This window comes from Acidimicrobiales bacterium, from assembly GCA_035546775.1.
Classification (GTDB): Bacteria; Actinomycetota; Acidimicrobiia; order Acidimicrobiales; family JACCXE01; genus JACCXE01.
In genome coordinates, this window is record DASZWD010000017.1 from 57,672 (window position 1) to 113,745 (window position 56,074).

General features: G+C 68.6%; 61 protein-coding genes, 1 tRNA gene and 1 riboswitch (1 of these 63 running past the window's edge). Of the genes, 24 read left to right on the plus strand and 38 right to left on the minus strand.

Features of this window, described 5'->3' with window-relative positions; translation table 11 throughout:
* The first annotated feature begins 49 nt into the window (after positions 1–49).
* Together VHC63_03735 and VHC63_03740 are read left to right on the plus strand one after the other, a co-directional pair.
* Positions 50–1,042 carry an acyl-CoA dehydrogenase family protein gene (locus tag VHC63_03735; protein ID HVV35689.1) on the plus strand — a complete coding sequence of 331 codons (993 nt, stop codon included), beginning with the start codon at positions 50–52 and terminating at the stop codon, positions 1,040–1,042.
* On the plus strand, positions 1,039–2,280 hold the full coding sequence (locus tag VHC63_03740; protein ID HVV35690.1) for an acyl-CoA dehydrogenase family protein: 1,242 nt from the start codon (positions 1,039–1,041) through the stop codon (positions 2,278–2,280). Before VHC63_03735 ends, VHC63_03740 begins: the two co-directional genes overlap by 4 nt.
* Here the strand turns inward: VHC63_03740 and VHC63_03745 are convergent.
* The gene (locus VHC63_03745) at positions 2,277–3,473 is read right to left on the minus strand and encodes a lipid-transfer protein (protein HVV35691.1); all 1,197 of its coding nucleotides are present in this window, start codon (positions 3,471–3,473) and stop codon (positions 2,277–2,279) included. The two genes, VHC63_03740 and VHC63_03745, sit on opposite strands and share 4 nt — an antisense overlap.
* A complete protein-coding gene (locus VHC63_03750) occupies positions 3,470–3,937 on the minus strand; it encodes an OB-fold domain-containing protein (protein HVV35692.1) in 468 nt (155 codons plus the stop codon). Before VHC63_03750 ends, VHC63_03745 begins: the two co-directional genes overlap by 4 nt.
* 45 nt (positions 3,938–3,982) lie before the next feature.
* Between VHC63_03750 and VHC63_03755 the strand changes: the two genes are divergently transcribed.
* Positions 3,983–5,137: an acyl-CoA dehydrogenase family protein gene (locus tag VHC63_03755; protein ID HVV35693.1), complete on the plus strand. Its 1,155-nt coding sequence runs from the start codon at positions 3,983–3,985 to the stop codon at positions 5,135–5,137.
* Positions 5,138–5,147: 10 nt separating this feature from the next.
* The gene (locus VHC63_03760; protein HVV35694.1) at positions 5,148–6,098 is read left to right on the plus strand and encodes an acyl-CoA dehydrogenase family protein; all 951 of its coding nucleotides are present in this window, start codon (positions 5,148–5,150) and stop codon (positions 6,096–6,098) included.
* A 55-nt stretch (positions 6,099–6,153) separates the two neighbouring features.
* On the opposite strand, the gene VHC63_03765 is transcribed toward VHC63_03760, so the two are convergent.
* The 8 genes from VHC63_03765 to VHC63_03800 are packed head-to-tail and all read right to left on the minus strand — an operon-like array spanning position 6,154 to position 12,174.
* Complete coding sequence (locus VHC63_03765) at positions 6,154–6,618, minus strand: ureidoglycolate lyase (protein HVV35695.1); 465 nt, start codon at positions 6,616–6,618, stop codon at positions 6,154–6,156.
* Positions 6,615–7,244, minus strand: coding sequence for a hypothetical protein (locus VHC63_03770; GenBank protein ID HVV35696.1), 630 nt, complete (start codon positions 7,242–7,244; stop codon positions 6,615–6,617). Before VHC63_03770 ends, VHC63_03765 begins: the two co-directional genes overlap by 4 nt.
* A 4-nt stretch (positions 7,245–7,248) precedes the next feature.
* Complete coding sequence (locus tag VHC63_03775; protein ID HVV35697.1) at positions 7,249–7,638, minus strand: cupin domain-containing protein; 390 nt, start codon at positions 7,636–7,638, stop codon at positions 7,249–7,251.
* Positions 7,639–7,640: 2 nt separating this feature from the next.
* The gene (locus VHC63_03780) at positions 7,641–8,084 is read right to left on the minus strand and encodes a RidA family protein (protein ID HVV35698.1); all 444 of its coding nucleotides are present in this window, start codon (positions 8,082–8,084) and stop codon (positions 7,641–7,643) included.
* Between the two features lie 17 nt (positions 8,085–8,101).
* Positions 8,102–9,325, minus strand: a complete 1,224-nt coding sequence (locus VHC63_03785; protein ID HVV35699.1) for a CoA transferase — start codon at positions 9,323–9,325, stop codon at positions 8,102–8,104.
* The gene (locus VHC63_03790; protein ID HVV35700.1) at positions 9,322–10,485 is read right to left on the minus strand and encodes a cytochrome P450; all 1,164 of its coding nucleotides are present in this window, start codon (positions 10,483–10,485) and stop codon (positions 9,322–9,324) included. Before VHC63_03790 ends, VHC63_03785 begins: the two co-directional genes overlap by 4 nt.
* 31 nt (positions 10,486–10,516) lie before the next feature.
* Complete coding sequence (locus VHC63_03795; protein ID HVV35701.1) at positions 10,517–11,434, minus strand: enoyl-CoA hydratase; 918 nt, start codon at positions 11,432–11,434, stop codon at positions 10,517–10,519.
* Between the two features lie 5 nt (positions 11,435–11,439).
* On the minus strand, positions 11,440–12,174 hold the full coding sequence (locus VHC63_03800) for an enoyl-CoA hydratase/isomerase family protein (GenBank protein ID HVV35702.1): 735 nt from the start codon (positions 12,172–12,174) through the stop codon (positions 11,440–11,442).
* Positions 12,175–12,181: 7 nt separating this feature from the next.
* Here VHC63_03800 and VHC63_03805 point away from each other — a divergent pair, with 7 nt between their 5' ends.
* Positions 12,182–12,997, plus strand: a complete 816-nt coding sequence (locus VHC63_03805) for a CoA transferase (GenBank protein ID HVV35703.1) — start codon at positions 12,182–12,184, stop codon at positions 12,995–12,997.
* Here VHC63_03805 and VHC63_03810 read toward each other — a convergent pair.
* Positions 12,975–13,505, minus strand: a complete 531-nt coding sequence (locus VHC63_03810) for a flavodoxin domain-containing protein (GenBank protein HVV35704.1) — start codon at positions 13,503–13,505, stop codon at positions 12,975–12,977. The genes VHC63_03805 and VHC63_03810 overlap by 23 nt on opposite strands.
* A gap of 108 nt (positions 13,506–13,613) precedes the next feature.
* Here VHC63_03810 and VHC63_03815 point away from each other — a divergent pair, with 108 nt between their 5' ends.
* Entirely contained in the window at positions 13,614–14,462 is an 849-nt protein-coding gene (locus VHC63_03815) for a PAC2 family protein (protein ID HVV35705.1), read from the plus strand.
* Here VHC63_03815 and VHC63_03820 read toward each other — a convergent pair.
* Genes VHC63_03820 through VHC63_03845 form a run of 6 tightly spaced genes read right to left on the minus strand, consistent with a single transcriptional unit; the run spans position 14,459 to position 20,268 of the window.
* Positions 14,459–15,859 (minus strand): amidase, encoded by a 1,401-nt coding sequence (locus VHC63_03820; GenBank protein ID HVV35706.1) that lies wholly within the window; start codon positions 15,857–15,859, stop codon positions 14,459–14,461. The genes VHC63_03815 and VHC63_03820 overlap by 4 nt on opposite strands.
* Before the next feature lie 7 nt (positions 15,860–15,866).
* Positions 15,867–16,646, minus strand: coding sequence for an ABC transporter permease (locus VHC63_03825; protein HVV35707.1), 780 nt, complete (start codon positions 16,644–16,646; stop codon positions 15,867–15,869).
* On the minus strand, positions 16,643–17,500 hold the full coding sequence (locus VHC63_03830; protein HVV35708.1) for an ABC transporter ATP-binding protein: 858 nt from the start codon (positions 17,498–17,500) through the stop codon (positions 16,643–16,645). Before VHC63_03830 ends, VHC63_03825 begins: the two co-directional genes overlap by 4 nt.
* A 10-nt stretch (positions 17,501–17,510) precedes the next feature.
* Positions 17,511–18,950, minus strand: coding sequence for a M1 family aminopeptidase (locus VHC63_03835; protein HVV35709.1), 1,440 nt, complete (start codon positions 18,948–18,950; stop codon positions 17,511–17,513).
* On the minus strand, positions 18,947–19,717 hold the full coding sequence (locus VHC63_03840; protein HVV35710.1) for an SDR family oxidoreductase: 771 nt from the start codon (positions 19,715–19,717) through the stop codon (positions 18,947–18,949). The genes VHC63_03835 and VHC63_03840 overlap by 4 nt, the downstream gene beginning before the upstream one ends.
* Positions 19,714–20,268, minus strand: a complete 555-nt coding sequence (locus tag VHC63_03845; protein ID HVV35711.1) for a carboxymuconolactone decarboxylase family protein — start codon at positions 20,266–20,268, stop codon at positions 19,714–19,716. The genes VHC63_03840 and VHC63_03845 overlap by 4 nt, the downstream gene beginning before the upstream one ends.
* 16 nt (positions 20,269–20,284) lie before the next feature.
* Here VHC63_03845 and VHC63_03850 point away from each other — a divergent pair, with 16 nt between their 5' ends.
* Entirely contained in the window at positions 20,285–20,761 is a 477-nt protein-coding gene (locus tag VHC63_03850; GenBank protein HVV35712.1) for a hypothetical protein, read from the plus strand.
* Here the strand turns inward: VHC63_03850 and VHC63_03855 are convergent.
* Both VHC63_03855 and VHC63_03860 read right to left on the minus strand, forming a co-directional pair.
* On the minus strand, positions 20,758–21,435 hold the full coding sequence (locus VHC63_03855; GenBank protein HVV35713.1) for an NUDIX hydrolase N-terminal domain-containing protein: 678 nt from the start codon (positions 21,433–21,435) through the stop codon (positions 20,758–20,760). The genes VHC63_03850 and VHC63_03855 overlap by 4 nt on opposite strands.
* Before the next feature lie 12 nt (positions 21,436–21,447).
* A complete protein-coding gene (locus VHC63_03860) occupies positions 21,448–21,756 on the minus strand; it encodes a hypothetical protein (GenBank protein ID HVV35714.1) in 309 nt (102 codons plus the stop codon).
* Positions 21,757–21,786: 30 nt separating this feature from the next.
* On the opposite strand from VHC63_03860, the gene VHC63_03865 reads away from it, so the two are divergent.
* Entirely contained in the window at positions 21,787–22,071 is a 285-nt protein-coding gene (locus VHC63_03865; GenBank protein ID HVV35715.1) for a hypothetical protein, read from the plus strand.
* Here VHC63_03865 and VHC63_03870 read toward each other — a convergent pair.
* A complete protein-coding gene (locus VHC63_03870) occupies positions 21,985–22,683 on the minus strand; it encodes a DUF2993 domain-containing protein (GenBank protein HVV35716.1) in 699 nt (232 codons plus the stop codon). The genes VHC63_03865 and VHC63_03870 overlap by 87 nt on opposite strands.
* 87 nt (positions 22,684–22,770) lie before the next feature.
* Here VHC63_03870 and VHC63_03875 point away from each other — a divergent pair, with 87 nt between their 5' ends.
* The 6 genes from VHC63_03875 to VHC63_03900 all read left to right on the plus strand — a co-directional run bounded on the left by VHC63_03875 (position 22,771) and on the right by VHC63_03900 (position 29,663).
* On the plus strand, positions 22,771–23,952 hold the full coding sequence (locus tag VHC63_03875) for a branched-chain amino acid ABC transporter substrate-binding protein (protein HVV35717.1): 1,182 nt from the start codon (positions 22,771–22,773) through the stop codon (positions 23,950–23,952).
* Between the two features lie 66 nt (positions 23,953–24,018).
* Positions 24,019–24,921, plus strand: a complete 903-nt coding sequence (locus tag VHC63_03880) for a branched-chain amino acid ABC transporter permease (GenBank protein HVV35718.1) — start codon at positions 24,019–24,021, stop codon at positions 24,919–24,921.
* The gene (locus VHC63_03885; protein HVV35719.1) at positions 24,918–26,798 is read left to right on the plus strand and encodes a branched-chain amino acid ABC transporter ATP-binding protein/permease; all 1,881 of its coding nucleotides are present in this window, start codon (positions 24,918–24,920) and stop codon (positions 26,796–26,798) included. Before VHC63_03880 ends, VHC63_03885 begins: the two co-directional genes overlap by 4 nt.
* A complete protein-coding gene (locus tag VHC63_03890; protein HVV35720.1) occupies positions 26,785–27,501 on the plus strand; it encodes an ABC transporter ATP-binding protein in 717 nt (238 codons plus the stop codon). Before VHC63_03885 ends, VHC63_03890 begins: the two co-directional genes overlap by 14 nt.
* A gap of 9 nt (positions 27,502–27,510) precedes the next feature.
* Complete coding sequence (locus VHC63_03895; protein HVV35721.1) at positions 27,511–28,047, plus strand: DinB family protein; 537 nt, start codon at positions 27,511–27,513, stop codon at positions 28,045–28,047.
* 38 nt (positions 28,048–28,085) lie between these two features.
* The gene (locus VHC63_03900) at positions 28,086–29,663 is read left to right on the plus strand and encodes a SpoIID/LytB domain-containing protein (GenBank protein ID HVV35722.1); all 1,578 of its coding nucleotides are present in this window, start codon (positions 28,086–28,088) and stop codon (positions 29,661–29,663) included.
* Here VHC63_03900 and VHC63_03905 read toward each other — a convergent pair.
* The gene (locus tag VHC63_03905; GenBank protein HVV35723.1) at positions 29,605–30,369 is read right to left on the minus strand and encodes a dolichyl-phosphate beta-glucosyltransferase; all 765 of its coding nucleotides are present in this window, start codon (positions 30,367–30,369) and stop codon (positions 29,605–29,607) included. The two genes, VHC63_03900 and VHC63_03905, sit on opposite strands and share 59 nt — an antisense overlap.
* A gap of 97 nt (positions 30,370–30,466) precedes the next feature.
* Between VHC63_03905 and VHC63_03910 the strand changes: the two genes are divergently transcribed.
* A complete protein-coding gene (locus tag VHC63_03910) occupies positions 30,467–32,407 on the plus strand; it encodes a glycosyltransferase family 39 protein (protein HVV35724.1) in 1,941 nt (646 codons plus the stop codon).
* On the opposite strand, the gene VHC63_03915 is transcribed toward VHC63_03910, so the two are convergent.
* Together VHC63_03915 and groL are read right to left on the minus strand one after the other, a co-directional pair.
* Positions 32,385–33,611, minus strand: a complete 1,227-nt coding sequence (locus tag VHC63_03915; GenBank protein ID HVV35725.1) for a M48 family metallopeptidase — start codon at positions 33,609–33,611, stop codon at positions 32,385–32,387. The two genes, VHC63_03910 and VHC63_03915, sit on opposite strands and share 23 nt — an antisense overlap.
* A 186-nt stretch (positions 33,612–33,797) precedes the next feature.
* A complete protein-coding gene (gene groL, locus VHC63_03920; GenBank protein ID HVV35726.1) occupies positions 33,798–35,420 on the minus strand; it encodes a chaperonin GroEL in 1,623 nt (540 codons plus the stop codon).
* A gap of 96 nt (positions 35,421–35,516) precedes the next feature.
* Between groL and VHC63_03925 the strand changes: the two genes are divergently transcribed.
* Positions 35,517–36,947: a carboxylesterase family protein gene (locus tag VHC63_03925; protein ID HVV35727.1), complete on the plus strand. Its 1,431-nt coding sequence runs from the start codon at positions 35,517–35,519 to the stop codon at positions 36,945–36,947.
* A gap of 23 nt (positions 36,948–36,970) precedes the next feature.
* Entirely contained in the window at positions 36,971–37,720 is a 750-nt protein-coding gene (locus tag VHC63_03930; protein HVV35728.1) for a glycosyltransferase family 2 protein, read from the plus strand.
* Between the two features lie 14 nt (positions 37,721–37,734).
* Here VHC63_03930 and VHC63_03935 read toward each other — a convergent pair whose 3' ends face one another.
* The 3 genes from VHC63_03935 to thrC are packed head-to-tail and all read right to left on the minus strand — an operon-like array spanning position 37,735 to position 40,817.
* Positions 37,735–39,252, minus strand: coding sequence for a DUF2079 domain-containing protein (locus VHC63_03935; GenBank protein ID HVV35729.1), 1,518 nt, complete (start codon positions 39,250–39,252; stop codon positions 37,735–37,737).
* A gap of 54 nt (positions 39,253–39,306) precedes the next feature.
* On the minus strand, positions 39,307–39,582 hold the full coding sequence (locus tag VHC63_03940) for a ubiquitin-like small modifier protein 1 (GenBank protein ID HVV35730.1): 276 nt from the start codon (positions 39,580–39,582) through the stop codon (positions 39,307–39,309).
* A gap of 2 nt (positions 39,583–39,584) precedes the next feature.
* Positions 39,585–40,817 (minus strand): threonine synthase, encoded by a 1,233-nt coding sequence (thrC, locus tag VHC63_03945; GenBank protein HVV35731.1) that lies wholly within the window; start codon positions 40,815–40,817, stop codon positions 39,585–39,587.
* 8 nt (positions 40,818–40,825) lie between these two features.
* Positions 40,826–40,920, minus strand: a riboswitch (SAM riboswitch).
* A gap of 30 nt (positions 40,921–40,950) precedes the next feature.
* Here thrC and VHC63_03950 point away from each other — a divergent pair.
* Entirely contained in the window at positions 40,951–41,697 is a 747-nt protein-coding gene (locus VHC63_03950; protein HVV35732.1) for a glycosyltransferase, read from the plus strand.
* Here VHC63_03950 and VHC63_03955 read toward each other — a convergent pair.
* The gene (locus tag VHC63_03955) at positions 41,681–42,721 is read right to left on the minus strand and encodes a glycerate kinase (GenBank protein ID HVV35733.1); all 1,041 of its coding nucleotides are present in this window, start codon (positions 42,719–42,721) and stop codon (positions 41,681–41,683) included. The genes VHC63_03950 and VHC63_03955 overlap by 17 nt on opposite strands.
* A gap of 3 nt (positions 42,722–42,724) precedes the next feature.
* Here VHC63_03955 and VHC63_03960 point away from each other — a divergent pair, with 3 nt between their 5' ends.
* A complete protein-coding gene (locus VHC63_03960; GenBank protein ID HVV35734.1) occupies positions 42,725–44,125 on the plus strand; it encodes a trehalose-6-phosphate synthase in 1,401 nt (466 codons plus the stop codon).
* A gap of 3 nt (positions 44,126–44,128) precedes the next feature.
* Here the strand turns inward: VHC63_03960 and VHC63_03965 are convergent, their stop codons facing one another.
* Complete coding sequence (locus VHC63_03965; protein HVV35735.1) at positions 44,129–44,932, minus strand: hypothetical protein; 804 nt, start codon at positions 44,930–44,932, stop codon at positions 44,129–44,131.
* A 29-nt stretch (positions 44,933–44,961) separates the two neighbouring features.
* Here VHC63_03965 and otsB point away from each other — a divergent pair, with 29 nt between their 5' ends.
* Complete coding sequence (gene otsB / locus VHC63_03970) at positions 44,962–45,747, plus strand: trehalose-phosphatase (GenBank protein HVV35736.1); 786 nt, start codon at positions 44,962–44,964, stop codon at positions 45,745–45,747.
* 1 nt (position 45,748) lies between these two features.
* Here the strand turns inward: otsB and VHC63_03975 are convergent, their stop codons facing one another.
* The 9 genes from VHC63_03975 to VHC63_04015 form a co-directional block, all read right to left on the minus strand.
* Complete coding sequence (locus tag VHC63_03975) at positions 45,749–46,285, minus strand: LytR C-terminal domain-containing protein (GenBank protein ID HVV35737.1); 537 nt, start codon at positions 46,283–46,285, stop codon at positions 45,749–45,751.
* A gap of 93 nt (positions 46,286–46,378) precedes the next feature.
* A complete protein-coding gene (locus tag VHC63_03980) occupies positions 46,379–47,803 on the minus strand; it encodes a DUF1501 domain-containing protein (protein HVV35738.1) in 1,425 nt (474 codons plus the stop codon).
* A 2-nt stretch (positions 47,804–47,805) separates the two neighbouring features.
* On the minus strand, positions 47,806–49,167 hold the full coding sequence (locus tag VHC63_03985; protein ID HVV35739.1) for a DUF1800 family protein: 1,362 nt from the start codon (positions 49,165–49,167) through the stop codon (positions 47,806–47,808).
* A gap of 122 nt (positions 49,168–49,289) precedes the next feature.
* Positions 49,290–49,362 (minus strand) — tRNA-Thr (locus VHC63_03990).
* Between the two features lie 33 nt (positions 49,363–49,395).
* Positions 49,396–50,109 (minus strand): RNA polymerase sporulation sigma factor SigH, encoded by a 714-nt coding sequence (sigH, locus tag VHC63_03995; GenBank protein ID HVV35740.1) that lies wholly within the window; start codon positions 50,107–50,109, stop codon positions 49,396–49,398.
* 112 nt (positions 50,110–50,221) lie between these two features.
* Positions 50,222–51,082 (minus strand): 23S rRNA (guanosine(2251)-2'-O)-methyltransferase RlmB, encoded by an 861-nt coding sequence (gene rlmB / locus VHC63_04000; GenBank protein ID HVV35741.1) that lies wholly within the window; start codon positions 51,080–51,082, stop codon positions 50,222–50,224.
* Complete coding sequence (gene ispF, locus VHC63_04005) at positions 51,082–51,570, minus strand: 2-C-methyl-D-erythritol 2,4-cyclodiphosphate synthase (GenBank protein ID HVV35742.1); 489 nt, start codon at positions 51,568–51,570, stop codon at positions 51,082–51,084. The genes rlmB and ispF overlap by 1 nt, the downstream gene beginning before the upstream one ends.
* On the minus strand, positions 51,567–52,217 hold the full coding sequence (locus tag VHC63_04010) for an IspD/TarI family cytidylyltransferase (protein HVV35743.1): 651 nt from the start codon (positions 52,215–52,217) through the stop codon (positions 51,567–51,569). Before VHC63_04010 ends, ispF begins: the two co-directional genes overlap by 4 nt.
* A gap of 17 nt (positions 52,218–52,234) precedes the next feature.
* A complete protein-coding gene (locus VHC63_04015; GenBank protein ID HVV35744.1) occupies positions 52,235–52,717 on the minus strand; it encodes a CarD family transcriptional regulator in 483 nt (160 codons plus the stop codon).
* A gap of 113 nt (positions 52,718–52,830) precedes the next feature.
* Here VHC63_04015 and VHC63_04020 point away from each other — a divergent pair, with 113 nt between their 5' ends.
* The 3 genes from VHC63_04020 to VHC63_04030 all read left to right on the plus strand — a co-directional run bounded on the left by VHC63_04020 (position 52,831) and on the right by VHC63_04030 (position 55,052).
* Complete coding sequence (locus VHC63_04020) at positions 52,831–53,490, plus strand: Crp/Fnr family transcriptional regulator (protein ID HVV35745.1); 660 nt, start codon at positions 52,831–52,833, stop codon at positions 53,488–53,490.
* On the plus strand, positions 53,490–54,143 hold the full coding sequence (locus VHC63_04025) for a hypothetical protein (protein ID HVV35746.1): 654 nt from the start codon (positions 53,490–53,492) through the stop codon (positions 54,141–54,143). The genes VHC63_04020 and VHC63_04025 overlap by 1 nt, the downstream gene beginning before the upstream one ends.
* Before the next feature lie 69 nt (positions 54,144–54,212).
* Positions 54,213–55,052: an acyl-CoA thioesterase domain-containing protein gene (locus tag VHC63_04030; protein HVV35747.1), complete on the plus strand. Its 840-nt coding sequence runs from the start codon at positions 54,213–54,215 to the stop codon at positions 55,050–55,052.
* A gap of 8 nt (positions 55,053–55,060) precedes the next feature.
* Here VHC63_04030 and VHC63_04035 read toward each other — a convergent pair whose 3' ends face one another.
* Positions 55,061–55,714 (minus strand): dienelactone hydrolase family protein, encoded by a 654-nt coding sequence (locus VHC63_04035; GenBank protein ID HVV35748.1) that lies wholly within the window; start codon positions 55,712–55,714, stop codon positions 55,061–55,063.
* A gap of 52 nt (positions 55,715–55,766) precedes the next feature.
* On the opposite strand from VHC63_04035, the gene VHC63_04040 reads away from it, so the two are divergent.
* On the plus strand, positions 55,767–56,074 hold the 5' portion of the coding sequence (locus VHC63_04040) for a VOC family protein (GenBank protein HVV35749.1). Its footprint extends 58 nt past the window's final position; 308 of the gene's 366 nt are visible here — the first part of the coding sequence; the start codon lies at positions 55,767–55,769; its stop codon lies beyond the right edge, outside the window.

Sequence of the window (56,074 nt, forward strand, 5' to 3'; positions counted from 1 at the left end):
CGGCGCCAACCTGACACGAGTGTTAGACGGCCGATAGCCTGCGCATCCCGTGGATGTCGACGTGACCGAAGACCAGGAATTCTTCGCGCAGACCACGCGCAAGTTCCTCGCTGCCGAAGCACCAATCACCACCGTGCGCGCCCTCGCAGCGAATCCCGACGGGTTCGAACGCGGCTACTGGAAGGCGGCGTGTGACCTCGGCTGGACCTCCATGCTCGCCCCCGATTCGGGCGGCAGCATGCTCGAACTCGCGATCGTCGCCGAGGAAATGGGACGCGCCGTGGCGCCCGGGCCCCTCGTGGCCTCGAATGTCGCCGTGCATGCGCTCGCGACCGGTGCCAGCGACGCGCAGCAGGCCAAGTGGTTGCCCGGTTTGCTCAGCGGTGACCTCGTGGGCGCGTGGGTCCACGAAACCGCCGGCGTCGTCGAAGCCGGTGCCCAGGCCGACGTCTTCGTGGTCACGACCGCCGACGGCGCTCGCCTTGTCGCCGCCGACGACCCCGCCGTGCACGTGACGCCGTGGGACGGGCTCGACCTGGTGCGGCGCTTCGCGCACGTCTCGATCGACGCCGACGCCGGTGAACCGCTCGGCGAGGTCGGCGATCTGTTTCCCGTCGCTCTCGTGACGCAGTGCGCCGAGACGTGTGGTGTCGTCGAGCGCGTCTTCGAGATGACCCTCGAGTACATGGACGATCGCTTCTCCTTCGGCCGTCCGCTGTCGTCGTATCAGGCGCTGAAGCACCGTGTCGCCGACGACAAGATGCACCTCGAGGCGTGCCACGCCATCACGACGGCAGCGGCGTACGCGTTCGCCGAGGGCGCACCCAACGCCGCCGAGTTGGCCGCGGCGGCCAAGGCGTGGATCGGCGCCATCGCCACCGAGATCATCCAGGACTGTGTGCAACTCCACGGCGGCATCGGCGTCACGTGGGAACACGACATCCACCTCTACTTGCGCCGCGCCACCGTCAACCGGGCGACGTACGGCCCACCGGCCGAGTGGCGCGAACACCTCGCCCAGATGATCCTGGGGGCGGCATGACCTCGCCACGCCGCGAGACGGTCGACGAGTTCCGGGCGCGGGCGCGCGCGTGGATTCGTTCGAACCTCGAGCCGATGGACGACTTCGAGCGCGCCGACGTGCCCGGTCGCCGCGACCACGAGCGCGCCCTGCAGCGCAAGCTCTACGACGCCGGATTCGCCGGCATCTGCTTCCCCGCCGAGTACGGCGGCCTCGGGCTGCCACCGGCCTATCAGCGCGCCTTCACCGAGGAAGCCGCGGGCTACGACATGCCGTCGTCGCTCAACGTGCCGACCTTCGGCATCCTCGCCGCCACGCTGCTCGACTTCGGCACCGACGAGCAGAAACGCCGTCACATCCCGGCGATCCTGCGGGGCGAAGAGTTGTGGGTGCAGTTCCTCAGCGAGCCCAGCGGCGGATCCGATCTCGCCGGCGTGTTGACCCGCGCCGACCGCGACGGCGACGTGTTCGTGCTCAACGGCTCGAAGATCTGGTCGAGCGGGGCGCACGAGTGCGACTACGCCATGATCCTCGCCCGCACCAACTGGGACGTGCCGAAGCACCGCGGCCTCACGATGTTCATCCTCAAGATCCATCAGCCGGGCGTGCAGGTCGAGCAGATCCGCCAGGTCGACGGGTCGATGGAGTTCTGCCAGGAGTTCTTCGACGACGTGCACATACCCGTCGCCGACGTCGTGGGCGAGATCGACGACGGCTGGACCGTCGCCACCCGCCTCCTTACGCACGAGCGCGCTGCTGTCGGTGGCGCGTCGATCTACACCTCAGGACGCTCCGTGGGCCACGACCCCGGGTACTCGGCCACCGACAACCTCATCACCCAGCTCGTCACGTCGACGGGCCAGGCGTCGAACGACCACGTGCGCCAGCTCGTCGCCGACGCCCATGTGCGCCAACTGGTTTCGGCGGCGCTGTCGCGCCGCATCGGGCACGGCCTCGCCAACGGCAAGCTGCCGGGACAGGCGGGCGCAATCATGAAGCTGTTCAGCGCCAACGGCGTGATCCGGCGCTCCGAGATCGGCCTCGAGATCGCCGGCGCCGCGGCGGCGGCGTGGGCTCCGGGTGAGGAACCGCCGACGCGGGCCGCCGCCGAGTTCTCACTGTGGCGGCAGTCGACGTCGCTCGGCGGTGGCAGCAACGAGATCCAGCGCAACATCATCAGCGAGCGCGTCCTCGGCATGCCCCGCGAGTACGCGGCGGACCGCGAGATCCCCTACCGCGAGGTCAAGCGCAGCCGCTAAGTCGTGAGCAGCACGGCGCTGCCGTGGCCGAACAACCCTTGGTTGACGGTGACGCCCGCCGTCGCCCCTTCGACTTGGTGCCCAGTCGCCGTACCGCGTAACTGCCAAGTCACTTCGCACACCTGTGCGATCGCCTGGGCGGGGACGGCTTCACCGAAGCACGCGAGGCCTCCGCTCGGGTTGACCGGTATGCGCCCGCCGATCGTGGTGTCACCGTCGTTGAGCAATTTCTCCGCTTCGCCTGCCTTGCACAGGCCGATGTTCTCCATCCAGTCGAGCTCGAGCGCGGTCGACAGGTCGTACACCTCGGCGAGGCTCAACTCATCCGGACCGATGCCCGCCTCCTCGTACGCGCCGGCGGCGATGGAGTCGCGGAAGGTCAACTCCGGCGGGGCGAGCGCGGCGGCCGAGTCGGTCGAGAAGTTCGGCATCTCGATGACGGTGTTCGGGAACCGCGGCGTCACCGTCGACACGGCGCGGATGCGTACGGGATTGCGGATGCCGCGTTTGCGGGCGTAATCCATCGACGTCAGCACGATGGCGGCGCCGCCGTCGGAGGTTGCGCAGATCTCGAGGAGGCGCAGCGGGTCGGCCACGATCGGACTGTTGAGAACCTCCTCCTCGGTGACTTCCTTGCGATACCGGGCGTAGGGGTTGTTGAGGCCGTGGCGCGCGTTCTTCACCTTCACTTTGGCGAAGTCGGCTTCCGTCGCGCCGTACAGGTCCATCCGGCGGCGGGCGTAGAGCGCGAAGTACGTAGGGTTGGTCGCGCCGAGGAGACGAAAGCGCAACCAGTCGGGGTCGTCCCAGCGTTCGCCGGCGACCGGCGCGAGAAAACCCTTCGGTGTGGTGTCGGCACCGACGACGAGGGCGACGTCGCACAGGCCCGCGAGGATGCGCGAGCGCGCCGCGTCGAGCGCGGTCACGCCGGACGCGCAGGCGGCGTACGACGACGCCACGCGGGCGCCGTTCCATCCGAGCGCCTGTGTGATGGTCGAGGCGGCGACGTAGCCGGGGTAGCCGTTGCGCACCGTCTCGCCGCCAGCGACGAATTGCACGTCGGCCCAGTCGACGCCGGCGTCGTCGAGCGCCGCGAGCGCGGCGTGGATGCCGTATTCGTGGAACGGCCGGCCCCACTTGCCCCACTCGTGCATGCCCGCGCCGAGCACGGCGACGCTCTCCGGCGCACTCACGTCGTCACCGGCTTCGGTTCGCGTTTCGCCGCGCCGCTCACGGGCTTCCAGCGGTACATCAGGTGTTCCACGCCGTCGATCTCGTAGAGCGGTTCGACCACCAACTCGACGGGCGCGCCGACCTTGAGGTCCTGCACACCGAAGCCCTTCGCCACTTGGCCGAGGATGACGATCTGCTCGTCCGCCAGCTCCACCGCCGCGAGGGCGAAGGGCTCGTAGGGCTCGGTCGCCGGGATGTACGGCGACGGCGGTTGGTACTGCGCGTCGGTGTAACTCCACACCGTGCCGGTGCGGGCCAACTCCACGTCCTCGAAGTCGCGGCCGCGGCACGCAGGGTTGCGACAGAACCCGCTGGCTCGCGGGAAGAACACCGTGCCGCAGGTGGTGCACCGGGTGCCGACGAGGTGGGGTTCGGCGTCGGTGGTGAACCAGTCTTCGACAGCGGGTACAGACGTGGTGGGCATGGCCGCAGACTAATCTGACGGAGTGTCAGGTATGCCGAGGCGCCCGTGGACCTGACCTGGTCGGAGGACGAAGAAGAATTTCGCTTCGACGTGCGAACCTGGCTGGCGAGCAACGTCGCCGCCTGGCGTGCCGAGTGTGATGGTGAGCCCGCGTCGGGTGACACACGCGACGGCTTCGCCCAGCACCTGCGGTGGGAGAGCCGACTGTTCGACGCCGGGCTGGCCGCGGTGTCGTGGCCGAAGGAGCACGGCGGGCGCGACGCGTCGCTGTGGGAGTGGCTGCTGTTCGAGGAGGAGTACTACCGCGCCGGCGGCCCGCCGCGGGTCACCCAGAACGGCATCTTTCTGCTGGCCCCGAGCGTGTTCGAATTCGGCACGCCCGCGCAGCAGACCGCGATCCTGCGGCGTATGGCCGCAGGTGAGGACCTGTGGTGCCAGGGTTGGTCCGAGCCCAACGCCGGCAGCGACCTCGCCGGTGTTTCGTCGCGTGCCGAGCGCGTAGCTGGCGGCTGGATCCTCAACGGGCAGAAGACCTGGACGACCCGCGGTGCGTTTTGCACGCACTTGTTCGGCCTGTTCCGCACCGACCCGGAAAGCGAACGCCACAAAGGCCTGACGTATCTGCTCGTCCCGCTGGCGACACCCGGCATCACCGTGCGGGGCTTCGGTCGCTTGGACGGCGACGAAGGGTTTGCCGAAGTCTTCTTCGAAGACGCGTTCCTCGCCGACGACGCCATCGGCGGCGGCGTCGTACTCGGCGAGGTGGGCGGGGGCTGGTCCGTCGCCATGGCCACCGCCGGATCCGAGCGCGGCCTGACGCTGCGCTCCCCTGGCCGATTCCTCGCGACCGCGGAACGGCTTGTCGCCCTGGCGCGCCAGCACGGGGATGTCACGCTCCAACGCCGCGCCGCGGTCGCGTGGATGCACGCCGACGCGTACCAGCAGCAGACGCTCGTCACCGTCACGAAGTTGGCGACCGGTGCCAAACCCGGCGCCGAAGCCAGCCTCACGAAGTTGTGGTGGAGCGAGCTCGACGTCGAGCTACACGCCATCGCCCTCGACGTGCTCGGTGCCGACGCCGAACTCGAGAACGCGTGGACCAAGGGCTGGCAATTCTCGTTGTCGGGCCCGATCTACGCCGGCACGAACGAGATCCAACGCAACATCGCGGCCGAACGGCTGCTTGGTTTGCCGCGATGAACCTTGCCCCATGAGATTTTCTCTGGCCGAAGACCAGGTCGCGTTCCGTGACGCGGTGCGTGACCTGTTCGCCAAGGAAATGACCCCCGCCGACGTGCGCGCCGCCGCCACCGCGCCCGCCGGGCAACTCGACCGCGGCGTGTGGCGCAGCCTCGAGACCATGGGCGTGCTCGGGTTACTCGTTGCCGAAGCCGACGGTGGGCTCGGGCTCGACGAGTCCTTTCTCGTCCCGATCCTCGAAGAAGCGGGACGGGTTGCGTTGCCCCACCCCATCGTCGAGTCGGCAATGGTGGCGGCGCCATTGGTGGGCGCGGTCGGCATGGTGAGCTCAGACCTCGGCGGCGCCAACGTCGCGTGCGCGGCCGACGCCGATCGCCTGCTCCTGCACCGCGGCGCGTCGCTCGTGTTGGTCGAGCGCGGCGAGGCGTCGCTGACCCCCGTCGACACCGTCGACGCGGCCCGACGGGTGGCGCGCGTCGGCGCCGGGACATCGGGACGCGTCGTCACGTCCAAGTCGTCGGTCATCGAGCGGGCGCGCGAACGCGGCGCGCTCGGCACCGCGGCGATGCTGGTCGGCCTCGGCCAGACCATGCTCGACATGACCGTCGCCTACGTGATCGAGCGCCGCCAGTTCGGCGTTCCCGTCGGCAGCTTCCAAGCGGTCAAGCACCACCTCGCCGACGCGCGTCTGGCGCTGGAGTTCGCCCGCCCGGTCGTGTGGCGCGCCGCCTGGTCCGCCGCCCACGACGCGCCGACCCGCAGCCGCGACGCGTCGACCGCGAAAGCGATGGCGTCGGATGCCGCCGAACTCGTCGCCCGCAAGGCGCTCCAGTGCCACGGCGCCATCGGCTACACCGTCGAAGCCGACCTCCACCTCTTTCTCAAACGCACGTGGGCGCTGTCGCGTGCCTGGGGCGACGCCGCCCACCACGCCGACCGCGTCGCCGCGTCGTTCGGCTAAGGGTTACTTAACGCGAAGCGGCGTGGGCCGTGCCAGGACGTCGAAGCGCAGGGCGCTAGAGAACCACGTTGACGACGACGCCGAGGTCGCGTTCGAGATACGCCACTTCGTTGTCGTTCAAGAACCCGGCACCCTGCACGTTGACCAGGTCGACGTGGTCCATCAGCGGTGCCGGACCCCAGTGCCACGTCCCCAGAGACAGGTTCACCCCAGCGCTGCCGTCGCAGATGAAGGCGCGGACGTGTTGCAAGTCGTCTCGCGTCGTGAAGTCGAACTCCTTCGCCGCGACCACGAGCAGCGTCGGCTTGCCCGCGAGCGCGACGAGCGCCTGGGTCGCCTTGTGGTGACGGTTGAGGTGGTCGCATACCAGCGGGTAGCGGTCGTAGGACAACACGTTGAGCGCGAACTGCTCGCCATCGCGCAACTCCATCACCATGTCGCCGGTGTCGATGACCTGACCGAACGGCGCGAACGCCTCGCGCGTGAGCGGCTCCGCGATGACGGTGTAACTGTCGGTCACGACTTGTCGAGGCCCTTGGGGTTCAGGCCGAGCAGCTCGATGGTCGTGGCGCCTTCCTTCAGCTGGCGGAACAACTCCTGCTCGTTCTCGTAACGCGCCGTGGCCGCTTCGAGCACCGCGCTGAGTTGCGCACGCGGGATGACGACGACGCCGTCGGTGTCGCCCACGACCCAGTCGCCCGGGTTCACTTCGGCGTCGCCGACGGTGACGGCCTGGTTGATCGTGCCGCCCTGCTTCTTCTGCGCGCCGGTCAACGCGATCATCGAATTGAAGACGGGGAACTCGAGCGCCTCGATGGCGTCGGTGTCGCGGGTACCGCCGTCGATGACGAGGCCGACAATGTCGTTGGCACCGGCGGCGGTCGTGAGGACTTCACCCCAGTAGCCGTACTCGGGCGGGTTGGTGGCGTCGACCACGAGCACCGTGCCCACGACGATGTTCTCGGCGACCGCGACGTGGATCGCCAGGTTGTCGCCCTGGCCGCACTTGGCGGTGATGGCCGGGCCGGCGACAACCGCGCCCTTCCACGCCGGCTTGATGCGATGGTGCATGCGCAGGGCGCCGCACTCCCCCAGTGTCGCCGACCCGAGCGCTGCGAGCTCTTCGGCGGTCTCCGCGATCGTCACGCGGTCAGTGTTCCGTGTAGTTGATCTCGCCGGCGTCGGGCGTGGCCACGGCGAAGCAAAAACAATGGATGGGCGCGGTGTCGCTCACCGGCTTGAGTGAGTGCATCGCCATCGGCGGGATGTGCACGAGGTCACCCTGCTGGATGATCCGCTCCTCGCCTTCGATCTCCATGATCCCGCGGCCCGACGTCACGTAATAGAACTCGTGGGTCGGATGATTGTGCGGGTCGACGTAGCCGCCGCCCGCCACCTCGAACTCGCTCACCAGCTCGAGGTGCCCGCCCTTGGTGATCTCCATCATTTCCCGCGGCTGGATCAACCACCACACCGGCACCGTCCCGTTGTGTTCGACGATCGGTGCCACGTCTTCAATCGACCGCACGTCCATAGCCATAGTTAATCCTTTCGCAGCGCGGCGGTGAGTTCGATCTCGACGGCGCCGCCGCGGGGCAACGCCGCCACGCCGATGGCGCTGCGGGTGTGGCGGCCGGCGTCGCCGAAGACGTCGACGAGGATCTTCGACGCGCCGTCGACAACCGCCGGCTGCTGGTCGAAACCCGGGGCGCTGGCCACGTAGCCGGTCACCGAGAGAATCCGTTCGATGCGGTCCAGCGTGCCGAGCTCGTCGCGCAAGAGACACAGCGCATTGAGGGCGCACACGGCGGCGGCTTCGTAAGCGTCGTCGACCGACACCGTGTCGCCGACCACGCCGATGCAGGTCAGCTTTCCGTCGATGCGCGGCAGGGTGCCGGAAGTACGGGCGACGCCGTCCCACACGACGACGGCGTCGAGAGGATCGTGCGGCTTGTGCGGCCCGTGCAGCATGTAGCCGAGCTCCACCACCCGCGCGTCGAAACTCAGAGGATCGCTCCGGATTCCTTCATGGCGGCGAGCTGCTCCCAGTCGTAGCCGACTTCGATGAGTTCCAACTCGGTGTGCTCGCCGTGTTCGGGAGCGCGCGTGACCTCGAAGGGCTTCTCGTCGAACAGCGCCGGCGACGACACCATCTGGAACGGCTCGCCGTTGACGTCGGCGGTGGGCAGGTAGCCGTTGGCGATCACCTGCGGGTCTTCGTACAGCTCGGCCAGCGTCTGGTACGGCGCCCACACGCCTTCGAAGCCGTCGAACGCCCCGCGCAGTTCCTCCAGCGTGAAGTTGCTGAAGGCGTCGTCGAGTTCCTTCTGCGCCTCGGCCGCGTGCTGCGCCCGCACACCGGCCTCGACGAAGCGCGGGTCGTCGGCCAGATCGGGTCGGCCCAGGCGCGTCACCCAGTCGGCCCAGAACCGGTCGCCCTGCAACAACATCATGGCGACGAAGCGATCGTCCTTCGTCTTGTAGACGCCGACGCCCGGGTTGCCCGGCGCGCCCCGCACCGGAGACGCCAAGCGCTCGATGCCGAACATCTTGTTCATGATCACCAGCGGCGACAGCTGCCACATCGCGGTGGCGAGCAGCGACACGTCGACGATCGACGTCTCACCGGTGCGTTCACGCTTGACGAGCGCGGCCGCGATCGCGCCGGCGGTCGCCATACCGCCCATGACGTCGCCGAACGCCGGGCCGACCTGGCCGAGCGGATAACCCTCCTGCCCCGGCGGCACGACCATGCCCATGCCGCCGCGCGCCCAGAACGACGCGCCGTCGAATCCACCCTTCTCGGCGTCGGGGCCGAGCGGACCCTGGCCCGAACCGCGGGCGATGATGATGTCGGGGTTGCGGGCGCGGATGTCGTCGGTGTCGATCTTGAGCTTGCGCCGGATCGGCGGCAGGTAGTTCGTGAGGAACACGTCGGCCGTCTCGACGAGCTTCATCAGCGCCTCGTGACCTTCGGGCTTCGAGATGTCGATGGCGATCGACTTCTTGCCGCGGTTGGGCTGCTCGATCATGAAGTTGATCGGTGCCCGCCCACCCGAACCGGGGATGAGTCCCGACGTGATCAGGCCGCGCTGCGGATCACCGGTTTCGGGGTGCTCGACCTTGAGGACGTCCGCGCCCCAGTCGACGAGGATCGCGCCACCACTCGGGATGAACATCCAGCTCGCGACTTCGATGACGCGCACACCTTCCAGAGGCAGGCTCACCAGACGATCTCGAGGTTGTCGATCGAGCGCAGGCCCTGCGAGTAGCGCAGCGCCGTGCCTTCCTTGATGGTGAAGTCCGGCACGACGGCCAGCCACTCTTCGAGCGCCACCCGCAGCTCCATGCGCGCCAGGTGCGCACCGAGGCAGCGGTGGTTGCCGCCGCCGAAGGCGAGGTGGCCCTTGGTGTCGCGACCGAAGTCGACCTCCTCGGCGCGGTCCCACTGGTTCTCGTCGGTGTTGAACGAACCGAGGATGACCGATACCTGCGTGTGCGCCGGGATGGGGCAACCGCCGAGTTCGGTGTCCTGCGACGTGATCCGGATGACGCCGGTCACCGGTGTCTCCCACCGCAGCATCTCTTCGATGGCGTGCGGGATGAGCGAGGGGTCTTGCACCAGTTGCTTGCGGTGCTCCGGGTGCTGGGCGAGGTAGCTGATGAAGCAGTCGAGCGACGACGTGACCGTATCGAGGCCCGCGATGAACATCAGGTACAGGATGTCCTCGACCTGATCGTGGGTGAGCTGCTCGCCGTCGACCTTGGCGTCGAGCAGCATCGAGATGATGTCGTCACGACGGTCGTTCTCGCGCTCGGCGATCGCTTCCTTGAGCATGGCGTAGATCTTCTGGCCGGTCTCGTTGACCATCTCGATGCGCTCTTCGTTGCTCTTGGCCGGTGGCCGCACGATGCCGTCCTTGAGCGCGATGAACTCCTTCGTGCGCGACACGGGCAGGCCGAGCAGCTGCAGGAACACCGTCGAGGGCAGCGGCTCGGCGATCGACTCGTGGAAGTTCGTGCCGCCCGAGTCCTTGACCTTGGCGATGAGTTCCTTGACGAGACGCCGCGTCTCGGGCTCGATGCGGGCAATCGTGTCGCGGCCGAAGATCGGGTCGATCAGGCGGCGGAAGTACTTGTGCTGCGGCGGGTCGATCTGGAGCGGGATCAGCGGGCGGACCTGGCCGATGTCGACGGCGTCGACACCTGAGGAGTAGATCTCGGGATGCATCAGCACTTCCTTGACGTGCTCGGCGGTGCCGACCACGAACATCCCCATGTCCTCGACCATGTCGACGGGACCACCCATGGCGCGCAGGCCTTTGAACATCTCCTGCGGATGGGCGAGGGCCTCGAGATCCATGCCCTCCATATCGTCGAAGCTCATCATTTGACGGAATCTAACAGTGGCGTCAGCTTTATGACGCCGCGTCGGGCGTCGCGGCGCGCACGGATGTCTTCTCGGCGTTGACCGTCGGCGGCGCCGTCTTCCAGTTGGGGATGCCGTCCTCCTCGAGCGCCGCGGGGTACTTGTTGTCGTGAATCTGCGCCCAGTGCGAGTGGTTGAGCTCGTGCAGCGTGAAGCACGAGTTCAAGGCGTTGTAGAACCCCTGGTTGTCGACCGTCTGGTTGACCGACTCCTTGATCATCAGCGCCGTCATCGTCGGCAGTGCGGCGATGCGACGGGCGAAGGCGAGCGTGTTGTCCTCGAGCTCGTCACGCTTGAACACCTTGCTGACCATGCCGAGACGGTGCGCCTCGTCGATGCTGATCGAGTCCCCGGTGAGGAGAAGTTCCTTGGCCTTGCGCGGCCCGAACTCCCACGGGTGGGCGAAGTATTCGAGGCCGCACATGCCCAGGCGCGTACCGACGACGTCGGCGAACACGACCTCTTCGGAACCGACGATGAGATCACACGCCCACAGCAGCATCAGGCCGGCAGCGAACACCGGACCGTGCGCCTGACCGATGGTGATCTTGCGCAGGTTGCGCCACCGCAGCGTGTTCTGGAAGTAGTAGTGCCACTCCTGGAGGAACAGCTTCTCGGCGCCCTCGCGCGAGCCGCCGTTGGTGTGCGACGTCGGATGCGTCTGCCACTCCTCCGCGGCGACTTTCGAGCCCATGTCGTGACCGGCCGAGAACAGCGGGCCCATGCCGCCGAGGATCACGACGCGCACCTGGTCGTCGGCCTCGGCGCGCAGGAACGCCTGGTCGAGCTCGACGAGCATGCCCCGGTTCTGCGCGTTCCGCGCCTCCGGACGGTTGAGCATGATGCGGGCGATCGCGCCGTCGTCGAAGGTCTCGTAGGTGACGAAGTGGTACTCAGTTTCTGACATAGGCGTCACGTTATTCCGACGGCGTCGACGAGGCCCCAGGCGAGGGCGGTTTGGGCGTCGATGGGTTGACGGGAGAGGCCGAGTCGGAGCATGCGCTCGACGCCGATCCGGGCCGTCATCGAAACGGTGCCGCCGGCACCCGGGATGAGACCGAGGCCGATCTCGGGCAGGGCGATCGTGGTGTCGGGGGCGGCGATCACCCGCGACGCGAACGCCGGCAACTCGATGCCGCTGCCGTAACACGCCCCGTGGATGTGGAAGGTGACGCGGTCGGCGATCGCGGCGATCGCGGCGCCGATGCTCGTCTGCAACCGGATGACGTGCGCCTCTTCGGGCGAAGGGAACGAACCGAACTCGTCGAGGTCGCCCCCGGCGCAGAACGACGGGCCGTTGCCGCGAACAATCACGCGCAACGACGCATCGGCGTGGGCGACGGCGAACGCGTCGAGCAGCCCGTCGCGCACTTCGATGCCAAGGGCATTGCGCCGTTCCGGCCGGTTCAGCGTGACGCGCAACTCGTCACCGACGCGTTCGATCAACACCGCCGGTTCGGGGTTCGGTTGCCTCGGCTTGATCGGTGTCGCAGCGCGCCACGCCGCGAACTCCGGGCCCGCCTGGAGCGACGAGTACACGCGCGACTCGTCTTCGAGGCTCGAGCCGCGCATCAAAAGGTCCTCGTAGGCCGCACACGCCCGCGGCCAGCGCCGGCGGGATTCGGCGATGGCGTCGTCTACGGTCACAGGCACATTGAACAGCAGGTTGTTACGCAGCGCCGATGGCTGGGTCGCCGTGACGCTGCCGCGCCCGTCGGACCGAGAGCTGTTGCCGGCGTGGATCGGATGCGGCGAAGACGGCCTCGCCCACGCCGTCGCCCAGCGCACCGGGGCCGAACTCGTCGCCGGCGCCGAACTCCTCGGCCTCGCGGTGGCCGCCCTCGGCGAGTACACCGGCCCTTCTGTGAAGGCTTTTCCGTGTGCTGCACGGAAAAGCCTTCACAGAAGCGGCGTGGTGCGGGTGTTGGACCTGTCGTCGCTGTGGGCGGGGCCGTTGGCGGCGCATCTGTTGGCGGCCGACGGGGCGATCGTGACGAAGGCCGAGTCGGTCCAGCGGCCCGACAACCTAAAGCTCGGCCGGCCGGACCTCTACGCCGAACTCAACGACAACAAGACGCTCGTCACCTTCGACTGGGACGACCCCGACGCGTTGCCGGCACTCATCGCCGCGGCTGACGTCGTCGTGGAATCGGCGCGGCCCCGGGCGCTCGCCCACCGCGGCATCCAGCCGGAAACCAGCGGCGTGCACGTGTGGGCGTCGATCACCGGCTACGGCCGGGCGTCGAACCGCGTGGCGTTCGGCGACGACGCCGCGGTGGCCGGCGGTCTCGTGCGCTACGCGCCCGACGGGACGCCGCGCTTCAAGGGCGACGCCATCGCCGATCCGCTGACGGGACGTGCGGCCTACGCAGCGATCACCGACGCGCTGAGCGGCGACGACGCCGTGTTGCTCGACATCGCCATGGCGGGAGTCGCCCGCGACGCTGCTACGCGGCTGACCGCAGGCTGAGCCGGGCGCCGAGCGACGCGCCGAAGGCGCGCGCCCGGTCGAGTTCGCCGTCGGCCAACTCGGCGTGCTTCGTCACGAAGAAGCTCGTCGGTTCACCGATCACGGTCGCGCCGGCGCGCCGCAGACGACGGGCGATGCCCTTGCTGGCGCGTCCGGTGAAGATCGAGGGCGCGTGCATACGCGTGTCGAAGGCGGCAGCGGTGCGACCCGTCAGATCGACGCTTTCGAGCCACTCACGCACACCCGTGGTCAGGTCGGCGTGGTCGTCCATGTGGCCTTCGGCCTGGCCGAGGCGAATACGGTCCTCGGCCGACTTGCGCGTCGACGCGCGACTCATACCGTGCGCGTGTGTGGGACCGCCGACGACGAGAAAGTCGGCGGCGAGATCGTCGTCGGTAACAAACGCGACCGCGCACGTGGTGGCGTTGTCACCAAATCCCTCGGCGATCGCCTCGGCGATCTGACGCGTGTTTCCGTACATGGATTCGTAGATGACAACGGCTCGCATAGCTGCATCGTCGGGGTCCACCGCCGCTTTCCGTTAGGGGCGAGGGTCCCAATCCGGGTGGCCGTTCGGCGGGAGTTGCGCCCGCCGACGCGGGAGTAGCCTGGCGGCATGGAGTACGTCCGTTGGGACAGTCGCCCGAAACTGCGTCGCCCGGTGATGGTCGCAGCCTTCGAAGGTTGGAACGATGCCGCCGAATCGGCGTCGAGCGCCGTGGATTACTTGGGCAACACCTGGGACGAGCGAGTCTTCGCCAGCATCGACCCTGAGGAGTTCTACGACTTCACCGTCGTTCGGCCTCAGGTGCGCCTGATCGACGGCGTCACCCGCGAGATCGACTGGCGCACGACGCGCTTCGCCGCCACCGCCCCGCCCAACGCCGACGGCGACGTCGTGCTGGTGCACGGCATCGAACCCAACAACCGCTGGCGCACGTTCTGCGACGACGTCGTCGACATCGCCCGTGAGCTCGACATCGAACTCGTGCTCACGCTCGGGGCGTTGGCGGCCGAGGTGCCCCACACCCGGGACGTGCAGGTGACCGGCACCGGATCGGATCCGGATTTGATCGAGGAACTCGGACTCCGGCGGTCGCGTTACGAAGGCCCCACGGGAATCGTCGGTGTGCTCCACACGCGCTTCGCCGAAGCCGGTATCAAGTCGGCGTCGCTGTGGGCGGCGGTGCCGCACTACGTCAGCCAGCAGCCCTCGCCCAAGGCGACCCTCGCACTGGCCCGCCGAGCCGCCGACATCGTCGGCGCCAGCCTCGAGACCACCGATCTCGAAATCGCCGCCGCGTCCTACGAGCGCCAAGTCGACGACATGATCGAAGCCGACGAGGACATCGCCAACTACGTCCACGGCCTCGAGCGCGTCATCGACAACGGCGAGACGATGGACGACCCGGACCGCTTCGACATCGCGGCCCAGGCCGAACGCTTCCTGCGCGAACAGAACTAGTCGGCGTAACCGGGCGCGTGCGGCGGCCACGGCCGCGCCTGCTCGAACAAACGACCGAGACGCAGCGCCACCTCGTCGTGATGACGCCGAGCGATCACTTGCACGCCGACCGGAAGGCCTTCTGCGGTCGTGCCTGCCGGCAATGAGATCGCCGGGTTCCACCCGATGTTGGCCGGGAAGCAGAACGGCGTCGCGTACGCCGGGCCGAGCTCGCGCCCTGCGATCACCGATGGCGGAGGACCGGCAGCGGGGAACGCGGGCACGGCGGTCGTCGGGCAGATCAGCACGTCGTAACGCTCGAACACCTCCGCCCACGCCGCTTCGAACTGGTGGCGGAAACGGAACCGCTTGGCGATCTGGGGCGCGGTGCGGTTCTCCCCCGATTCGAAGTCCCGGCGCACGAAGCCGACCATCTGCGGCGCCACGTCGGGCCACATGCCGTCGTCGAGGTTGAGGTACTGGTCGACGGTGCCGGCGCTGAGCCACGTGCGGATCGGCTCCGGCAGGTCCACGTCCGCGCAGGCAAACGGTGCGCCGACGGCGGCGAAGATATCGCCCGCCGCCGCCTCGACTATCTCGGCCACCTCGGGGTCGGCGACGGCGTAGCCAAGGTCGACAGAGAAGCCGAGGCGCAGGCCGCGCACGTCGAGCGACTCGATGGCGTCCTCGTAACGCACCGTCGGCGGCGGCAGCGTCGTGCGGTCGACGTCGGCGGGACCGGCGGTGACGTCGAGGTGCCGCGCTGCGTCGCGCACCGTCGTGACTTCGACGCCGTACACCGACGTTTGCGACACCGCCGGGAACGGATGCGGGATGCGACCGAAGCTCGGCTTCATCCCCACCAGTCCGGAGAACGCCGCCGGGATGCGAATCGAACCACCACCGTCACTCGCCGTCGCCATCGGGACGAGTCCGGCGGCGACCGCGGCGGCCGATCCACCGCTCGATCCGCCGGGCGTGCGCTCCAGGTTCCACGGGTTACGCGTCGTGCCGAACGCTCTGCTGTGGGTGAAGGCGACCGTGCCGAATTCAGGCGCCGCCGTCTTGCCGATGACCACGGCGCCGGCGGCGCGCAGGCGCGCCAGATGGATCGAATCTGCGGTCTGCGGCGCGCTGTCCTTGAAGATCAGCGAGCCGTGCGAGGTCGGCAGCCCCGCCGCGTCCTCGAGATCCTTCACTCCGATCGGCACACCGGCGAACGGCCCCGGATCGCGCCCCGCGGCGACGGCGTCGTCGACTGCGGCCGCTGCCGCGCGCGCCGCGTCGGGGTCGAGTACGACGAACGCATTGAGGGCGTCGTTGTATTGGGCGACGCGGGACAAGCACTCGTCGAGGATTTCGCTTGCCTTGAGCGCTCCGGACCGAACTGCGTCGGCTACCTCAGTCGCACTGCGCATTCGTCACCTACCTGTTCGAGGGGACCCAACGAAAACGGCGGGCCGAGATCACCAGGCTGACCACGCCCCACGCCGTGAGCACCAGCAGGTCGCGGCCGGCCAAGCGCGAGCCGTGGTTGCCGGGATCGAAGACCGTGAAGAGCGCGTCCACGAGATGCTTGATCGGGAATAGCTCGGCGATGTGAGTCATCCACTGCGGGATCGTGCCGCGGGGGAAGAACACGCCGGAGATGAAGTTCAGCGGCAACGTGAGCGCGTTGGCCACCGCCGCCGCCGCCTGCTCGCTGGCAATGACGAGCGTCATCAGAAAACCTACGCAGCAGAAGCACGCAATGCCGACGGCGAGCGTGACCAGCAAGGCCGGCCACGCGGACGGCGGCAAGTGGACGTTGTAGGCGACGCGACCGAGCAGCAACACGGTGCCGGCGATCAGCGTCACGGTGATGACCTGGGTGACGACTCGCGCCGCGAGAAAGACCCACGGCGGCAGCGGCGTGGCCCGCAACCGCTTGAGCGTCCCCCGCTCGCGTGCCGTCGCCACCGACACCGCCAGGTTGACGGCGGTGGCCGACACGACGGCCAGCGCCATGATCGACGGGACGTAGTACGTGGCGCCCGACACGCGCCGGCCACCACCGATCGGCTGCGCCTGGTTGCCGAAAACACCGACGATCAGGACGAGGAACATCAGCGGTAGGAACGCAGTGAAGAAAACCGCGGTCGGTTCGCGGACGTAACTGCGGTAGTCGTAGCGGAACTGATGGGCGACGAGCCCGAGGCGTTTCACGGATCCGCTACCAGATCGAGGTACACGTCCTCGAGCGACGGGCGCGTCACTTCGAGCTCGGTGATCGTCTGCTTCGCCCGCTTGGTGCGCGTGAACAGACGTTGCAGATCAGCCACGACGTCGTCGCTGTGGGCGACGTGGGTCTCTGCGTCCCCCGCGATCCGGTAGGTGATGCGCGATTGGGCGGTGTTGCGGCCCGCCAGCGTCGCCGGCGTGCCCTCGGCGACGATGCGGCCGCCGGCGATGACAGCGACGCGGTCGGCTAGCACCTCGGCCTCTTCGAGGTAGTGCGTCGTCAGGAAGACGGTGAGGCCTTCGGCCTTGAGGCCTTCGAGGACGGCCCACGCCTCGCGTCGCGCCGTCGGGTCGAAGCCCGTCGTCGGCTCGTCGAGGAACACGACTTCGGGCCGGCCGACGAGGGCGAGCCCGACGTCGAGTCGCCGCTGCTGGCCGCCGGACAGCTTGCCGGCGCGGACCCCGGCGGCGTCGTCGAGTCCGACGAGGCGGATCACCTCGTCCACGGGTCGCGGCCGGGGGTAGAACCCGGCGTACTGGGCGATCGACTCGCGCACGGTCAGCAATGGTTCGGGCCGCGACTCCTGCAACACGACACCGATCCGGGCGCGCCAGTCGAGCCCACCGCGGTCGGGGTCGACGCCGAGCACCGACACGCGGCCGTCGTCACGGTGGCGGAAACCTTCGAAGATCTCGACCGAGGTCGTCTTGCCCGCACCGTTGGGCCCCAGGAAGGCGAACACCTCGCCCCGTTTGACGTGCAGGTCGATGCCCTTGACTGCTTCGAACGCGCCGTAGCGTTTGCACAGCCCCTCGACCTCGATGACCGCCTCGCCCACGCCGCGCAAGCTAACTGATTCGCTTCACTCCGTACTTCGCCAGGACCGCCGCCGCGTTCGGCGCCACCGTCTTCAACGCGTCGACCACTGCTTGCGGGGTGGCCACGCGATAGGCGTTAGCGGCCACGTAGCGCGCCAGGGCGCAGTCGACGGCTGCGGTCGACACGCCGAGGGCGCCGAGGGCCTGCACGCTCTGCACGTACACGGAGCGGTAGTAGTCGTTGTGGATCGGATCCCAGAACGTCATCGGCTCGCCGATGTGATCGCGGCCGTCCGCGGGAATCGGCTTGGCGAGGAACGACGCATAGGTGTGATTGGTCTGCGCCTCGGCCCAGCTGGCGAGGCCCTCGTCAAGCCACGGGTCACGGCCCTGGTCGCTGCCCACGAGTGAGTAGAACCACTGGTGCGAAACCTCGTGCGGCGTCGTGCGGGCGTTGGTATTCGGGCCCTGCATCACGTGGCCTGGGTATTCGATGCCGCCCGTGAGGTTGGGCGTGAGCGCCAGCGTGAAGGTGGGATACGCGTAGTTGCCGTAGCGGTGCGACAGGTCGGTCAACGCCGCGATCACGCGCGCCAGGTAGGCGGTGGGCGACTCGCTCATCGACCGCTCGACCCCGACGGTCACCTTGGCGCCGGCGGCCGTTCCTTCGACGAGGTTGAACGATCCGACCGATGCCGCCCAGTCGCCCATCGCGGTGGCCGTCCAGTGCCACGGGCCGTCGCTCACCCCCGTCGCCAGCACCGTGAGCCCGGCGGGGGCGACGAAGTGCACGTCGAAATCCGAGGCCACGGTAAGGGATGCCTCGGCGTTGCTCGTCGTCGGCGGGTCGACATCCCACCCGACGCCGGGCTCCCACGCCAGCAACGGCAACCACGACCCGAGGCGCACGGTGTTGCCCTGCCGGCTCAACCGGTCGTCGGACACACCCGGCAGGCGCAGCGTGAACGACAGCGCGAGCGTGATCGCCGTGCCCGGCGTGAGCGGCTTCTTGTCGACGGTGTCGACGTCGGCCGTCGTCGGGTTGTCCATGTGGAACGTGACGGCGTGCCCGTCGACGGTGACGTCGGCGATGTCTTCGTGCGCACCCTTGTTCGCCGGCGTGGGGGCGTTGGGCCATAGGCGCAGCACGAGGTGGTCGGTGTCCTTGTCCGGGGTGAACACGGCCTTGAGCGTGCCGGTGACCTGGTTGGCCGCGAGGTCGAGTGTGGCGTCGACGGTGTACTTGGTCCGGTCGGCGCGCGGCGCGACGCGGGTGAGGGCCGCGGCGTCGCACCCGTTCGGCGCCGGTGCCACCGCGGCCGTGGTGCTCGTGGTGGTGGTCGACGACGACGACGTCGTGGACGGGCGCGTGCTCGTCGACGCCGCGAATCCCTGGCGCGTCGGCGCGCCCTTGCATGCGCCCGTCCACCCCACGAGCGCGACCGCGACGAGCAGCGCGGCGCGTCTCACCGCATGAACAGCCCACCGTCGACGGTCAACACCTGGCCGGTGATGTAACTGGCGTCGTCGGAGAGCAAGAAGACGACGGGTGCGGCCACCTCCCACGCCGTGCCTTGACGCTTCAGCGGCACCGGCGTGCGGTCACGCGACGGACGGCCGCCCGACGCGACGCGTCCCAGCGGCGTGTCGATGAGGCCCGGGCATACGACGTTGGCCCGCACGCCGCGACTCGCCAGCTCGGCGGCGACGTGGCGGTTGAGGCCGAGCAGCGCCGCCTTCGTCGTGTCGTAGGCCGGAATACGGCTGCCGGATTGCAGCCCGGCCACCGACGAGATGAACACGATGGCGCTGCCCTCGCCGAGGTGCTCCTTGGCGGCCTGGCACACGAGGAAGTGCGACCGCACGTTCACGTTGGCGACGAGATCCCAGTCCTGCACCGTCGTGTGCGAAAGCCCGACGCCCGCGCCGATGCCGACGTTGAGCACGATGCCGTCGATACCGCCGAGCGCGCCGACCGCTTCGGCCACCAGCGACGCGCACTGCGCCGGGTCGCTGACGTCGGCCACGATCGCGGCGGACTCCGCGCCCTCGGCTTCGACGAGCAACGCCGTCGTGCGCGCCGAGCCTTCGTGCGCGTCCACACACGCGACCGCCGCGCCCTCCCGCGCCGCCAGGACTGAGATGGCGCGCCCGTTCCCAATCGGCGCGTCGGGGTCATCGGTGGCGCGCGTGCCGGCGCCGACGACGACGATGCGCCGACCCTCGAGCCGCTTCACGCCGGGAACCCGTCGATGCCTTCGTCGCGCTGCACCCCAAGCGAGTTCAGCGCCATCGAGACGAGGTGGTACTGACCCACCAGCATGACGAGCTCGATCAGCTGCGCCTTGGTGTAACGCGCCGCCAGCTTCTCCCAGGTGGCGTCGGAGATCTTCGACTCCGCGTGCAACTCGTCGGCGGCAGCGATCAGCAGCGCGTCGCTCTCGCTCCAACCCGCCGCGTCCGGGGCGAGGCACGTCGCGTCGACTTCCTGTTCCGTCATGCCCGAGCGCAGGCCGATGACGCGGTGCTGGCCGAATTCGTACTCGGACTGGCAGTTCCACCCGGTGCGAAGGATGAGGATCTCGCGCTCGCGCGGGTCGAGTTCGCCCCGGTAGAGCAGCACGCCGCCGAACTCCGACCATTTCTTGAGCAAACGAGGGTGATGGGCGAGGGTCGTGAAGATGTTGAGCGCCTGCGACATGCCGGCGCCCAACCCGTTCAGGAGTTCGGTCGTCTTCTCGTCGCATTCCTCGGGCGTGACCGGTGCGACGCGTGGGGCTGGGCTCATGGAGCAATCTTGTTCCATGCCGACCGCTGCTCGCGTCCCGACCTGTGTGTGGCGCGCCACGCACGCACTCATCGTCGCCCTCGACGAACGTTTCGGCGAGCCGACCGACACCTACGTCAACGGCTCGCAGGTGTGGCTGCGCGACGACGGGCCCGACGAGATGGTCTTCGAATGGCGGCTGCACCCGGTGGCGGGATACGAGCGCCCTCAGAGCCTTGCCACCGAAGAGGTGTTCAGCACCGTGGCGTTGGCCTTCGCCACCGATGCCGCCCCGCCGGCGCCGCTCACGGCGTTGTGGGACGGCCTCGAGTGCTTCCCAGCCTACGGCGACGACATCGAGCCGGCGCTGCTCGCCGCGGCCGCCACGCAGGCGCTCGGTACCGCACCCGACGCGTCGGGCCTTGTCGACCACGAGGCCATCGCTGACGCGTGGGAAAAGGCGCGCGGCTCGATCAGCATCGTGGCCGCGCTGTTCGGCGAGTTGAACACCTAAGGCGTGGCGTCGCCGCGCCACACCGGGTCGCGCGGCGGGTCGAACCTCACCTCGAGCGGGTGGCCGTCGATGGCGGCGAAGGCCTGCTCGCCCCAGAACTCGTAGCCGGCGAGCGGCTCGGGCAGGGCGTCGCGGCCGAACCAGCCGACGTCGAGCGTCTCGAGCGGGTGACCCTTCAGTTCGCCGCCGATCGGGCGGCAATGAAACACGATCGTGTACAGCGGGATGTGGGTCATCCCCATCCGCATGCCGTCGAGCACGGCGATGATGCGGACGGGCTCGACTTGGATCCCGGTCTCCTCCTCGACTTCTTTGACCGCCACTTCGGCGGGCGAGTAGCCGACGTCGCACCATCCGGTCGGGTACAGCCACACACCCGAGTTCGCCCGTTGGATCAAGAGAATCTCGCCCCGCTCGTTGCCCACGACGACGCCCACCGCGGCTTTCGGCGTCACGTAGCCGGGCACGCCCTTGCCGACGCCCGCCATCCACTCGCCGTTCCAGTCGTTCGCCGGTTGCGCGTCTTCGACGGCGGCGCGCATGTCGGCGGCGACGTGGAGCACCTCCTGGAAGCGCTCCTGCTCGTACAGCGACGTGGTGAAGGCGAGACCGGTGCGGGCGATACCGCTCAACGCCTCGCTCCAGCGCACCAGGTCTTCGTCGTCGATCGGCACCGACGCCAGAGGTTACGCGAACAATTCGTCGACCCGACCAAAGAAGGCCGAGCGCGCCATCGCCAGCACGCCGTCGGCCTTGGCGGCGCGGATCGTGTCGGTGTCGACGTGCGATGCGAACCCGTAGACCGTCGCCCCGCGCGCCGCGGCGCGCGCCGCCGCGTTGAGTGCGCCTTCGCGGGACAGGTCGACGGCGACGACGTCACCCGGACCGAGTCCGGCGATCGAGTCGATAGCCGCGGGATTGGCGACGTGCACGATGTCGCGCACGTTGTTGAACCGCGACCGGTCGAGCAGATCGGGGGCGAAGGCGACGCGCACCCGTCCATGCTGACAAATTGGTCGGCGCATATGCGGATCATTGCCATGTCGGTGTTCGAGGGTGTCGTCTACCACTGCCATCCCGTGGACCTGCGCAACCCCTGCCGGCCGACGCTCGAAGTCGACGCCCGCACCCAGCCCGGCGACCTCGACGCCGGTCCGCTGCTCATCACCGTCGCCGACTACATCCGCATGGTCGGCGACGAAGCCCCGCGGTGTCTCCGCCAGCTACGCGACGCGGGCCGCATCACCAAGTGGATGGGCGTCGACCACATCACCTTCCCCACCTGGACCACCGTCGACCACGACGACTGACGGCAGCGACGCGGCGTTGTTGACGGCGTCGAGCAGCGCTGGGGGCACGTTGTCGATGGCGCAGGTCATCTCCATCTGGCCGTCGCCGATCGTGAACGCGCCGACGCAGGGCAGGTAGTCGCTCAACGGCACGGTGAAGCCGCCGACCGTGAGGTGGTTGTTGCGCACCACGGGCGTCACGTCGATCCCGGCGAGCGTGAGGTGGCCATTCGCCATCTCGACGTTGACGCCGTGCAGCGCGTCGGACAGCGCCTGCTGGGTCAGGACGGCGCGCACCGTGCCGTGGTCGATCTTGGTGATGCGCGCCTTGCGCTGATGCAGGAGCCGGCCGCGGTCGAGCTGCACGCCGGAGAGATCGACGTCGATCGACGCGAACACCACGACTTCGGCCTTGAGATTCGTGACGTGTACCGAGGCACGCTTGACCTTGCCGGACAGCAACAGCGGCGGCACGAACGGAAAGCCGCCCACGGTTGCCTTCACCGACGAGCCCGGTGGCGCTTCCTCACGCGCCCGCGTCGTGACGATCGACGAGACGGCGCCCCGCGCCGTGAGATCGGCCGCGATCAACAACACGATGATGGCGCACGGCGCGAAGAGGCGACGGATCACCTCGGCATTGTGACCGCAATCCGTGCAGACGAGGACTCACCCGGCGTAACGTCCCGCCTGACCTGACCGTCCCACAGGAGAAGAGATATGTCTCGAAGCACCCGGTCCTGGTGGCGCGCGAGCGCCGTCGTCATGTCGCTGGCCATCGTCACCACCGCCTGCGGCAAGAGCAACGACAACAACGCCAGCGGCAGCAACAACGGCACGCCCGTCTCGATCGCCTTCGTCGGCCCGAAGACGGGTGACGCAGCGAGCCTCGGCATCAACATTCTCAACGGCGCCAAGCTTGCCGTTCAGCAAGCAAACGACGCACAGTCGAAGTACAAGTTCACGCTCAAGGAGTTCGACACGCAGGGCGATCCGGCCCAGGCGCCCGGTCAGCTCGCGAAGTACAAGGACGACGCCAGCATTCTCGGCATCGTCGGTCCCGCGTTCTCAGGCGAGACCAAGGCTGTGCTCCCAGATCTCAAGAACGCCGGGCTCGTGATGATCAGCTCGTCGGCCACGAATGCCGACCTGCCGAACATTCCTGAGGGCGGGTCCGACGTGTTCCATCGCGTCTTGCCCGACGACGCTGCGCAGGGTGCCGGCATCGCGAAGTTCATCAAGGCGAAGTACGCCGGCAAGAACGTCTATTTCATCGACGACAACCAGGAGTACTCGAAGGGTCTGACCGATCAGGTGTCGGCCGCGCTGGGCACGCCGAAGACGGCGCAGAACTCCACCCAGATCAACAAGGACGACGACCTGTATTCCGCCGCCGTCAACGCCGCGAAGGCGGCCAAGCCCGACCTGATCTTCTACGGCGGCTACTACCAAGCCGCAGGCAAGCTCAAGAAGCAGCTGAGCGACGCCGGCGTCGACGCCGTGTTCATGTCCGGCGACGGATCCCTCGACCCCGGCTTCATCAGCGGCGCCGGCGCCGGTGCCGAAGGCGCGATCATCTCCTGCCCGTGCAACCTCGCTACGGAATCCGCCTCCGGCCCACTCGGCACGATGGCCAAGGACTACAAGAAGGCCTTCAACCAGGATCCGGGCACATACTCCTCGGAGGCGTTCGACGCCGCCAACATCCTCATCAAGGGCATCGAGGCGGGCAACACCACGCGGGCGAAGCTGCTCGCCTATGTGGAGGCGCTCCCGCCGTACACGGGTGTATCGAAGAAGATCGTCTTCCAGCCCAACGGCGACCTGGAGGCGACAACGGTGTACTTCTTCAAGGTGACCAACGGAAAGTTCGTCTCCGCCGGCGACACCGACCACCTGTAAGGCCGAACCATCAGCTTCTGCACCAGCTGTCTCGTCCACCAATTCTGGGACCAGACCGTTGACGGCGTGACGCTCGGGGCGATCTACGCCCTGGTCGCCCTGGGCTACACGCTGGTGTACGGCGTGCTGCGCCTCATCAATTTCGCCCACTCGGAAGTCTTCATGGTGGGTGCGTTCGGGGCGCTGTTCGCCCTGCACGCCGTCGGATTCGAAACGGCACACGCGACGCCGGCGGGCCTTCAGCTCGTCGGCGTCGTGCTGTTGATGGCCTTTGCCGGCATGTTGGCGTCGGGAACTCTGGCCGTCGTCCTCGAACGCCTCGCCTACCGGCCGCTGCGCAAACGCGGCGCGCCGCGTCTCGCGTTCCTGATCACCGCCATCGGCGCTTCGCTGTTTGTGCAGGAGTTCTTCGCGCTGCGCTACGGGCGCGACGAAGTCCCGTTTCCGCGCACGGTCAACCGCACGACGATCTTCAGCATTTTCGGTGCACCGGTGCAGGCGCAGAAGCTCATCGTGTTCGTCGCCTCGATCGTGCTCATGGTCGGCCTCGAGCGCTTCGTCGCCACGACGCGGCTCGGCCGTGGCATACGCGCCACCGCGCAGGACACCGAGACCGCCCAATTGATGGGCGTCGACATCAATCGCATCATCGTGGTGACGTTCCTCCTCGGTGGCATCGTGGCCGGCGCCGCCGGCGGCCTGTACTTCGGCGCCTACGTCGAGAACGTTCGCTACAACTCCGGCTTCATCTACGGCATCAAGGCGTTCACCGCCGCGGTCCTCGGCGGCATCGGCAACATCCGCGGCGCCCTCCTCGGGGGCTTCGCTCTGGGGTTAATCGAGAACTACGGCGCCACCGTCATCGGCGGGCGCTGGAAAGACGCCTTTGGCTTCGTCATCCTCGTCCTCGTCCTGATGTTCCGGCCGACCGGGATCCTCGGCGAGCAGCTCGGACGGTCACGCGCGTGACGGCGAGTGAGCGGCCGCTCGGCATCTGGAGCCGCCGTCCGCGGTTCGAGTTGTCCCGCCAGCAGCAGCGCATCGGGCTCGCGGCGCTGGCGGTGCTCGCCGTCGTGGCGCCCCCGTTCCTAACCAATTACCGGCAGAGTCAGCTGTTCTTCCCGGTCGCCGTCTACGTGCTGTTGGCGATCGGCCTCAACGTCGTCGTCGGCGCCGCCGGCATGCTCGACCTCGGCTACGTCGCCTTCTACGCCGTTGGCGCGTACACGACGGCGGTGCTCACGACGACCTTCCACCTGGACGCGTGGGCCGCGATTCCGTTCGCCGTCGTCGCCGCCATGCTCGCCGGTGTCCTGCTCGGCGCTCCGACGCTGCGCCTGCGCGGCGACTACCTGGCCATCGTGACCCTCGGCTTCGGCGAGATCGTGCGCATCATCGCCCTCAACACGAACGCACTCGGTGAAGCGCGCGGCATCACCGACATCAAGCATCCCGAACCCTTCGGCCTGCGGACGCTGCCGTACTACTACGTGGCACTAGCGGCAATCGCGCTCGCCCTCACCGTCTCGATCCGCCTCAACAACTCGCGCGTCGGGCGCAGTTGGTCGGCGATTCGTGAGGACGAGGAGGCCGCCGAGGTCATGGGCGTTCCGACGTTCAAGATGCGGCTGTGGGCCTTCACCGTCGGCGCGTCGACGGCTGGGCTCGCGGGTTGGCTCTATGCCAGCAAGGTCGGGTTCATCAACCCCGACAATTTTCCGTTCTTCTTCTCCGTCATCATCCTGTCGGCGGTGGTGCTCGGCGGCAGTGGGTCGCTCCTCGGTGTCGTCGCCGGTGGTTTCCTCATCGCGTTCTTGCCTGAGTACTTGCGCGACGCGGCGCTGGGCAAGCAGATCACCAGCGTGGCCAATCGAGCCTTGGGCTTCCACGCCGGCGACGTCACCGACTTGCGCGTCTGGCTCTTCGGCCTCTCACTCATCCTCGTGATGATCTTCCGCCCGCGCGGCCTCATCCCGTCGCGTCTGGGCGGTATGGCGACCACCGACGCGCCGACCGACGAGGAGGGTGAAACCGCCGACCCGGGGCTCACCGGCAACCGCTCGACGCCGGCCGGCGGTGTGTGCCTCAGCATCGAGAACCTCACCGTGGACTTCGGCGGCGTGCGGGCGCTCGACAACGTGTCCATCAGCGTGAAGACCGGTTCGATCGTGGGCGTCATCGGCCCCAACGGCGCCGGCAAGACGACGCTGTTCAACGCCATCACCGGGGTGGTCGAGCCCACGAGCGGCGACATCCGCCTCGACGCCACGTCGCTCAAGGGCAAGAAGCCCCACGCCATCTGTCGGGCGGGCGTGGCCCGGACGTTTCAGAACATCCGCTTGTTCCCCGACCTCTCCGCCCGCACCAACGTGGCCGTCGGCCTCGACGCTCACCACAAGACGAGTGTGCCGGGCGCTCTCGGCTTCGGTCGTCGCCGCCGCACCGAAGAACGCGAGGCCAAGGCGCGCGCCGAGGCGCTGCTCGACTTCGTCGGCCTGCGCGGCCGCGGTGACGCACGGGCGGGATCGCTCCCCTACGGCGACCAGCGCCGGCTTGAGATCGCCCGCGCCCTCGCCACCGACCCGTGCCTGCTCCTGCTTGACGAGCCTGGCGCCGGCATGAACAAGACGGAGAAGGCGGCGCTCGTCGCCCTCGTCCGCCGCATCCGCGACGCCGGCCTCACCGTGGTGTTGATCGAGCACGACATGAACCTGGTCATGGGCCTCGTCGAGGACATCACCGTGATCGACTTCGGCAAGGTCATCGCGCACGGCTCGCCGAGCGACGTGCAGACGAATCAGGCGGTCATCGACGCGTACCTCGGGGTCGACGATGGCGCTGCTTGAACTGCGCGGCGTCGCGGTGTCGTACGGGCCGATCACCGCGTTGAAGCACGTGTCGCTGTCTGTGGAGCCCGGCGAGATCGTCACGCTCATCGGCGCCAACGGCGCCGGTAAGACGACGACGCTCAAGACGATTTCGGGATTGCTGCAACCGAAGGCCGGCGAGGTGATTTTCGACGGCGCGTCCATCGTCGGCATCCCAGCCCACAAGCTGGTGAAGCTCGGCATCGGCCACGCGCCGGAGGGCCGCGGGATGTTCCCCGGCATGACGGTGACGGAGAACCTCGAGATGGGCGCGTACCTGCGCCGCGGCAATCTGGGCGACTCGTTCGACCGCGTGTTCGCACTGTTCCCCCGGCTCGCCGAACGACGCAAGCAGGCGGCGGGCACGCTGTCGGGCGGCGAGCAGCAAATGGTTGCCATCGGTCGCGCCCTCATGAGCGCGCCCAAGCTGCTGCTGCTCGACGAACCGTCGATGGGATTGGCCCCGCGGCTCGTGGCGCAGATCTTCTCGATCGTGACCGAAATCAACGCGCAGGGCACCACGATCCTGCTCGTCGAGCAGAACGCCGCCCAGGCGCTCAAGCGTGCCCACCGCGCCTACATCCTGGCGACGGGCGAGGTGGTGCGCGAAGGCGACGCCGCCGAGCTGGCGGAAGACCCCGCCGTGCGCGCCGCGTACCTTGGCATCGAAACCGAGGACTGAGGAGGCGCGATGGCAGACGCATGGGTGTGTCCCGAATGTGGCTTGGACTACGGCACGCTGCATCCGCCGTTCGCCATCAACGCCATCAAGAGCTTCCCGCGGCGCTACACCGAAGCCATGGCGCCGGCGTCGCCCGCCGAGGACAACGAGGCGGTCATCCGCACCCGGCCGGCCGAAGGCGTCTGGTCGGCGCTGGAGTACGCCGCCCACGTGGCGGACCTCATGGAACCCTTCGCCGTGACGATCCACCGTACGAACACCGAGGACAACCCTGACCTCAGCGGCGTGTTCTTCGACGAGAACGCCAAAGCGGCGGCCGACAACTACAACGAACAGGACAAAGCGGCGGTCCTCGCCCGACTCAAGTCCGGGGCCGACAGACTTGTCGCCGAGGCCGAACGCGTCGACGCCGGTAACTGGCACCGTATGGCGCAATTCGGCTGGGGCGACCGTGACGCGCTGACCATGCTCCAGAACGCCGTACACGAGGGCGTGCACCACCTGCGGGACATCGAAAAGGGCTTGGTCAAGGTCCGCGGCGCCTAGCGCCTAAATTTCCCCGTGTGCGGAGGAGTTGCTGGGTCTTGACGCGCGCCGCCGCGGCGTCCGCCCTCGTGGCCGCTCTCGCCCCGATCGCCGCCCACGCTGCGGCACCTGCTTCGCCCGGCTTGATCCCGGCGCTCCAGATCGACGGCAAAGGCCACGGCCACGGCGTGGGCATGGCGCAGGACGGCGCCCTGGCCATGGGCCACAAAGGCGCCAACGTGAAGCAGATCCTCGGCCAGTTCTATCCCGGCACCTCGCTCGGCAAGGCGAGCGGCAGCGTGCGCGTGCCGGTGTTCAGCGGTGACAACGTCGAGGTGGCGTTCCCCGACGGCGGCGACGTGCGCGGGAACAACGGGTCGGTGCACGTCGCCCCCGGCGGCTCGGTCCTGCTGGCGCGCGACGGCGACGGCACCAGGGTGAAGTCGCCGACGACCACACCCGGGTCGCCGCCCACCACCACCAGCACCGTCGCGCCGACAACGACGACGACGGGCTCCACCACGACCACCACGCCGTCGCCTCCGACCACGCTGCTACCCGACCGCTCGCACAAGCGCGACATCGCCGGCGGTCTTTCGCCCACGACCGCGCCGGCACCCACGACCACGACGTCAGCCCCGCCGCCGCCCGCGCCGACGTTCTCGGGAACCCTCGTCGCCGTGCCCGCCGACGGCGGCCGCGTCGGCGTCGTTCCCCGAGGCCGCCGCTACCGCGGCGAACTCGACATCACGCCGGTCGCCGGCGGCCTGCGTTTCGTCAACCACGTCAACGTGGAGACGTACCTGCGCGGCATGGGTGAGGTGCGCAACCCCGGTTGGCCCGCCGCCAGCCTGCAGGCGCAGGCGATCGCGGCACGCACCTACGCCTTGCGCGCCATGGCGGCCGGCGGCGAGCTGTGCGACTCCCAGAAGTGCCAGGTCTACATCGGCTCCGACGCTGAGTACGCGGCGATGGACAAGGCCGTCGCCGCCACCAGTGGCCAGGTGCTGCTCTACGGCCGGTCGCTCGCCTCCGCGGTGTACTCGGCGAACGCCGGGGGCACGAGCGCCGACCGCGAGGAAGGCTTCGGGATGACGGGCGGCTCGTACCCGTACCTGCGGGCCGCGCCGTACCTCACCGAGAACGTCGACCCGTGGTCGGTGACCATCGCGTTGAGCGACATCGCCCGCCGCCTCGGTTATCGCGGCAACCTCGACGCCGTCACGGTGGCCACACGTGGTCCGTCGGGCCGAGCCACGTCGATCGGCTTGACGGGCAGCGCCGGCGACAAGGCCGTCACCGGACTGGCGTTCGCGTCCGCGCTCGGCCTGCACTCGACCTTGTTCGACGTCAAGGGCGTCATGGCGACGAAGGTGGCGTCGCTCACCGGCGGCTCGGTACTCCAGGCGCCGCCCGAAGACGCACCGGCGATCGCCGACTCGACACCCGACGTCACGGCGCCGTCGCTCCCGAGCAGTCCCGTCGCCGTGCCCGAGCGCGTCGCCGCCACGGTGCCGTCGTCGTCGGGCGTCGGGTTCTTCTCCCTCGTGGCGGCGGCGTTGTGGGGTGCAGCGGTGGTTAGTGCGTTCCGCTGGCGCCGGCGGTCGCGCTCATCGATCGCGCGTCTGCTGTCGTAGCGGCAAAGCGGCGCTTCATGCGGCGCAGGCCGCGCAGGTCCTCGAGCGCCGTCCGGGCGATGTCGACGCGCGAATCGGGGTCGTCGACCCAGTGGACGGGCACCTCGTGGATGCGCAGGCCGAAGTGTTCGGCCAGCAACAACAGTTCGGTGTCGAAGAACCAGGCGTTGTCCTCGATCATCGGCACGAGCAACGCGGCGGCGTCGCGGCGCACCGCCTTGAAGCCGCACTGCGCGTCGGAGAAGCGCGCCCCGCTGTAGCGCTTGAGCAGCAGGTTGTAGGCGCGTGAGATGAACTCGCGCTTGAAACCGCGCGTCACCCGGGCACCGCGAGCGAGTCGAGAGCCGATACCCACGTCAGCCTCGTCGGCGAGCAGCGGGGCGACGAGCGGTGCCAGCGCCGCTAGGTCCGTCGACAGGTCGACGTCCATGTAGGCCACCACCAGCGCGTCGCTCGACGACCACGTCTCGCGCAGCGCCAAACCGCGGCCCTTGCGGTCAAGGTGCACCGCGCCGACGGCGGGCAGCTCGTTGGTGAGCAGCCGGGCGACGTCGAAGGTCGTGTCGACGCTGGCGTTGTCGGCGATCGTGATGTGCCACGAGTACGGGAAGCCCTCGCTCAGGAACGTGTGCAGGCGGCGGACGGACGCGGCAAGCGACGCCTCCTCGTTGTAGACGGGGATCACGATGTCGACGGCGGTTGACATGGCGACAACCCTCTCCTTTTCACCTGTGAGCGGGCGGAAAGTTAGCTGTGGGGTCGCGCAGTTTTTCGTCGCCCCCCGTGATTTGATTTCCGCCGAAATGGAACGTTCTCGCCTCCGCCTCTGCGCGCTCCTCGGGCTCACCGCCGCCCTCTATCTGTGGGGTCTCAGCGCGTCCGGGTGGGCCAACGCCTTCTACAGCGCCGCCGTCCAGGCCGGCACCCACAGTTGGAAGGCGGCCTTCTTCGGCGCGTCCGACGCCGCCGGGTCGATCACCGTCGACAAGTCGCCGTTGTTCTTGTGGCCGATGGAGGTGTCGGCCCGACTCTTCGGGCTCAGCCCGGCCACGATCCTCGTCCCCAACGCCATCGAAGGCGTGCTGTCGGTCGCCGTGCTCTACGCAGCAGTCAAGCGGTGGTTCGGCGAGACGGCCGGTCTCCTCGCCGGAGCGATCCTCGCCCTCACCCCCGCGGCGGTACTGATGTTCCGCTTCAACAACCCGGACTCGATGCTGGTGCTCCTCCTGACGCTCGCCGGCTACGCCATGGTCCGCGCGCTCGAGCGTGGCGAGACGAAGTGGGTGGTCGCCTGCTTCAGCCTCGTCGGTCTCGGCTTTCTGGCCAAGATGATGCAGGCGTTTTTGGTGGTGCCCGCCTTCGGCGTCGCCTATCTCCTCGCGGGCCCGCCTCAGCTGTGGCGCCGCGTCGTGCAACTGGCCCTCGGCGCCGCGGCGATGGTCATGTCGTTGGCGTGGTGGATCGCGGCGGTCGAGATCACACCGAAGTCGTTCCGGCCCTACGTCGGCGGCTCGCAGAACAACTCCGTGCTCAACCTCGTATTCGGCTACAACGGCTTCGGCCGGTTGACGGGCAACGAGCGCGGCTCGGTCGGCGCCCGCCACACGGCTGCGGGTCGTCCGGCGTGGGGGCAGACCGGCTTGTTTCGCATGTTCGACCGCCACTTCGGCGGTCAGGCGTCGTGGCTGATGCCGGCAGCACTGCTCCTACTCGCGGTAGTCGGGGTGGTAACGGCGCGCCGCGCCCGCACCGACCGCACCCGCGCCGCGCTCGTCATCTGGGGCGGCTGGCTCGTGATCACGACGCTCACGTTCTCGCTCGGTCGCGGGATCATCCACGAGTACTACACCGTCGCGCTGGCTCCCGGCATCGGCGGCACCATCGGCGTCGCCGGCATCTTCGTGTGGAACGCGCGGCGCGACTTGTGGGCCCGCATCACGATGGCGGCGGCGACGGTGCTGACCGGCGTCTGGGCGGCTGTGCTCATCGGGCGCACGCCGTCGTGGTTGCCGTGGCTCGTCCCCGCTGTGCTCGGGCCCGCCGCGTTGGCGGCGGCGTTCATCGTCGTCGGTCCGCGCATGACGCCCAAGGTCGTCACCGCCGCCGCGGCCGGCGCCCTCGCCGTCGCCTTCGTCGGCCCGACGGCCTACTCGCTCGACACCGCCGCCACCCGCCACGAGGGCGCCATCGTGTCGGCCGGCCCCGCCGGCCAGGGCAGCTACCGCCCGCCGTCGATCGCCCGCCCGCGTCGCGTCCTGTCGAAGCCGACCGCCGTCACCCTCGCGGTCGGACCCACGGGCAGTCCCATACCGGTGCTTCCCGGCGGGCCGCGCCACGGCGGGCTCATCGGCGGACTGCTCGAAGCCAGCCGCCCCGACCACCAACTCAAGACCTACCTGTTGCAGGACGCCGACAAGTACCGCTGGATCGCGGCGACCATCGGCAGCGAAGCGGCCGCCGGCTACCAGCTGTCCACGGGACGCTCGGTCATGCCGATGGGCGGATTCAACGGAACGGATCCCTCACCCACGTTGGCGCAGTTCCAGCGGTACGTGGCGCACCACGAGATCCATTACTACCTGTCGACGGGTCGCGGCCTCGGGGGCCCCGGCACGCACGGCGGTGGACTCGGCCCCAAGACCGGCACGTCGATGGGCATCGCCCGCTGGATCGCCCGTCACTTCAGCGCCGTGCGCGTCGGGCGCGTAACGGTTTACGACCTCACTTCGCCGGCGACGACGTAAGGCCGCGTCGCTTGCCCCACTCGTCGATCATGGCGAGGCGTTCGGCGACGGGCGGATGCGAGTACGTCAGCCGCTTCCACAGCGACGGCGTGAGGTCCGACAGAGACTCCGTATAGAGATTGCGCATCGCCGAATGCGCCGCCTGCGGGTCGGGTACCGCCTCGAGCCCGAACAGGTCCGCCTCGCGTTCGTTGTGGCGCTGAAAATAGGCGCCGACGAGTCCCGTCACCAGCCCAGGGATCGGGAACAGCAGCATGAACAGAGGGATGGCGGCCGGGTTGTGCAACGAGTGCACGCCGGCGAAGCGCAGCACGCGATCGTTGTCGAGGATCACCTTCAGCGCGGCAAAGTCGACGAGCAACATCAGCAGCACGATCGGGATGATCTTCATCACGTGCTTGCGGCGCCAGTGCCCGATCTCGTGGGCGCACACCCACCGCACCTCGGGTCGGGGCCACTCGAGCATCGTGTCGAAGACCACCATGCGCCGCGTCTTGCCGGCACCGGTGACGTAGGCGTTCTTGCGCGTGTCGCGCTTCGACGCGTCCGACATCTGCACCTGGTCGATGTCGGCGCCGACGCTGTGGGCCGTCGCCACGATGTCGGCGTGCAGATCCTCGTCCTCGATGCGGGTGAACTTGTTGAAGATCGGGTCGAGGAGGACGGGCGCCAGCAGCGCGATGCCGACCTGCAGTACCGCCAGCACCGCCCAGCCGAAGATCCACCACTGATCGGTCGACCGGATGACGGCCCACAATGCGATGAGGATCAGCGAGTTGAGCACGACCCCGATGGCGAGGCCCTTGAGCTGATCGCCCACGAAGGTGCCGACGGTGGTCGTCGAGAACTCCCACTTCTTGTCGTAGACCATGGTGCGCCACCACTGGAAGCCGATGTTCTCGACGATGCCGATCACGAGCAGTCCCGCCATCACCGCGACGACGTCGAGCACCCAGTTGTGCAGGTCGAGGTGGCGCAGCAGGCGCGGGAACAGGTGCGAGCGCACGACGGCAACGTCGATCACGAGCGCGACGACAACTTGCACGGCGTGCACGATCTTGAGCGGCTTGGTGTAGCGGCGCGCCTTGGCGATTTCCTCAGGATCGAACCAATCCTCCGGCCGCGTCCTGAACGCCCGCCACGGCGTGATCCCCGACGCCCCCGGATCAATAGTGCGCACCGGCACCGAAGTCGCAGTCGACACAGGATTCCCCCTCTTCCCCACCAAAAGAATAAGCCCCCGGCCCAAACGGACCGGGGGCTTATCAACAGCTTCGAAAGGCTGAGACACCGCAGCCGAAAGGCCGCAGGGCCGACTTGCTCGGCCCGGAGGCTCCACCGACGCAAGCGCCGACGCTCGCCGTGCGACCTTCGGTCGCACGGCGATGGACTAGAAGTCCTCCATGCCGCCGCCGGGCATCGCCGGGGCGGCCTCTTCGGGCTTGTCGACGATGACGGCCTCGGTGGTGAGGAACAGCGCCGCGATCGACGCCGCGTTCTGGAGGGCCGACGACGTCACCTTGGTGGCGTCGGTGATACCGGCCTTCAGCATGTCCTCGTACTCACCGGTGGCGGCGTTGAGGCCTTCGGTCTGCTTCTTGAGCGAACGCACCCGCTCGATCACCACGCCACCTTCGAGGCCGGCGTTGACGGCGATCTGCTTCAGCGGTTCTTCGACGGCCTTGGCCACCATGCGGGCACCGGTCGCCTCGTCGCCTTCGAGCTTCTCGGCGACGTCGAGGATGCGGGCCTGCGCACGCAGCAGGGCAACGCCACCGCCGGGCACGACGCCCTCTTCGATCGACGCCTTGGCCGTGGACACCGCGTCTTCGATGCGGTGCTTCTTTTCCTTGAGTTCGACCTCGGTCGCGGCACCGACCTTGAGCACGGCCACGCCGCCGCTCAGCTTGGCGAGACGCTCCTGGAGCTTCTCGCGGTCGTAGTCGGAGTCGGTGTTGTCGATCTCGGCCTTGATCTGGTTGACGCGGCCCTTGACGTCGTTGGCGTCACCGGCGCCTTCGATGATGGTGGTCTCGTCCTTGGTGATTACGACCTTGCGGGCGCGACCGAGCAGCGACAGGTCGATGCTCTCGAGCTTGAGGCCGACCTCTTCGCTGACGACCTGACCGCCGGTGAGGATCGCCATGTCCTGCAGCATCGCCTTGCGGCGCTCGCCGAAGCCCGGCGCCTTGACGGCGGCCGACTTGAACGTGCCGCGGATCTTGTTGACCACGAGGGTGGCCAGCGCCTCGCCCTCGACGTCTTCGGCGATCACGACGAGCGGGCGGCCGCCCTGCATGACCTTCTCGAGCACGGGCAGCAGGTCGCGCACCGCGGAGATCTTCGAGCCGACGAAGAGGATGAACGGATCGTCGAGCACGGCTTCCATCCGCTCGGGATCGGTGACGAAGTACGGCGAGATGAAGCCCTTGTCGAAGCGCATGCCTTCGACGAACTCCATGTCCATGCCGAAGGTCTGGCTCTCTTCGACCGTGATGACGCCGTCCTTGCCGACGCGATCGATGGCGGTGGCGATCAGCTCGCCGATTTCCGGATCGGCGGCGGAGATGCCGGCCACCTGGGCGATCTGATCGCGGCTGTCGACGTCCTTGGAGAGGTCCCGCAGCGAGGCGAGCGCGGCTTCGACCGCCGCCTCGATGCCCTTCTTCAGGCTCATCGGGTTGGCGCCGGCGGCCACGTTCTTCAGGCCCTCGCGCACCATGGCCCAGGCGAGGACGGTGGCCGTGGTGGTGCCGTCACCGGCGACGTCGTCGGTCTTCTTGGCGACTTCCTTGACGAGTTCGGCGCCGAGCTTCTCGAAGGGATCCTCGAGCTCGATTTCCTTGGCGATCGACACGCCGTCGTTCGTGATCGTGGGGGCACCCCACTTCTTTTCCAGCACGACATTGCGACCCTTGGGGCCGAGCGTGACGCGTACTGCGTCGGCGAGCTGGTTCATGCCGCTTTCGAGCGACCGGCGGGCCTGCTCGTCAAACGCGATCAACTTGGGCATCTACATCCTCCGTCAGGGAGTTAGCACTCTCGGTAAGCGAGTGCTAATCGTACGGCTCGCGCGGGGGTCGTGCAACCCGCGTAGCCTCGGTACGTCATGGATCCACTCGTCGCAACCACCCGGGGCCGCGTCCGGGGCGTCGCGCGGGAACATGACATCGCCTTCCTGGGGATTCCCTACGCCCAACCGCCTTTCGGACGGCTGCGCTTCGCCGAGCCGGCGCCGGTCGACGAGTGGAAGGGCGTCATCGAGGCGACGAAATTTGCGCCCACCGCGCCCCAGCCGGAGCGCCGCTTCACCCTGATTCCTGAGCCGATCATCGAGGGTGGCGACGCGCCGCCGTGCCTGAGCCTCAACGTCTTCAGCCCGATCGAGGCCGCCAAGAACGATGCCGGCGCGCCGGTGTTCGTGTGGATTCACGGTGGCGGTTTCACCGCCGGCACGCCGTCGAGCCCGTGGTACGACGGCGTGGCGTTCACCCGCGACGGCGTCGTCGTGGTGTCAATCGGCTACCGGCTCGGCTGCGAAGGATTCCTGCGCCTCGACGGCGCGCCGGCCAACCGGGGCGTGCTCGACTGCATCGCCGGGCTCGAGTGGGTGCACGAGAACGTCGAGCGCTTCGGCGGCGACCCGGCCAGGGTGACCGTGGGCGGCCAGTCCGCCGGCGGCGGCATGGTGACGATCCTGGCCGCCCACCCGCGCGCCGCCCAGCTGTGCCGTGGTGTCATCGCGATGAGCGGCACCGCCATGCGACTCGGCGGCACCGAACGAGCGGCGCGCACCGCCGCCAAGATCAGCGAGACGGCCGGCCTGCCCGCCACCGTCGACGCCTTCGCCACCCTCGACCCGTCCAAGCTGATCGAGATCCAAGAGGCGGCGCGCCTCGACCGCAGCACGTCGCTCGGCCCGACCGTCGACGGTGCCGTGATCGCGTCGTACCTCCCAGCCGCCATCGACGCTGGAGCGACGGCGTCGCTGCCGATCCTCGCCGGCGCCACGACGGAAGAGACGGTCGGCCCGCAGCGCGACGCCAAGGCCACCGTCGACGAACTCAACGCGTTGCTCGACCGCCTCGGCCTCGACGAGGCCGGGCGGCGTGCCTTTCGCGCCATGTACCCCAAGGCGAAGAACGGCGAACTACGCGCCCGGGCGCTGACCGACTCGGAGTTCCGCGTCGGCCCGGTTCGCCTCGCCGAACGCCGCGCCGCTGCGGGTACGGCACCGACGTTCCTGTACGAGACGGCATGGCGGTCGCCCGGGCTCGACAAGATCGGCGCCGTCCATTGCATCGACGTGCCCTTCGCCTTCGATTGCCTCGACCACGAGTGGGCCCAGCACGTCTGCGGCGGTCGCGCGCCGCAAGCGATGGCCGACGCCATGCACGGCGCGTTCGTCCGCTTCATCGCGAGCGGCAAGCCCGGCTGGCCGGCGTACGACCCCGACGGGCAGCGCTCCACGATGATCTTCGATGCCAAGTCGAGCGTCGCCGACGACCCCCACGCCGCCCTGCGCGCTATCTGGCCCTGATCCCGCCCGCTACGGTGCCGCTCGTGGCTGCGGGCACGAAGCCGAAGGTCCTCGTCGCTATGCCGGCCTACAACGCCGCCCAGACGCTGCGTTCGACGTGGGAGGCGATTCCGCCCGGCGTCGTCGACGAGGTGTTGCTCGTCGACGACAAGAGCATGGACACGACGCTGCTCGAAGCGGCGAAGCTGCCGATCCGCACCATCGCGTTGCCCCACAACGTCGGCTACGGCGGGAACCAGAAGACGTGTTACCTCGAGGCGTTGCGCCTCGGTGCCGACGTCGTCGTCATGCTCCACCCCGACGGCCAGTACGACCCGGTACTGCTCCCCGACCTCATCAAGCCGATCGTGGACGGCGACGCCGACCTCGTCCTCGGCTCGCGCATGATGACGAAGGGAGGCGCCCGCGCCGGGGGCATGCCGCTGTACCGCTACGTCGCCAACAAGGCGCTCACCTTCGTCGAGAACCGCGCCATGGGCACGCACTTCGCCGAACTGCACACGGGATACCGCGCCTACTCACGCGGGTTTCTCGAAACGGTGCCGTTCATGCGCAACGACGACGCGTTCGTGTTCGACACCCAAGTCATCGCCCAGGCCGTCGCCTTCGGCCAGCGCGTCGTCGAAGTGCCGATCCACACCAAGTACTTCCCCGAAGCGTCGTCGACGACGATGCGCGCCAACGTTCGCTACGGCATCGCCACCCTCGGCGTCATGGGCCGCTACTTGCTGCACAAGCTGCACGTGAGTCGCAGCCGCCTGTTCGAGGATTAGCGAGCCGCTCCGGCTCACGCGGGCGGCGTGAACTGCACCCGCCGAGCGCCGGTCCGCGGCGGGTGTATGCGCTTGGCCAGGACGACGCCGTTGGCGTCGTCGATGACCTTGAACTCGCCGTCGGGCCCCGTGAGCTGGTCGAGCAGCGGACGCAGTGATTCGTTGAGCCCGGTGTCGAGCACGAGGTAGTTCACCTTGGCCGGGTTCCACCGATGCGGGGGTTGGCCGTCGATCCCGTAGTAGGTGCGCACCCACGGGTTGGGCCACTCGTAGACGAACGTACGGTGCGTCACGTGGGGCACGATCGTGTAGCTCGCCGCTACGCCCGCGTCGCGCGGCACGCGTTTGACGGCCGCCGTGATCGCCGCGAGATGGGGTGACGACTGCCGCGCCCAGATCCCGCTCTTGAACACACGCGGGTTGAGCGGCGACGGCGCCCACAGCAGCGAGGTCGCGAACGCGCACGCGCACAGAAAACCGGCGAGGAAGCGCTGAAGGCCACGTTCGCGAGCGCGGCCGATGGCGTAGATCACGGCGAGGAAGATGCCGGCGGACACGAACGCCGAGTACTGGTACTTGTAGTTGTGCGTATATCCCTGCGAGTTGACGACGTTGACGAGGATCGTCGGCGACACGACGGCGAGAACGTCGGGCGCGGCGAGGGCGAGCAACCCGACGGGCAAGAGCATCTGGCCGTAGTAGGCGCGTCGCGTGCGCTCGTTCGCCAGCGACAGCACGCGACTGGGGTGGCGCACCAGATTGAAGATGATCTCGTTCGTCGAGTGCCCGAGCGCACCGAACTGGTTGGCGTAGAAGGGATTCGACCCGCCGACGGCGTGGGGGATGATCAGCTTCAGGCACACGACCAACCAGAACAACGACGCACCGGCGGTCAGAAGCCCGACGCGTCGATCCTTGCGGATCGCGACGATCACGCCGAGCGCGATCCCCACGAGCGCCGCGTCTTCCTTCACCGCGAGCATGAGAGCGATGCAGATCGCGTAGGGCAGCCAGCGGGCGTGATCGGCGAAGTACCACGCGAACAGCAGCGCCGGAACGGCGAAACACTCCGGGTGGAAGTGCCACCACGTCATCCACTGCACTGAGGGATACAGCAGCCAGGCGGTCGGGATCGTGAGGGCGAGCCACTCGTTGTCGAGCTTCTCCCGCGCGATCAGCCACAACGGGATCGCGCCGGACGCGAACGCCGCCGTTTGCACGACGTAGAGAAAGTGCGGCCCCGCGCCGAACCAATAGAAGGGTGCAAGCAAGTAGACGATCGGGTTCACGTGGTTGGCCCACATGTTGAGTCCGCGCGTCGTGAGGAACGGATCCTTGAAGCGGCTGACGAGCCACACCTCTTGGTCGAAGATCCCGTGGTCGAACCCGAACGTCCCGTAGTTCGACTGCTGACGCCACGTCAGCGTGGCGAACACGAGGAAGAACAGCAGCACCATCGCCGCGAGGACGTAGATCGGGCGTTCGTCCCGCGCCGCGTCGTCCTCCGCGCTCGGTTCGGTCCCCGCGGTCACGGGAGGCGAGCGTAGCGAGCCGACCCGAAGATTCGGGTGGGCGGGTGGGGCAAGTTAACCGCCGGCGACGGCGGGAACGATGGAGAGCGTTTGGCCCGGGGCGACGGGGGTGTTGAGCCCGTCGAGAAAGCGCACGTCCTCCTCGGCGAGGAACACGTTGACGAACCGGCGCAGGTTGCCGGCGTCGTCGAAGAGCCGCTCGGCGAAACCGGGGTGGGCGGCGTCGAGCGCCTTGAGCACCTCGCCCACCGTCGCCCCCTCGACGGAGAGCTCGCTGGCGCCTTCGGCGAGCGGGCGCAGCTGGGTGGGGATGCGAACGGTGGTTGCCACGGCTAGTCCTCCTGCGAGTACGCCGCTTCGAAGGCAGCGCGAGTGGGCGGAATCGTGAATGTCGGCCCCAGCCGATCGGCGACGGCGTCGAGCGTCTTGAGGCCGTGGCCGGTGATCATCGCTACGACACGCTCGTCGCGGCGCACGACGCCCTGCGCCGCCAGCTTCGCCAGGGTGGCGATGGTCACGCCGCCGGCGGTTTCGGCGAAGATGCCCTCGGTGCGCGCCAGCAACTGGATGCCGTCGCGGATCTCGTCGTCGGTGACCGAAGCCACGGCCCCGCCGCTCTTGCGCACTTCGTCGAGGGCGTACCAACCGTCGGCTGGATTGCCGATGGCGAGCGACTTGGCGATGGTGTCCGGGCGGACGGGTTTGATGGCGTCGGCGCCCGTTTCGAAGGCGGTGGCGACGGGGGAGCAGCCGAGTGCCTGCGCGCCGCTGACGCGCACCGGCGTGTCGTCGATGAGACCGACCTTGGCCAGTTCGCGGAAACCCTTGGCGACCTTCGTGAGCTGCGAGCCGGACGCAATCGGCACCACGACGTGGTCGGGTGCCTTCCATCCGAGTTGCTCGGCCGACTCGAACGCCAGCGTCTTGGATCCCTCGGCGTAGTAGGTGCGCACGTTCACGTTGACGAACGCCCAGTCGTCGTGGTCGTCGGTCAGCTCGGCGCACAGCCGGTTGACGTCGTCGTAGGTGCCGTCGACGGCAACGAGCGTGCAACCGAACACGGCGGTCATCGCGATCTTGGCCGGCTCGAGATCGGCCGGGACGAACACGACCGACTTCATCCCCGCGCGCGCCGCGTGGGCCGCCACCGAGTTGGCCAGGTTGCCCGTCGACGGGCACGCCGCCACCTTGAAGCCCAACTCGCGCGCCTTGGCCAGAGCGACGGACACGACGCGGTCCTTGAACGATCCCGTCGGATTGACCGTGTCGTTCTTCAGCCACAACTCGCCGAGTCCGAGTTCGGCGGCGAGACGATCAGCGCGCACCAGCGGCGTCCAACCGGCGCCGAGGTCGATCGCCCCGGGCGGGTCGGCGGGCAGCAGCGCCTGATAGCGCCAGATCGTGTTCGGCCCGGCCTCGATCGACTGGCGCGTTACGTGGGCGGCGGCCTGCTCGTAGTCATACGTGCACTCGAGCGGCCCGAAGCAGTAATCGCACACGTGCAGAGCCGCGACCGGGTACGTCTTGCCACACTCACGGCACTTGAGTGCCTCAACGAAGGTCATTGCGTTCCCTCTCATCGAATCGGGCATTGGCACCTGGCACTTGTCTGCGTGCTGGTTGCCGCGGTTTCACTGGGCCCGAACCCTCGACCGCTCTGGATAAGTGGCCCCAAGTGTATGCGCAAGACTGTCTGGCATGGCAACCGGCATATCGATCGTGATCCCGGCGCGCGACGAGGGTGAGACCGTCGCCGCCGTGGTGAAGTGCGCGTTCGCCGGTGCGCCCGACGCCGAAGTCGTGGTGGTCGACGACGGGTCGAGCGATGCCACGGCGAGCGAGGCCGAACGCGCCGGCGCCCGCGTGATCCCGTCGCTCGGACGTGGCAAGGGCGCCGCGCTCTGGACCGGTGTGCGCGACACCAGCGGTGACGTCGTGCTGTTCCTCGACGGCGATGTCACCAACCCACGAGCCGAAACGTCGGCGTCGCTCGTGCACGCGCTCACGGCCGACCCGTCGCTGATGATGGTGCGCGCTGCCTACGAACGCCCCTTAGGGAACCAACCGGGCGAAGGTGGACGCGTCACCGAGCTCACCGCCCGGCCGGCGTTGGCCCTGCTGTTCCCGACGCTGGCGCACCTGCGCCAGCCACTCGCCGGTGAAGTCGCCGTTCGTCGCGTGGCGCTCGAGCGCGTCACCTTCGTCGACGGCTACGGCGTCGACGTCGGGCTGCTGCTCGACATCGCGACCCGCTACGGCGCCGATGCCATCGGCGAGGTCAGCATCGCGGCACGCGCCCACCGCAATCGACCGATGCACCAACTCAAGCCGATGGCCGTCGAGGTGCTGCGCGTCATCCTCAACCGCGCCGGCGTACCGACCGCGGGCCCGGCGCCCCACGAACGCGCTCCGATCGTCACCGATCCGCTCACACCCGAGGCCTGAAACTCCCGAGGTACTCGGCGACGACCACGGCGATCAACGCTTCGGTATCAGTGCGCGACGCCTCCTCGCCGAAGCGCGCGGTCAGCGACACGACGTCGGGCGGCGATGCGCACGCCTGCGCCGCCGCGAGACCTTCGTCGTCGGCGTCGCCCACGACGACGAGCACCCCCGTGCCCGACCACGACGCACGCTCCACGATGCCGCCCACGACCTTGCCGGCGAAGCTGGCGCCGTCGAGGAAGCCTTCGCCGGTGATGACCAGGTCGGCTTCCTCGATCCGATCGTCGAGGTCGACGTGGTCGGCGACGGCTTCGATGCCCGGCATGATCGTGCCGCCGAGCACGACGAGCCCGCCCGCCAAACCTCCAGCGGCGCCGGCCCCGATGACGTCGGCCAGGTCGACGCCGTAGTCGGCGCGGTAGCCCTCTTGCAGCGAAGCCAGCCGCCGCTCGAGCAACTCGACTTGCTTCGGCGAGGCGCCCTTCTGGGGACCGAACACGCGGGCCGCGTCGACGAACAGCGTCTCGACGTCGCACGCGATCACCAACTCGACGCCCTTCATGCGACCCGGCCGCGGACCAGCCCGCAACGCGCCGAGTCCACCGTCGGTCGACGCGGAGCCGCCCAGGCCAACCACGATGTGGCGGGCGCCGGCGTCGACCGCCGCGGTCAGCAGCTCCCCGACGCCTGCGGTCGTGGCGTTGACGGGGTCGTTGTGCTCGGGGCCACCGGCGAGGGTGAGCCCACACGCCCGCGCCGACTCGATGACGGCGGTGTTGCCGTCGAGGCGCCAGGGTGCCGACACGACGCGACCGAGCGGACCCGTCACCTCCGTCGTGCGGTTCGGGCCACCGAACACGTCGAGCATGCCTTCGCCACCGTCCGACATCGGCGCCGGGTCGTACGTCCACCCCGCGTCGACCGCGCCGCGCCCGACGGCGGCCACGACGGCGGGCGCGTCGGCCGTCCCGCGGAATTTGTCTAGGGCAGCCAGCACGCGGGGCACACCGTTATGGTGGCTCATGTTGTGACAGCACCTCTCGTTGTCGTCTCGAACCGCGGACCCATCGCGTTCCATTTCGACGACAACCGCGAACCCGTCCCTGGGCGTGCCGGTGGCGGTCTGGCGTCGACGTTGGGCGCGGGAGTGCGGGGCGACGACACCGTATGGGTCGCGGCCACGATGAACGACGCGGACCGGGCGGCGGCCAAGACCGCCGATCCCGCCGGCGAACTCCGTCGCCACGGGTATCGCCTGCGCCTCGTCGACGTGGCCGCAGAAACCTACGCCGCCGCCTACAACGTCGTGGCCAACGAGACGCTGTGGTTCTGGCACCACCACATGTTCGACAGTGCACAGCGCCCGCGCCTTGACTCAACGTTTCGCGCCGCGTGGGAGTCCTTCCGCGAACTGAACCAGGCACTGGCCACGGCCGGCGCCGCCGCCGCGGCGCGCAACGCCACGGTGTTGGTGCACGACTACCAGATGGCGCTCGTGCCCGGGATGCTGCGCGCCCTGCGCCCGGACCTCAAGATCTCGCACTTCACGCATACGCCGTGGGTGCACCCGGCGCTCATGGGGTTGTTGCCCGACGACATCGTCGAGGAGCTGCTGCTCGGTATGGGTGGCGCCGACGCCTGCGGATTCCACGCGCCGCGGTGGGCCGAGGCGTTCGAGGGTTGCTGGCGCGCCCACCCGGCGACACGTGACCGACCCATGCCGCGCACCTACGTCGCCCCGGCCGCCGCCGACCACGACGAAGTGGCGAAGGTGGCGGCGAGCCCCGAATGCGCACGCGAAACGGCGATCTTCAACGCGGCCGTCGGGCACCGCAAGTGCATCGTGCGCGTCGACCGCATCGAACCCTCGAAGAACCTGCTGCGCGGCTTGTGGGCCTACCGTGAATTGCTGTCGCTGCACCCGCAGTGGCGCGACAACGTGACGCTCGTCGCCATGTGTTATCCGAGTCGTGAGTCGCTCGCCGAGTATCAGCAACTGCACCACGACGTTGTCGAAGCCGCCGCGGCACTCAACCGCGAGTTCGGCACCGAAGACTGGCCGCCCGTCATCCTCGACACCAACGACGACTTCGCCCGCTCCGTCGCCGGACTGCGCCGCGCCGACGTGCTGCTGGTCAACCCGATCCGCGACGGCCTGAACCTCGTCGCGTACGAAGGCACCGCCATCAACGAGCGCAACGCACCGTTGGTTCTCTCACGCGAAGCGGGCGCCTGGGACGAGTTCGGCCCCGCGGGCGCCATCGGCGTCAATCCCTTCGACGTCGTCGGCACCGCCGAGGCGTTGCACCTCGCCCTCAGCCTCGACGATGCGGAACGGGCGGCGCGCTACGCCGGCGTGCACGCGGTGGCAACGGCGCGCACGCCCGAACAGTGGTTGGCCAAGCAGATCGCGGCCGCGCAGGCGTAGCGCTCAGCGCGCCCGCGTCGTCGACGACACCGTGACGGTGAGCGTGCCCGTCACCGGTGGCGCGGTGAGGTCGACGGGCGGCGAGAGGGTCACGGCGTAATGGCCCACCGTGTGGGCTCGCGCCTGGAGCACGACCCCGTCGCGCACCCGCTGGACCACGTGCATGGTCGTGCGCTGCGTGCCCACGAGATGGATCGCGCCCACGTCCTCCTGGGTCGTGAGGTCGACGGGCAGGGCGACGTCGGTGTCGACGACCGCCAGCTTCGTCCCGTGCGATACGCCGAGACTCGCCAGCCGACCGAAACCGACGAGGACGCCCTCGGGCAGCGAGCTACTGCGCAGCCGCTGGCTGATGCGCCACCGGTCGCCCGGCCGCAGCGCGTCGCGCGGCAGCGCACCGGCGGCCGACGGCAGCAACTCGCTGATCCCGAGGTTGGGGTTGCCGAGCTCGGAACTGGGGACGCCGCCCTCGGACTCGACCGTCGTCAGCTGGCCGGCGCGGTCGAGGCGCACGATGAAGTCACGCGGCTTCTGCCCAGCGCCGCTGAGGCGCACCGCGACTCTGGTCGCGCCGAACCGGGCTTGGCGCACCAGCTGATCGGAGCGCAGCACGAACGAGTCGTGACGATCCTTTGGCGGCTGTCCGACCAGGCGCGTGTGCGACGCCGTCGTCACCCGCAGTTCGTAGCTGGTTCGGGTGCCGACCTTCGGGCGATACGACAAGCGCACGGCGGGGTCGGAGCATGCCGCGACGACCAGCGCGGTCGCCGCGACCGCGACCAGCGCGGGACGCAACCGACGCACCATCGCATGGAAAGCTAGCGAGGCCGATGGCCATGACCGTGCCCCCCGCCCTGCAACCGCTCGTCGACCGCGCGCCCGACGCGCTGGTCGTGCTCGATTTCGACGGCACGATTTCGACCATCGTGGACCATCCCGGCGACGCCACCGCCGTCGCAGGCGTCATCGACACACTGAGTGAGTTGACGCGTTTCGTGACGGTGGCCTTCGTCACCGGCCGGCCCGTCGAATGGCTCGTCGATCGCACCCGCCCGCTGGCCGACCACGGCGTCGAGTTCATCGGGCTGCACGGGCACGAGCGGCTCCACGGCGCTGACGTGGTGCCTCACCCCGAGTCCGCGCCGTGGCGCGAGACGATCGAACTCGTCGAAGCGCGGGTGAAGGCGGCAGCGCCGGCCGACGTTGTCGTCGAGCGCAAGGGACTGGCGCTGGCGTTGCACTACCGCACCTCGCCCGGCGCCGAGCAGTGGATCCGCACGTTTTGCGACGAAGTGGAGCGCGAAACGGGCCTCGTCGCGCACGACACGCGCTACTCCGTCGAGTTGCGTCCACCGGTCGAGCTCGACAAGGGCGACGCCATGCGCTTGCTGATCGACGAGCATCGACCGAAAGCCGTGGTGTTCTTCGGCGACGACCTCGTCGACATCCCAGCGGTCGAAGCGATGCGTTCCTACGCGGAGATTCCGAGCGCCGCCGTCTTCGTCGACAGCCTCGAAGGACCGCGCGCCTTCGCCGAGATCGCCGACGTGGTGCTCACGAGCCCAGCCGCCGCCGCCGACGCGTTACGCGCCGTGCTCAAGCGGTTGCGCGCCGACGCCTGACTTAGAGCGCGATGCCGGTGCCGACGAGCACCGCGATATTGGTGTCGGAGCGGATGTCCGTCGACGGCGATGGATTGGGCAGCGGCCGCACGGCAGAGTCGGGCAGGCTGAACAGCGACGCGATCGTCTTCGCTTCGCGTTCGTAGCCGGGCGTGACCACGTAGATGACCGATGCGGGATGCGTCGCAGTGACCGACGCGGTGGCGTTGCCCGGCGCCAGCGCGTTGTAGCCCGCGTCGCGCAAGCGCGTCGTCGCCTTGCCGGCGGTGCCGGCCTTACCGGTGGCGTTGATGGCGATGACCTTGATTTGTGCCGGCTGGCGCTCGGCCGCCGCCGTGGTCGATGTGGTCGAGTGCGACGCCGCCCGCGTGGTCTCGGTGAAGTGGTTGGCCCGCGCCGCCGCGGCGCGTGCCGCGGCCGCGGCGCTGAAGCCGCCGCTGCCCTTGTCGTTCAGCACGACGAATCCGAGCGCCAACGCGACGACGATGATCGCCGCTGCCTTGCCCACGTGCACGTTGGTTCCGGCAGGACGAGCCATCAGCGATGGCGCCTTTCACTCTCGGCGTTCGATGCGTGCAACTCCACGGGTCCAGCCTGCCACAGGGGTGTGACAGAGCGCCGGTATTGCGGCCTACAGCCGCGAGAGCAGCCCGCGCCCGCCACTGCGCGACGGCGCGGTTGTCGTCGTGGTGGCCGGCGCAGTCGTCGTGGTCGTCGCCGGCGGCGCGGTGGTACTCGTGGTGGTGGGCACGGGCGCCAGCGATGGATCGAAGACGCCGAAGTCCTCGTAGTGGGCGCCCAGCACGCTGTCGGCGACGTTGGTGTCGCCCTTCGCCAGTCGGTTGAGCGCGGTGGCATGCACACTGCGGAAGTCCGCCGTGGGCTTCAACGCGTCGTTGATGCGATTCGGGCGCGTCGCGCCGCCGGGATTGAGCGTCGGGGGGTCGCCGAAGATGCCGCCACACGTGCCGCCACCGACGAACATCGCCATGCCAGCCTGGCCGTGGTCGGTACCGGCGTTGCGGTTCGGGCTCATCTGGCGACCGAACTCGGACGTGATCAACACGAAGACGTCGTTCTGTCGTTCGTGGCCGTTCATCACCGCGAAGAACTTCGTCAGCGCGTCGTTGAGTTCCGTGAAGCGATCGTTCTGCATCTGCTTCTGCATGACGTGGCTGTCGAAACCGTTATGGGTGATCGAGTAGCTCTGCGCCGGCAACCCGGAGCGGATCAGCAGCGCCGCCTGCACGAGGTCCTGGGTGAGCGGCCCGTAGTTGGCGTACCCGGTGCTACTACCGGTGAACGTCGGGTCGTCGGAAGCGACGATGCGGCTCGACACGTCGAGCGTCGTCGCCATCATGCGCGCCACGTCGGCGCGCGTATCAGTCCCGTCGATCGTCGACATCAGCCGCGCGCCGTCCGCCAGCGTCTCCGCGCTGGTCGCACCGGTTTGGAGGGCGAAGGTCGAGCATTGCTGGACGACCAGCGCGGGCGCGTTCGCCGGCATGGCGTCGAGCCGCAGGTCCGACATCGACACGCTGGCCACCGCGTTGTCGGATCGGGTCGCATCGGCGTAGCGCCCGAGCCACCCGGTGTGTCCGGCCAGATCGAGGCGCGACGTATCCCAGTACTTCATCGACTCGAAGTGGCTGAAGTCGGCGCGGTTGTTGCCGACGCCGAGCACGAAGGCGACGTCGTGCGACGTGTTCCACCGGTTGGCCAGCCACGAGAGCTTGTTGTGGAGGCGGTAGCTGGAGCCGGTGAGCGCCGTCGTCTCGCTTGTCGACAGTGCGAGGCTGCCGTGGCCGTAGGTCGAGTCCTTGTACCAGGCGTCGCCGATGGGGGCGAGCGTGTTCAGGTAGTCGTTGCCGCCGTCGAGCGAGATGTGCACGCACACCGGAGCGCCGAGTGGCAGCGTGTCGAACTCGCCGGTACCCCAGGCGAACTGCAAACCGCCGCGCTGGATCAACTCCAGCCACAGCGGCGCCGACAGCCCCGCGGCGGCGGCGCCACCCAGCTGCATGAGGAAGCGACGACGGGAAGTGCGAGCGGTCATCGTCAACCCACCAAGAACTCGGGACTCATGAACACCATCTGCATCACGCCACACGCCCGCTCCCACGTCCACTCTTCACCGGGCGTGGACTCTTCGCGTGCAAACGTGTCAATGGCTTGGCGCGTTTGCGACGAGACGTCGTAGAGGCCGGCCATGTCGATCGCCATGTCCGCGGCGGTCGAGCGGTCGGCGGTGGCGAAGAACGTGCGGAGGTTCGTGTTCTGCTGCGTCGGTGGCACCGCGTACTTCGTGCCGTCGAAGGACGGGCCGCGGTCCGAAGTGCACAGCGCGTTGGCCACGTCGGACCACACGACGATGTGGCCCGGTGACAACCAGTTGGCGCCCTCCCAGCCCGACACGTTGGGCGGCAGTTCGGGTCGCTGGTGGAGCTGGCGGCTCATCATCCACACGTGCGCCATCCAGAGATCGGCCTTGCCGAGCACGCGCACCGCGCTCACGAGAAGGTCGACGGGCGGCTTCACCCGGTTGCCGATGGTTTCGTCGGCCACGAACTCCGGGCGGTGCGCGATGTGCGCGACGAGCGCCCCAAGATTTCCGTCGGGCATCCACACCGCGGCCATGTCGTCGAGCGCCGACGGTGACGGATCGAACCCCAGGAGTTCGCGGTACAGCCGCTGCGGCACGAAATAGCGGAAGCTGTCGTGGGTCGCGACCGCGTTGATGACGTCGGCGAGCTTCGCCGCGCCGCGACTGGCGCCAAGGAACGTCTTCGTGCCGCTGTCCCAGCTCGACGAGCTCCACGACAGCGTGCGGTGCTTCGTGTCGAACTTATAGCCCGTCAACGCGCGGGCGATTTCCTTGACGTCGGTCTCGCTGTAGTTGGCGGCACCCGTGCGCGGGTTGGTGACGCCGAGACTGAACAGCTCCATCAACTCGCGCGCCAGGTTCTCGTTCGCATGCGGCGGAACGCTGCCGGTGCCCGTGAGGTACACCTGCATCGCCGACGAACTGGCGACACTGCTGAGGAGGCTGCGGTACGTCCCGGTGGTCGGCCACGCGCGCAGCTTGTTCCAATGCGCCCGCAACTCGCCCAGCTGCACCTGGCCGCCGTAGGCGGCGACGACGAGCCCGGTCAGGATCCACGAGACGCGTTCCTGCACCGCGCCCGGTGCGGTCGCGTACAGCTCGAACAACCGGTTGACGAGGCGCAGGATGTCCTGCCCGTCGTTCTGGAGGCCCGGCCAGCCCCAGTCCGTCGGCGTCGTCGTGGCGCGACTGAGGAGGTCGTCGATCACCGCAGTGGCGCCACCGGCGTTCACCCCGGCGGCGACGTCACCAGGCGCGGGCCCAAAGCCCAGCCGTCGCCAGACGTGGGCGACGCGCTCTTCTTCAGTTCGTGCCACGTGTTCTCCTCCGGGTGTGCCGCCGGCATGCAGCACATTCCCGATTCCCCAGCACGTGCCCCGCCGTTACGCAGGGACACAGATGGTACGACGCGGCACAAAAAACACAACTATTCGCACCGAGCCGGATGTCGGAATCGAACCGACGACATCCTCTTTACAAGAGAGGTGCTCTGCCAGCTGAGCTAATCCGGCGCGCCCGCCCCGAGAGGCCGACCGCCGGCAAGACTACGACGCCAGCCGCTCGAACTCCGCCCGCTCCAGCTTGGCCCGCGCCGCCAGAACGCCTTCGACCTTGCGCTTGATGCGCTGGATTGCGTTGTCGACCGCCTTGGTGTGGCGGTTGAGAGACTGGCTTATCTCGGCGTACGTAGCCCCTTCCACGTAGAGCTTCAGTACCTCGACCTCGAGCGACGACAGCAACTGCGCAATCGCCACCTGCACCGCTTCGGCTTGATCGCCGTCAGCGACGACATCGGCCGGATCGGTGATGGTGTGATCGCGCAGCAGCTCGTCGCGCGGATCGGCGCCGTCATCGGTGAGGTTCAGCGGCGTCGAAATCGACACATAGCCGTTGAGCGGCTGGTGCTTCTGACGGGTCGCCGCCTTCACCGCGGTGATGATTTGGCGCGTAATGCACATTTCCGCGAACACCGGAAAGCTCGCCGCACGGTCGGCGCGGTAGTCCCGCGCCGCCTTGTAGAGACCGATGAGGCCCTCCTGCTCGAGGTCGTCGGCGTCTGCTCCCACGAGGAAGTAGTTGCGAACCTTCGAGCGAGCAAAGCGCCGATACTTGGTGAGCAGAGCGTCAAGCGCCTGCATGTCCCCAGCCTGGAACCGCCCTACGAGGACGTCGTCGTTGTCCTCGGTGAGGGGAGCGTGAACTTCTACCGCCACGTTTCTGTCTCCAGGAATCTCAGTGTGTGGATGGATTCCGGACACCGCTCCCCTGCCGATGCCCCGAACTGACTAGATCCTTGTACCGATGGTCTGACGGATCGTCAATACCGCGGAGGGTGATTGTTGGCGGGAATTTGTTAAAGCTCCCTACGAATCAGGGCGAATCGGTCAAACGGCGGCGCGCCACCTCGTAACAACTCACCGCGGCGGCCGCAGCCACGTTTAGTGACTCTGTGTGGCCGAGTCGGGGGATCCCGACGACGATCTCACAGCGTTGACGGACTAGTCGGGTCATGCCAGTCCCTTCGGAACCGAGGACCAGACAGATCGGGCCGTCGGCAACGGGCAAATCGAACACTGTCTGTGGCGCGTCGCTGGCGAGGCCGACCGTCCAAACGCCGCGTCCCTGGAGCTCCTGGAGGGCCGCGGGCAGGCCGGGGACGACGGCGATCGGGAGGTACTCGACGGCGCCGGCGGCGGCTTTCGTCACGGTTGGGGTGACGTGCGCCGCGCGGTGGCGCGTGACCACGAGACCCGTCGCTCCGGCCGACTCGGCGCTGCGAATGACGGCGCCGAGGTTGTGCGGGTCGGTGACTCCGTCGAGGGCGACCAGGAATGGCGGCTCGCCGTTGCGGCCGGGACCGGCGAGCGCGCTCAGGTCGGCTTCGGGCAACGCCGCGGCGCGGGCGACGACACCCTGGGGCGCCTCGGTCTCGGCCAGCGCGTCGAGCCGGGCGCGGGGAATCGTGCGAATCGGAACTCCGGCCTTCGCCGCGAACGTCGCGATGTCGTCGAGGACGGGCGCCGGGTCGATGCCTTCGGCGAAGAAGACCTCACGCACAGGACGTCGCCCGGCGACGAGTAGTTCGCGCACGGCGTTGCGCCCGGCGACGATCTGACCGCCGAGTCCGCGATCGACGGCGCGGGGCCGCGCCCCCGAGTCGCGCGTCGGCCGGCCGCCGCTACGGCGAGGTCCTGGACGCGAGCGCCCGCCCGCAGGTGGCCGCGGCGGCATCAGCCGCGCTCGCTCTCGACGATCAACGCCACTGCCAGGCACGCCAGCCCTTCGCGCCGGCCGAGCGCGCCCAACGACTCGGGTCGCGTCGCCTTCACCGTCACCGGCGCGTCGATCGCGGCGCTGAGGTTCTTTTCCATGGCGTCGCGCTGCGGCGCCAGCTTCGGGGCCTCGGTGACGACCGTGCAGTCGACGTTGCCGATCTCGAAACCGGCGGCCTGTACGCGCAGCGCGATGGCGCGCAGCAGGACGAGCGAGTCGGCGTCCTTCCATTCCTCGTCGGTGTCGGGGAAGTGCTGGCCGATGTCGCCGAGACCCGCGGCGCCGAGCAAGGCGTCGGCGATGGCGTGGGCGGCGGCGTCGGCGTCGGAATGGCCGACGAGTCCAGGCGCGCCGTCGAAAGTCACACCGCCGAGCACAAACGGACGCTGCGGGTCGTCGCTGAAGCGGTGGACGTCGTAGCCCAGGCCGACGCGGGGGATCTTCACGCCTGCTGTCCTAGCCGCTGCGCCAGGGCGGCGAGGTCGTCCGGGGTCGTGACCTTGTGCGCCGCCGGCGAGCCGGGCACGACGACGACCTTGCCGCCGGCGCGTTCGACGAGCGCGGCGTCGTCGGTGGCGTCGGGGTTGCCTACGTGGGCGGCGCGCAGCACGTCGGCGCGGAAGGCCTGCGGCGTCTGCACCAGCACGAGTTCCGAGCGGTCGAGCGTCTCGACGACGACGTCGCCGGCAACGCGCTTGACGGTGTCGGGCGGCACCAACCCGGGCACGGCAGCGTCGGCGCCGCCGCGCACGGCGGCGACGACCGAGTCGAACAAGGCCGGCGGCGCCAGCGGACGCGCCGCGTCGTGCACGACGATCACTTCGGCGATGGCGGGGATCACGGCCAGGGCGCAGCGCACCGTGTCGGAGCGCAACACGCCGCCGGGGATCACTTTGATCTTCGTCGAGGCGAACGCCCAGCGCAGGTCGTCCACGTCGTCGGCCGGCGCACCGACGACGACGAAATCAGACGCCGCGGCGGCGTTCGCCACTGCATGGTCGATCAGGCGTTGCTCGCCGAGGGCGGCGTATTGCTTGACCGATCCGAAACGGTGTCCCGCGCCCCCCGCGCACACGATGGTCCAAACGGACATGCCGGCGGGGCGAACGGCTAGGGCAGTTCGGAGTCGAGGCGCTCCTCGGCCTCCGCTTCGGACACGCCGATGGCGAAGGTGAGTTCCGACACGAGGATCTGGCGCGCCTTTTGCAGCATGCGCTTCTCGCCCGCCGACAGGCCCTTGTCCTTGTCGCGGATCGACAGGTTCCGCACGACCTCGGCCACCTGGTAAATGTCGCCGGACTTCAACTTCTCGACGTGGTTCTTGTAGCGCCGCGACCAGTTGGTCGGCATGCGGGCTTCCTTCTTGCGCAGGACGGCGAAGACCTCTTCGACTTCTTCGTCGTTGATGACCTCGCGCAGACCGACTTCGTCGGTGTTGTCGGCCGGGACCATCAGGGTCAGATCGCCATAGGCAACCTTGAGCACCAGGTATTCCCGCTTCTCACCGAATGCCTCGCGCTTCTCACGCTTTTCGATAACGGCCGCACCATGGTGCGGATACACGACCTTGTCACCGACGTCGAAGGTTGGCATGCCTCTCCCAAGGACTCGTACTGCGTGGGCGCGATCCGAGGGTACCGGGTTTCACCCCAGTTGACCAACCGCCTACACCTGGTGTTTGTCGCGTCGATAACCTGACGTTCCCAATGAGCACGGCAGAGTTGTTGGCGGGGGCGGAACTCTTTCGCTTTTTCGATCAGGCGTCCCTCGACGACCTGGCCGGGCATGCCATTCCCGTCCGGTACGGGCGCGGCGAGATCATCTTCACCGAGGGCGCAACCGCTGATCGCCTCTACGTCGTACGCGACGGACGCGTCGCCATCGCCAAGCGCGCCTTCGACGGGCGCGAGTCGGTGGTGGCCCTGATGGAAGAGGGCGATCTGTTCGGCGAGATGCCCCTGTTCGACGGCCAGCCCCGCACGGCCGAAGCGCGCTCGCTCGAACCGACGGAGATGGCGATCGTGCCGTACCACGCCGTGCGCGACGTGCTCGAGGAGCACCCGGCGCTGCTGTGGGGCGTCGTCGAACTGCTGTCGAACCGCCTGCGCCAGACCGACTCCGCCTTGGCCGACTCGATGTTCCTCGACGTGACCGGCCGCACGGCCAAGCGCCTGCTCGAACTCGCGGGCGAAGCCGAGGAGTTCGTGCTCCCGGTGACCCAAGAGGAACTCGCGGGCATGGTCGGCGCGTCGCGCGAGCGGGTGAACAAGGCGCTCTCGGCGTTCATCCGCCTCGGTTGGCTGCACCAATCGGATCGCCGCTACAAGATCCTGGACCGGCCACAGCTGGCGCAGCGGGCGATGTAGTGGGCGCCCTCGGCGACGCCTGGCAGGCGGATGCGGCATTCGAGGCGCTGCACCATCCCGACATCGAAGTGCCTCGCGGCTTTAGACCGTTCGGCTTCGGCCGCACCGCCTGGCGCAACGACTTCGCCGACACCAGCCACCGCGCGTTGAGCCTCGTCGCCGAAAGCAGCGACCTCTCCGGCCTCGCGCAGCTCGCGTCGCACGCACTGTGGAAGCTCGTGTGCATCGATGAACGGACGACCGACGACGACTTCGACCATGTGGTCCGCTTCGAGAGCCTCGAAGAACTCGACCTGAGCAAGACACGCGTGGGCGACCGCTCGGCGACGGCGATTCACACGCTGCAGAAACTGCGCTGGCTGTCGGTGGCATCGACGCGCATCACCGACGCGGCGATGGAACATTTCGCCGGCCTGCGCGCTCTCGAGCACCTCGACGTCTGCGACACGGCCGTCACCGACGAAGGCCTACGCGCCCTGGCGTTCCATCCGGCGTTGCGGGTCATCAACGTCCGCGGTTCCCACGTGACGGGCGAGGCGCTCGCGCCGCTGCTGACGTTGCCGAACCTGCGCCAGGTCTGGATGACCCGGGGGCAGCACCATCACGCGCGCCACTTCGCCCACGAGCGCCCCGAGGTCGACATCCTCTCCTGACGCATCACGGCAGCGGCGCGCCGATATTCGGGGGCCGGCGCCCACCGCGCTCACATAGCGTGGCCCGGCATGCCCGGCTGGGACGAAGAATTCGACGTCGACAAGGAGCGCGCTGATCAACTGCGCCTCCTGAGCGATGTCCGCCCGAAAGAAACCCCGGGCGAGTTCGTCGGCGCGTGCGTCGACGACCGCGACAACACGATGTTCGGCGGGGCCGTCATCGGCCAGGCCATCACCGCCATCACCCGCAACGCACCCGCAGGCCGGCGGCTGCATTCGTTGCACGGCTACTTCTTGCGCCCCAGCAACCCGGCGGTTCCGATCGACTACACCGTCACCACGATCCGCGAGGGGCGGGCGTACACGTCGCGCCGGGTGCACGCGTCGCAGAACGGCAAAGGGACGTTCGAAGCCATGGGTTCGTTCACCTCCGACGCGGAGGGCGGCTGGCTCTACGACTTGCCCAACCCGAGCCCCATGCCGGCGCGCGGGGCCAGCGACGGCTTCGGCCTAGCCGGGTTCGAAGCGGTCTTCCTCGGCCCCACCGAGCCGCGCAGCGACAACACGTATGAGTCCACGGAGCGCAAGTGGTTCCGTCTGCCGGTGGACATCGGCGACGACGTCCACCTGCACACCGCCTACTTCGGCATGGCCTCGGACTGGACGGGGATGGGGTCGCGTCCGCTGAAGATGGATTGGGACGACGACTTCGCGGCCACTGGGGGTCCGCCGGTGGCGTCGCTCGATCACGCGGTGTGGTTCCATCGCCCGGCGCGCATCACCGACTGGCACTACATGGACATGCACTCGCTCGTGAACTTCGGCGGCCGCGGCCAGATTCGCCTGACGATTCGCAACGAAGCGGGCGAGGTCGTCGTGTCGATGGCCCAAGAGTTGCTGCTGCGGTGACCGACTAACTAGGCGAGAAACCTCGCCACGCGGGCCCAGGCGTCGGCGGCGTCGTCGGGGCGGTACACCGGCCGGTCGACGCCGTGCACGAAGGCGTGGTCGGCGTCGGGGTACACGACGACGTCGACGTCGGGCAGCGCCCGCAGGTCGGCGAGGTCGGCGTCCGGCGTCCACTGGTCGACGCCACCGTTGATCGACAGCACCGGCTTGCGCCCGGGTTGGCGCAGGAAGTCGATGGCGTCGGCGTGTCCTGGACGCGCCCACGCGGCGTTGCGCACCATCCCGTAGAAGGCGACGGCGCGATCGATGACGGGCAGCGTCGACGCCTTGTAGGCCCACATGCCGCCCTGGCAGAAGCCGATCGCCGCGGTGCGCGCCGTGCCGAGCAACTCCGCGGCGGCGGTGACGTCGGCGAGGAACCGGTCGTCGTCGTTCGTCGGGATCAGCGCCAGCCGCTCAGGACCCATCGGCGTGTCTTCCTTGCCCGGAAACGGCTCGGGCGCGCACACCGCCCAGGCGTATTCGCCAGCGAGGCGGGCGCACAGGTCGTCGAACAGCGGGCGCAGCCCGCCGACGTCGGGCAGCAGGACAACGCCCCGCGCCGGCTCACCGGCAGGGCGTTCGAGGATCGCGGGCGTACCGGTGGACAGCGTCGTTCGCACGCCGACGAACGTACTTGACCTCAAGTGGACTTGAAGTCGTACCGTGCGCGGCATGTTCCTCGAACACGTCAACCTCACCGTCTCGGACCTCGACCGTTCCGTGGCGTTCTACTGCGATCTGCTCGATCTCGAGGTGCGCTGGAAGGGTGCCGTCGACGCCAACCGTCTCGGCGCCCACGTCGGCGACGACCGCTGCTACCTGGCGCTGTTCCAGGCCACGGCCGACGGCGCCGTCGAGCACGACTATCTGCGACCGGGCGTAAACCACTTCGGCTTCGTCGTCGACGACCTCGACGCCACGCGGCGGCGAGCGATCGAGCTCGGCGCCACCTTCCACCTCGAGGCGGACTACGAACCGGG

What these genes read in the sequence shown, in the direction of transcription:
- VHC63_03740 (HVV35690.1), top strand. Translation starts at nt 1,039, where the DNA reads ATGACCTCGCCACGCCGCGAGACGGTCGACGAGTTCCGGGCGCGGGCG.
- VHC63_03750 (HVV35692.1), bottom strand. Translation starts at nt 3,937, where the DNA reads ATGCCCACCACGTCTGTACCCGCTGTCGAAGACTGGTTCACCACCGAC.
- VHC63_03760 (HVV35694.1), top strand. Translation starts at nt 5,148, where the DNA reads ATGAGATTTTCTCTGGCCGAAGACCAGGTCGCGTTCCGTGACGCGGTG.
- VHC63_03775 (HVV35697.1), bottom strand. Translation starts at nt 7,638, where the DNA reads ATGGCTATGGACGTGCGGTCGATTGAAGACGTGGCACCGATCGTCGAA.
- VHC63_03790 (HVV35700.1), bottom strand. Translation starts at nt 10,485, where the DNA reads ATGAGCTTCGACGATATGGAGGGCATGGATCTCGAGGCCCTCGCCCAT.
- VHC63_03795 (HVV35701.1), bottom strand. Translation starts at nt 11,434, where the DNA reads ATGTCAGAAACTGAGTACCACTTCGTCACCTACGAGACCTTCGACGAC.
- VHC63_03810 (HVV35704.1), bottom strand. Translation starts at nt 13,505, where the DNA reads ATGCGAGCCGTTGTCATCTACGAATCCATGTACGGAAACACGCGTCAG.
- VHC63_03815 (HVV35705.1), top strand. Translation starts at nt 13,614, where the DNA reads ATGGAGTACGTCCGTTGGGACAGTCGCCCGAAACTGCGTCGCCCGGTG.
- VHC63_03820 (HVV35706.1), bottom strand. Translation starts at nt 15,859, where the DNA reads ATGCGCAGTGCGACTGAGGTAGCCGACGCAGTTCGGTCCGGAGCGCTC.
- VHC63_03845 (HVV35711.1), bottom strand. Translation starts at nt 20,268, where the DNA reads ATGAGCCCAGCCCCACGCGTCGCACCGGTCACGCCCGAGGAATGCGAC.
- VHC63_03850 (HVV35712.1), top strand. Translation starts at nt 20,285, where the DNA reads ATGCCGACCGCTGCTCGCGTCCCGACCTGTGTGTGGCGCGCCACGCAC.
- VHC63_03865 (HVV35715.1), top strand. Translation starts at nt 21,787, where the DNA reads ATGCGGATCATTGCCATGTCGGTGTTCGAGGGTGTCGTCTACCACTGC.
- VHC63_03875 (HVV35717.1), top strand. Translation starts at nt 22,771, where the DNA reads ATGTCTCGAAGCACCCGGTCCTGGTGGCGCGCGAGCGCCGTCGTCATG.
- VHC63_03890 (HVV35720.1), top strand. Translation starts at nt 26,785, where the DNA reads ATGGCGCTGCTTGAACTGCGCGGCGTCGCGGTGTCGTACGGGCCGATC.
- VHC63_03895 (HVV35721.1), top strand. Translation starts at nt 27,511, where the DNA reads ATGGCAGACGCATGGGTGTGTCCCGAATGTGGCTTGGACTACGGCACG.
- VHC63_03905 (HVV35723.1), bottom strand. Translation starts at nt 30,369, where the DNA reads ATGTCAACCGCCGTCGACATCGTGATCCCCGTCTACAACGAGGAGGCG.
- VHC63_03910 (HVV35724.1), top strand. Translation starts at nt 30,467, where the DNA reads ATGGAACGTTCTCGCCTCCGCCTCTGCGCGCTCCTCGGGCTCACCGCC.
- groL (HVV35726.1), bottom strand. Translation starts at nt 35,420, where the DNA reads ATGCCCAAGTTGATCGCGTTTGACGAGCAGGCCCGCCGGTCGCTCGAA.
- VHC63_03925 (HVV35727.1), top strand. Translation starts at nt 35,517, where the DNA reads ATGGATCCACTCGTCGCAACCACCCGGGGCCGCGTCCGGGGCGTCGCG.
- thrC (HVV35731.1), bottom strand. Translation starts at nt 40,817, where the DNA reads ATGACCTTCGTTGAGGCACTCAAGTGCCGTGAGTGTGGCAAGACGTAC.
- VHC63_03950 (HVV35732.1), top strand. Translation starts at nt 40,951, where the DNA reads ATGGCAACCGGCATATCGATCGTGATCCCGGCGCGCGACGAGGGTGAG.
- VHC63_03955 (HVV35733.1), bottom strand. Translation starts at nt 42,721, where the DNA reads ATGAGCCACCATAACGGTGTGCCCCGCGTGCTGGCTGCCCTAGACAAA.
- VHC63_03965 (HVV35735.1), bottom strand. Translation starts at nt 44,932, where the DNA reads ATGGTGCGTCGGTTGCGTCCCGCGCTGGTCGCGGTCGCGGCGACCGCG.
- otsB (HVV35736.1), top strand. Translation starts at nt 44,962, where the DNA reads ATGACCGTGCCCCCCGCCCTGCAACCGCTCGTCGACCGCGCGCCCGAC.
- VHC63_03975 (HVV35737.1), bottom strand. Translation starts at nt 46,285, where the DNA reads ATGGCTCGTCCTGCCGGAACCAACGTGCACGTGGGCAAGGCAGCGGCG.
- VHC63_03980 (HVV35738.1), bottom strand. Translation starts at nt 47,803, where the DNA reads ATGACCGCTCGCACTTCCCGTCGTCGCTTCCTCATGCAGCTGGGTGGC.
- rlmB (HVV35741.1), bottom strand. Translation starts at nt 51,082, where the DNA reads ATGCCGCCGCGGCCACCTGCGGGCGGGCGCTCGCGTCCAGGACCTCGC.
- VHC63_04010 (HVV35743.1), bottom strand. Translation starts at nt 52,217, where the DNA reads ATGTCCGTTTGGACCATCGTGTGCGCGGGGGGCGCGGGACACCGTTTC.
- VHC63_04015 (HVV35744.1), bottom strand. Translation starts at nt 52,717, where the DNA reads ATGCCAACCTTCGACGTCGGTGACAAGGTCGTGTATCCGCACCATGGT.
- VHC63_04020 (HVV35745.1), top strand. Translation starts at nt 52,831, where the DNA reads ATGAGCACGGCAGAGTTGTTGGCGGGGGCGGAACTCTTTCGCTTTTTC.
- VHC63_04030 (HVV35747.1), top strand. Translation starts at nt 54,213, where the DNA reads ATGCCCGGCTGGGACGAAGAATTCGACGTCGACAAGGAGCGCGCTGAT.